Source organism: Pseudomonas sp. PS02288, assembly GCF_029959715.1.
GTDB classification, from domain to species: domain Bacteria; phylum Pseudomonadota; class Gammaproteobacteria; order Pseudomonadales; family Pseudomonadaceae; genus Pseudomonas_O; species Pseudomonas_O kuykendallii.
This window is the reverse complement of sequence record NZ_JASCPA010000005.1, coordinates 1-55,216: the sequence shown is the minus strand read 5'-3', so window position 1 is coordinate 55,216 and position 55,216 is coordinate 1. Positions and strand designations below refer to the sequence as shown.

Sequence of the window (55,216 nt, the reverse complement as noted above, 5' to 3'; positions counted from 1 at the left end):
GGTCACCGGTGGCGCGCGCGGTATCGGCCTGGGGATCGCCGCCTGGCTGATCGCCGAGGGCTGGCAGCTGGTGCTCGCCGACGTCGAGCGCGAACGGGGTTCGCGCGTCGCCAGGGCGCTGGGTGAAAGCGCCTGGTTCATCCGGATGGACGTCAGCGACGAGAAGCAGGTCGCCACCGGTGTGGCCGAAGTGCTTGGCCAGTTCGGCCGCCTCGATGCGCTGATCAACAACGCCGGGCACGCCGATCCCTACAACTCGCCGCTGGAAAGCCTTTCCATGGCCGAGTGGAACCGCGTGCTCGCGGTCAATCTGACCGGGCCGATGCTGTTGGCCAAGCATTGCGCGCCCTACCTGCGCGCCCATGGCGGTTCGATCGTAAACCTGACCTCCACCCGCGCGCATCAATCCGAAGCCCACAGCGAAGCCTATTCAGCGAGCAAGGGCGGGCTGCTGGCATTGACCCGCGCGCTGGCCGTCAGCCTGGGGCCGGATATCCGCGTGAACGCAGTCAGCCCCGGCTGGATCGACGCCCGCGACCCACGTGATCGGCGCGCCGATCCGCTGTCCGAAAGCGACCACGACCAGCATCCGGCAGGAAGGGTAGGGACGGTGGAGGACATCGCTTCGCTGGTCAGCTGGCTGGTCTCGCCGAACGCCACTTTCGTCACCGGCCAGGAGTTTGTCGTGGACGGCGGCATGACCCGAAAGATGATCTACACCGACTGAGCGTTTTCGGAAAAAGTTCAAGCGGGGTGTTGACTTAGCGTCGGCCGCTGCGTAAATTGCGCCACCTCGCAAGGCGAAGGCTGATTAGCTCAGCTGGGAGAGCACCTGCATCACACGCAGGGGGTCGGCGGTTCGATCCCGTCATCAGCCACCATGTGAGAATCGGACGAAAGTCCAACCGACACGCAGCGGTAGTTCAGTCGGTTAGAATACCGGCCTGTCACGCCGGGGGTCGCGGGTTCGAGTCCCGTCCGCTGCGCCATATCTTCTCCCTCACCGGAGAGACAAGAGAAGCTGCCTTGAGCGGCTTTTTTTGTGCCTGCTAAACCTCCGCCGGGCTTTCAAGCGGAAAGCATTTGTCCGCTCAGTGGAAGATGTGAAATTGACGTCAATAGCGCGTCGGTAGCTTATGATGCGCGCGGGCGACCAGTCGGCGTCTTGCATCGGGCTGATGCATGGAGTCGGCGGCTGGTCGTTCACCTCCCTTGCTGTGCTCTCCACACGTCGCCACTTGCCGATCCCTACCTCCAGGATTCACGAATGACTGCCTCCGTTCGCCTTCGCGTGCTGCCCGAACGCTATGCGGTATCCCGACTGGACGGTTTCGAGCCTATTCCGGCGTGGGCCGATGGTCCGGGCTTCGTCTCCATCAGCCGAAGTGCGGACGAGTTGTCCATCGTCTGTCCGCAGCATCGCGTGCCGGCCGGCGTGACCTCGGACGGCGGCTGGGCCTGCCTGCAACTGGTGGGGCCGTTCGCCTTCGACGAGACCGGAATCGTGCTGTCGGTGGTGCGTCCCTTGTCGGAGGCGGGGCTGGGGATCTTCGTCGTTTCGACGTACGACGGCGACTTCCTGATGCTCAAGGCCGCCGACCTCGACCGGGGCCGGCGCCTGCTGGTCGACGCGGGGCATGGCTTCGAGTGACCGGCACTTGAGCGGCATCGTCGATGCGGCAAAGGGCAGGGCGGCTATGTCGACCGATCCGCGGTTCTTCGTTGAACCTTCCTCCAGGCGGCGCTGACGTAGGTAGACAAGGTCGCTCGTCGCGAACAATTGACGAGCCCGACAGGTTTCACGCATATTGATAGTTAGCAAACTATGTTTATGCATTCTATTGCATTCCTATGAATCTCGACGCCCTTCGACTCAGCATCAGCAGCGGCATGGTGGTGGCGACCCGCCACTGGCGGCGCATCTGCCAGTTGGCACTGGTCAACCACGGCATCTCCGAAGCCTGCGCGGTGCCATTGCTGATGATCGCGCGGCTCGGCGACGGCGTGCGGCAGGTCACCGTGGCCCATGCCGCCGGGTTGGAAGGGGCGTCGCTGGTGCGGCTGCTCGATCAGCTGTGCAGCGCCGGATTCGTCTGTCGCAGCGAAGATGCCGCCGACCGTCGCGCCAAGTCCCTCAGCCTCACCGAGAGCGGGCGTGCGCTGGCGTCGGCGATCGAAGCCGAACTGACCCGCCTGCGGCGGGAGGTGCTGCAGGACGTTGCCCCCGCCGACCTCGAGGCGACACTGCGCGTGTTGCGTGCCTTCGAGGCGGCGGGCGTGCCATGACCGGGTTCTTCAGCAGCGTGCCGCCGGCGCGCGACTGGTTTTATGGCGTGCGCACCTTCGCGGCGTCGATGATCGCGCTGTACATCGCGCTGCTGATGGAAATGCCGCGGCCCTACTGGGCCATGGCCACCGTGTACATCGTCTCCAGCCCCTTCGTCGGGCCGACCAGTTCAAAGGCGCTGTACCGCGCCGCCGGCACCGCGCTGGGCGCCAGCGCGGCGGTGTTCTTCGTGCCGCTGCTGGTGCAGACGCCCTATCTGCTGGCCATTGTCATCGCGCTCTGGACCGGTGTCCTGCTGTTCCTCTCGCTGCACCTGCGCACCGCCAACAGCTATGCGCTGATGCTCGCCGGCTACACCCTGCCGCTGATCGCCTTCCCGGTGGTGGACAACCCGGAAGCCGTCTTCGAGGTAGCCGTTTCGCGTACCGAGGAGATTTTCCTCGGCATCGTCTGCGCGGCGGTGGTCGGCAGCATGTTCTGGCCGCGGCGTCTGGCGCCCGTGCTGGTGGACGCGGCGGGGCGCTGGTTCGCGGATGCCAGCACTTACAGCGACCGCTTTCTGGCGCGCGACGTGCAGGCGGAGGAGGTCGGTGCGCTGCGGGCTTCGATGGTCACCACCTTCAATACCCTCGAGCCGATGATCGGCCAGTTGCCCCATGAGGGAGCCCGGCCGCAGACGGTGCGCAACGCTAAGGAGCTGCGCGGGCGGATGATCCACCTGCTGCCGGTGGTCGATGCGCTGGACGACGCCTGGTGGGCGCTGGAGCGCCGTTCGCCGGAGCTGGTGGCGCGGCTGGCGCCGTTGCTCGACGAGACGCGGGACTGGCTCCGGGAAACCCGCGAGGGCGCGCCGGTTGAGCGCTGGCAGGCTCTGCGCGACAGTCTCGAGCGCCTGCAGCCGCGCCCGGAGCAGCTCGATGATCGTCGCCAGTTGCTGTTTTCCAATGCGCTCTATCGCCTCGGCGAGTGGATCGATCTGTGGCAGGACTGCCGCAGCCTGCAGCACGCCATCCAGACCGAAAGCCAGACGCCGTGGCGCGCGGTGTACCGGCACTGGCGGCTAGGTCGGCTCACGCCCTACCTCGACCGCGGCATGATGCTCTACTCGGTGTGCTCGACCATCGCCGCGATCAGCGTGGCGTCGTTCCTGTGGATCCTGCTCGGCTGGAGCGACGGCGGCAGCGCGGTGATCCTCGCCGCGGTGGCCTGCAGCTTCTTCGCCGCGATGGACGATCCGGCGCCGCAGATCTACCGGTTCTTCTTCTGGACCGCGATGTCGGTGCTGTTCGCCAGCCTCTACCTGTTCCTCGTGCTGCCCAACCTGCACGACTTCCCGATGCTGGTGCTGGCGTTCGCCGTGCCGTTCATCTGCGTCGGTACGCTCACCGTGCAACCGCGCTTCTACCTCGGAACCCTGCTAACCATCGTCAACACCGCGTCGTTCATCAGCATCCAGGGCGCCTACGACGCCGACTTCATGAGCTTCATCAATTCCAACCTCGCCGGGCCGGTGGGGTTGCTGTTCGCCTTCGTCTGGACGCTGGTGATGCGTCCGTTCGGCGTCGAGCTGGCGGCGCGGCGGATGACCCATTCCGGCTGGCGCGACATCGCCCGTCTGGGCGAACCGGCCAATCTCAACGAACACCGGGTGATGGCGGTGCGCATGCTTGATCGCCTGATGCAGCAGTTGCCGCGTCTGGCGCAGACCGGGCAGGACACCGGTGTCGCCCTGCGCGACCTGCGTATCGCGCTCAACCTGCTCGACCTGCTGGCGTACCTGCCTCGCCTGCCGTCCTACCCGCAGGCGCTGCTGCGGCAGATCGTCGAGGAGGTGGGCGCGCATTTCCAGGCCTGCCTGGACGCCGGCGAACGCCTGCCCGCGCCCAAGGGTCTGCAGATGACCATGGACCGCGCCCGCCGCGCGCTGTCGACCTCGTCGCTGGACGCCTTCAACGAGGCGCGCCCGCACGTGCTGCATGCGCTCAGCGGCTTGCGCCTGGCGCTGCTGCCCGGCGTCGAGGTGCCCGGCACCGGCGAGGCCGAAGAACAGCCGCCCTATGGCATCGATGGAGCTCCCCTGTGATCGGCGATCTGGATATCAGCGGGGTATTCCTGCCCACGCTGCTGGTGCTGATGGGCATCACCTATCTGCTCTACCTCGGGGTGCACGCCGTGCTGACGCGCCTCCATTTCTATCGCCTGGTCTGGCACCGGGCCTTGTTCAACGTCGGTCTCTACGCGCTGCTGCTGGGCGCGGTGGACGGGCTCAGTCGATACCTGATGACATGAAGAAACCCTGGTTGACCTTGGGCCGCGTGGTCCTGACCCTGCTCGTTGTCTCCTTCGCCGCGGTGATCGTCTGGCGCATGGTGATGTACTACATGTTCGCGCCCTGGACCCGCGACGGCCACATCCGCGCCGACGTGATCCAGATCGCCCCCGACGTTTCCGGGCTGATTCACCAGGTGGACGTGCGCGATAACCAGGTGGTGACGCGTGGCCAGGTGCTGTTCCGCATCGACCCGGAACGCTTTGGCCTTGCGCTGCGCCAGGCGCAGGCGACCGTCGCCGAGCGCAAGGAAACCTACGAGCAGGCGCGCCGCGAAACCCGGCGCAACCAGCAGCTGGGCAACCTGGTCGCCCGCGAGCAACTGGAAGAGAGCCAGTCGCGCGAGGCGCGGGCGCTGTCGGCGCTGGCCGAGGCGCAGGTGGCGGTGGACAGCGCGCAGCTGAACCTGGACCGCTCGGTGATCCGCAGCCCGGTGAATGGCTACCTCAACGACCGCGCGCCGCGCGCCCAGGAGTTCGTCAGCGCGGGGCGGCCGGTGCTCTCGGTGGTGGATGGCGAATCCTTCCACATCGACGGCTATTTCGAAGAAACCAAGCTGGCCGGCATCCATGTCGCCCAGTCGGTGGACATCCGCGTGGTCGGCGACGGCGCTCGCCTGCGCGGCCATGTGCAGAGCATCGCCGCCGGCATCGAGGACCGCGACCGCAGCAGCGGCAGCAACCTGCTGCCCAACGTCAACCCGGCGTTCAGCTGGGTACGCCTGGCGCAGCGGATTCCGGTGCGTATCGACTTCGACGAGGTACCCGAGGATTTCCGCATGATCGCCGGACGCACCGCGACGGTGTCGATCGTCGAGGACAGCGCCGGGGAGGGCGGTCGGCAATGAACGCGCTGCTCCGGGCGGGCGCCGCCGGCGTCGCCCTGCTGCTCGCCGCCTGCCAGGTCGTCGGGCCGGATTACCACCTGCCCGAGAAGGCCGCGCTGAATCGCCCGGACCTGCAGGGCGAGCTGGCCGGCGCGGGCGGCGAGGTGGTGTCGGCGCCGGTGCCGGCGGACTGGTGGAAGCTGTATCAGGACCCGCGCTTGGACCAACTGGTGACTGCGGCGCTGGCCTCCAACGCCGACCTGCGGGTCGCCGCGGCCAACCTCGCGCGCTCCCGCGCCCAGGTAGACGAGGCGGCCGCGGCCGGTGGCTTCGGCGGTGGCGTGGACCTCGCCGCCGAGCGCATCCAGGAGTCCGGCGAGGCCTTCCTGCTGCCCGACAAGGTGCCGGTGGCGAACATCGGCAATGTCGCGCTCAGCGCGTCCTACCAGTTCGATCTGTTCGGCGTGCTGCAGCGCGGCATCGAGGCCGCCAGGGCCAATGCCGACGCCACCCAGGCCGCCGCCGATACGGCGCGGATCACCCTGGTCGCCGACGTGGTGCGCGCCTACACCCAGGTCTGCGCGGCCAACGAGGAGCGCGCCATCGCCGAGCAATCGCTCGACCTGCAGCAGCAGGGCGTAACGCTGGTGCAGCGTCTTCGTGATGCGGGGCGCGGTGACGAGACCCAGGTGACGCGCAGCGAAACCCAGTTCAAATCGCTGCGCGCCGAACTGCCGCGTTTCGAGGCGCAGCGCCAGGCCGGGCTGTTTCGCCTGTCGATGCTGCTGGCGCGGCCGCTGGAGCAGTTGCCCGCGGGTGTCGGGCAATGCGCACACCTGCCGCGGATCAGTCAGGTGATGCCGGTCGGCGACGGCGCCGCGCTGCTCAAGCGGCGCCCGGACATCCGTCAGGCCGAACGGCGCCTGGCGGCGTCCACCGCGGGCATCGGCATCGCCACCGGCGAGTTGTATCCGGACATCAGCATCGGTGCCACCGTCGGCACGGTGGGCATCATTGACAACCTCGGCAAGCCGTCGACCAACCGCTGGGGTTTCGGCCCGCTGTTGAGCTGGACGGTGCCGTCCAACGGCGCGCGCGAACGCATCCGCGAGGCTGAGGCGGCGAGCCAGGCCGCGCTGGCGCATTTCGACGGCGTAGTGCTCAACGCCATCCGCGAGGCGCAGACCGGGCTGGCCCAGTACCGCGCGATGCTGGAGCGGCGTGACGCGCTGGCCGATGCGGCGCGTTCGGCACAGCAGGCGGCGGAGCAGACGCACCGCTTCTTCCAGGCCGGCCGCGAATCCTTCCTCGCCGACCTGCAGGCGACGCGGACCTACACCGACGTGCGCGGCCAACTGGCGGCGGCGGAATCGCAGGTCGCGATGAGCCGCATCGACCTGTTCCTCGCCCTCGGCGGCGGCTGGCAGGCGCCGCAGGCAAGCCGCGCACGCCCGTGACCGGATCTACGACTATGGTCGCGATTACTACTAAGGTCGGCTGTCGCGGCCTACCCGGCGGCTTACAGTAACTTCACCGCAAATCGTCGGTGGAGGATAAAAATAAAATGCACGACCTTGCTTACAAGCGGATCGAACAGAGCCCGCAATTCAAAGAACTGGTGGCCAAGCGCGAGAAGTTCGCCTGGATTCTCTCCGCCATCATGCTCGGCCTCTACGTGGTCTTCATCCTGCTGATCGCCTTCCAGCCACAGTTGCTGGGTGCCCGCATCAGCCCCGACTCCAGCGTCACCTGGGGCATTCCCATGGGTGTCGGCCTGATCGTCTCGGCCTTCGTGCTCACCGGCATTTACGTGCAGCGCGCCAACGGCGAGTTCGATCGCCTCAACCAAGCCATCCTGGATGAGGTGAAACAATGATCGCGCGCCTGCTTTCCGCCTTCGCCCTGGCCGGCTTCTCTCCGCTGCTATGGGCCGACGCGCTCACCGGCGATGTACAGCGCCAGCCGCTCAACGTTTCGGCGATCGCAATGTTCGTCGCCTTCGTCGCGCTGACCCTGGGCATCACCTACTGGGCCTCCAAACGCAACACCTCCACCTCTGCCTTCTACACCGCCGGCGGCTCCATCACCGGTTTCCAGAACGGCCTGGCGATCGCCGGCGACTACATGTCGGCGGCATCCTTCCTGGGTATTTCCGCGCTGGTGTTCACCTCCGGCTACGACGGCCTGATCTATTCGATCGGCTTCCTCGTCGGTTGGCCGATCATCCTGTTCCTGATCGCCGAACGTCTGCGTAACCTGGGCAAGTACACCTTCGCCGACGTAGCCTCCTACCGCCTCGGCCAGACCCAGATCCGCACGCTGTCCGCCTGTGGTTCGCTGGTGGTGGTGGCGTTCTACCTGATCGCCCAGATGGTCGGTGCCGGCAAGCTGATCCAGCTGCTGTTCGGCCTCGACTACCACGTCGCCGTGGTCCTGGTGGGTATCCTGATGGTTCTCTACGTGCTCTTCGGCGGCATGCTGGCGACCACCTGGGTGCAGATCATCAAGGCTGTGCTGCTGCTCTCCGGCGCCTCTTTCATGGCGATCATGGTGCTCAAGCACGTCAACTTCGATATCAGCACGCTGTTCAGCGAAGCGATCAAGGTGCACCCGAAAGGCGAGGCCATCATGAGCCCCGGCGGCCTGGTGAAGGACCCGATCTCGGCCTTCTCCCTGGGCCTGGCGCTGATGTTCGGTACCGCCGGCCTGCCGCACATCCTCATGCGCTTCTTCACCGTCAGCGACGCCAAGGAAGCCCGCAAGTCGGTGTTCTATGCCACCGGTTTTATCGGCTACTTCTACATCCTGACCTTCATCATCGGCTTCGGCGCGATCCTGCTGGTCAGCACCAACCCGGACTTCAAGGACGCTACCGGCGCACTGCTGGGCGGTAACAACATGGCCGCGATTCACCTGGCCAACGCGGTGGGTGGCAGCGTGTTCCTCGGCTTCATCTCGGCGGTGGCCTTCGCCACCATCCTCGCCGTGGTCTCAGGCCTGACCCTCGCCGGCGCCTCGGCGGTGTCCCATGACCTGTACGCCAGCGTGTTCCGCAAGGGCCGCGTCAACGACAAGGACGAGATGCGCGTATCGAAGATCACCACGGTCGCCCTCGGCATCTTGGCGATCGGCCTGGGCATCCTGTTCGAGAAGCAGAACATCGCCTTCATGGTCGGCCTGGCCTTCTCCATCGCCGCGAGCTGCAACTTCCCCGTGCTGCTGCTCTCGATGTACTGGAAAAACCTGACCACCCGTGGCGCGATGATCGGCGGCTGGCTCGGCCTGATCACCGCGGTGGTGCTGATGGTGCTCGGCCCGACGATCTGGGTGCAGATCCTTGGCCACGAGAAAGCCATCTACCCGTACGAGTATCCGGCGCTGTTCTCCATCCTCATCGCCTTCGCCGGGATCTGGTTCTTCTCGGTCACCGACAAGTCGAAAGCCGCGGTTGGCGAACGTGAGCTGTTCTTCCCGCAGTTCGTTCGCTCGCAAACCGGCCTGGGTTCGAGCAGCGCGGCTGCACACTAACCGCCATTTCCTATGGCACCTGGGGCAGCTTCGGCTGCCCTTTTTCATGCCTGCCGGCGGCGAATCGCAAGCACGAAAAAGCCCGCGCGAGGCGGGCTTCTTTCGTTACGGGGCCGGCTATACCTTGCCCAGCAGTACCAGGATCAGCAGGATGATCAGCACGGTGCCGACGATCCCCGAGGGGCCATAACCCCAGCTGCGCGAGTGAGGGAAGACTGGCAGACCGCCGATCAACAGCAGGATCAGGACGATGATCAGAATAGTGCTGATGCCCATGGTGGAACTCCTTATGTAAGAACGGTGCTCGAGGCGCGCATCCAGCAGCGTTGAGCTTTTGGCGACGCTTATCTGATCCGACTGTCGCGGCGCGGGAAAAATTCACCCGAAGCGCGATGATCCGCATCCCATCCCCTTTGCAGAGCCTTCGTGGAGTCGCAGATGGCCTACCGCTTCGCCGCCGATGCGCTGCTGGTGCTGCATCTGGCGTTCATTCTCTTCGTGCTGTTCGGCGGCCTGCTCGCGCTGCGCTGGCGCTGGATGCCGTGGCTGCATCTGCCGGCGGCGGGCTGGGGCGCGGCGGTCGAGCTGCTGCACCTGTATTGCCCGCTGACACCCTGGGAAAACCGCCTGCGCCGCGCCGCCGGAGAGGTCGGCTACCCGGGCGATTTCATCGAGCACTACCTGCTTCGACTGATTTATCCGGAGGGCCTGACCGCCCAGGCGCAGCTGTGGATGGGCGCCCTGGTGGTGCTGCTCAACCTGGCGGTCTACGCACATTGGCTGCGGCGCCAACGCTGAATCGTCACTGCGTCTGAGCACCCATTCAGCAGCCTGATGGTTGGCCGGAGGGCGGTTTGCCTTCGCTACACTGCGGCCATTCACGACGAACAACAAGAAGGCAGAAACCCCATGCAGACACGCATCATGATCACCGGCGCCGGTTCCGGACTGGGCCGCGAAATGGCTTTGCGCTGGGCGCGCGAGGGCAGCCAGCTGGCGCTTTCCGACGTCAACGAAGCGGGCCTGGCGGAAACCCTGAAACTGGTACGCGAGGCCGGCGGCGATGGCTTCACTCAGCGCTGCGACGTGCGCGACTACAGCCAGCTCACGGCGTTCGCCCAGGCCTGCGAAGAGCGTCTGGACGGCATCGACATCATCGTCAACAACGCCGGTGTGGCATCCGGCGGGTTCTTCAGCGAGTTGTCGCTGGAGGACTGGGAATGGCAGATCTCGATCAACCTGATGGGCGTGGTCAAGGGTTGCAAGGCGTTCCTGCCGCTGCTCGAGCGCAGCCAGGGCCGGATCGTCAACATCGCCTCGATGGCGGCGCTGATGCAGGGGCCGGCCATGAGCAACTACAACGTCGCCAAGGCCGGTGTGGTGGCGTTGTCCGAGAGCCTGCTGATCGAGCTCAAGCAGCAGGGTATCGGTGTGCACGTGGTCTGCCCGTCGTTCTTCCAGACCAACCTGCTGGACTCCTTCCGCGGCCCGACGCCGGCGATGAAGGCGCAGGTCGGCAAGTTGCTGGAGGGTTCGCCGATCAGTGCCGCCGAGATCGCCGATTACATCTACCAGGAGATCGCCAAGGGCGAATTCATGATTCTGCCGCATGAGATGGGCCGCATGGCCTGGGCGCTCAAGCAGAAGAACCCGCAGGCCCTTTACGCGGAAATGGCCGGTATGGCGGAGAAGATGCGCGCCAAGGCCCAGCGCGGCTGAAAGCGGCCGGGCGGCTTCGTCGGATGCCCGGCGAGCCGGCTGCTGACGGTCACAGCGTTGCCGCCGGACTCCCGTCGAGCGCTTCTCCGACCGCCGTCGCTGTGTTAGAAGGCAGCCTGGTTTTTTCGGAGTAACGGCGTGGAGTCCGAATCCATCGTCTATGGCTGTATCCGCGACTGGCCATCGGTCGGTTCGCAGGAGTGCGCCGAACGCCGGGCGAGCAACCGTGCGGTGCTCGCCTCCTTGCCGGCCGAGGGCTGGAGCTTTCTCGGGCGCGACCTGTTCAGCTGCTGCGAGCAGGCCGGCGATGGGCTCTATCGAACCCAGGTGATCCACTTCGGCGCCAGCTATCCGGCAGTGGAGTACGAGTGGTCGATCTGGATCGAGCAGTTCGAGGCGCTGCTGCGGCGCCTGTACTGGGTCAGCGCGGTGGTTCACCTGGAAACCGAGCTTAACGGCACCCACACCTTCCGCTGGGAATCCGAAAGCGGCCTGCACAGCCCGCACGACAGCGACCTGCGCATGCGCTGCGCCTGGGAGCGCGAGGGCGGTACGCTGGGCTAGGCGCGGCACCCGCCGCGACGGCTCAATCGAGCCATTCGCGCGGCACCTGTTCCTTGAGCATCAACTGGCACTGCTGGCTTTCCGGCTCGAAGACGATCACCGCGCGGCCTTTCTCCAGCGCCCTGCGCGCACGTTCGACACGGGTTTCCAGCGGCGTCTCGTCGCCGTTGTCGGTGCCCTCGCGGCTGACGAAGTCTTCCAGCAGGCGGGTGAGGGTGTCGCTTTGCAGTTGGTCGTGGGGGATGAGCATCGGTGGTCTCCTGGCGCCGGCATGCTACCGCGTCGCTCTGGGCTGGTCATCCGCGCCATCGACGGCCAGCGAAGGCCGTGGCAGGTAGCGCTCCAGCGTGGCGTAGAGCAGCGGGCTGTCCAGGGGCTTGCCGAGGAAGTCATCCATACCGACCGCCGCGCCTTGCTGGCGGTGTTCCTCGAGAATGTGCGCGGTGAGCGCGATGATCGGCACCGGCGGCAGGTCCTGCTCGCGTTCGAGCTGGCGAATCCGCCGGGTCGCTTCGAAGCCGTCCATTTCCGGCATCTCGCAGTCCATCAGGATCGCCTGCACGCCGCGTGGGGAGCGGCGGTATTCCTCCACCGCGGCAACGCCGTTCGACACCAGCCTGATCCGGTAGCCGCGCTTGCGCAGGAACCCCTGCACGACCAGTTGGTTGACCGCGTTGTCCTCGGCAACCAGCACGCAGGGCGCATCGCCCAGCGCCTGTCGTGGCGCCGGAGCTGCTTCGGGCGGCAGTTCTTCGGTACGGTCGTAGACCTTCAGCAGCGCCTCGCGCAGCGGCTTCACCGAGATCGGCTGGGCCAGCGCGTAGAGTTTCAGCACCTGGCTGGCCGGTACCCGCTGGCATTGCTCCGGAGGGCACAGCAGCAGGACCCGCTGGCCGGGCTCCAGAACGCTGCGCAGGCTGTCCAGCCAGTACTCGGCACTGCCCGGCCAGGGCGCCATCAGCACCAGCAACTGCGGGCTCGGCGCGCTTTCGAGGCGTTCCAGCAGGTGTTCCGGGCTCTGGCAGTGTTCGGTATGGATACCCCAGCGTTGCAGCAGGTGGCCGACGGTTTCCAGCGCGGTGGCGTCCAGCGAGGCGAGCAGCGCGTGCTGGCCTTCGAGCAGGTCCCGCAGCTCGTCGGTATCGGGCTCGGCCTGCAACGGGATGTCGAAGGTGAAGCGGGTGCCCTGGCCGAGCTTGCTCTGCGCCTCGATGCGACCGCCCATCATCTCCACCAGCTCCTTGCTGATCGCCAGGCCCAGGCCGCTGCCGCCGTAGCGGCGGGTGGTGCTGGAGTCGCCCTGGGCGAAGGACTGGAACAGTGTGTTGAGCACTTCGCGGCGCATGCCGATGCCGCTGTCGCTGACGCTGAATACCAGCTGCTCCTGGCCGCGCGCATCGGTGCGCCGGGTCACGCCGAGCGCGACGTGGCCTTCGGCGGTGAACTTGATCGCGTTGCCCAGCAGGTTCATCAGCACCTGCTTGAGGCGCGTCGGGTCGCCCTTGATCCGCTGCGGCACGCCGCCCTCCAGGCTCACGTGCAGGCGCAGGCGCTTTTCCATGGCCTGGGCGGTGAACAGGCTCAGGGTGTCGGAGACCAGTTCCTCGAGGTCGAAGGAAATGTTCTCCAGGGTCAGCTTGCCGGATTCGATGCGCGCGTAATCGAGGATGTCGTTGATCACCGCCATCAGCGCCGTGCCGGAACTGGCGATGGTTTCCACGTAGAAGCGCTGGCTGCGGTCCAGGCTGGTTTCCTTGAGCAGTTGCAGCATGCCCAGCACGCCGTTCAGCGGGGTGCGGATCTCGTGGCTCATGGTGGCGAGGAAACGGCTCTTGGCCTTGTTCTCGATCACCGCCTGCTCGGCGGTCTGGCGGGAGATGAAGCCTTCCTCCTTGAGCAGGTTGATGCGATCGGCGAGGCCGATGGACAGTGTGATGAGCTCGACGGTGACGCCGATCTTCACGGCGGTGGCGCCGTAGATGCCGAACACCTCCAGCCCAAGCGAACCCGTGGTGGCCTGGATGAAGGTCAGCAGCAGGACGCCCCAGGCCAGCATGTAGTAGGAGCCATAGCGCAGCCCGGCATTCCAGACGTAGATGCCGGCCAGCAGCGAAAAGAAGGACACCGTCAGTACCGTCAGGCTGGCGAGGATGGTCCAGGCCATCATCCCGATCAGCGGCTCCGAGCACAGGCATACCACGGTGCCCAGCATGAGCAGCTGGAGCGCGCGGTCCATGTTCGGGAAGTGCTGCCGGGTGTGCAGGAAGTGCCGGCTGAACTGCAGGGCGAACAGGCAGTGGCTGTACATCAGGGCGTAGATGCCCAGCGCCTCCAGCTCGAGCCAGTCCGGCAGCATCTGGAACGTCAGGCCGTCGAAGCTGGCGGCGAACAGGCCGATGTTGACGTTGTACATCAGGTACCAGAAGTACGCCGGCTCGCGCAGCGACAGGTAGAGGAACAGGTTGTAGCAGAACATCGCGAACAGCACGCCGTAGAAGGCGCCGTTGAAGCCCATGGCGACTTCCTGCTCCGATGCGCTGGCGGCGTGGGTGCTGAAGAACAGCGGCACGAACGCCGTGCTGGTAGTTTGCACGCGCACCAGCAGCACGCTGTCACCGGGCGGTATACGGGTGGGAAACCAGAAGTTGCGCACCGGCACCGGGCGCTCGCCGAACGGATGCGTGTCGCCGCCGGCCTGCCGGGTCAGTGTCCCGTCCGGCGCGATCAGGTACAGCTGGATGTCGTCGAGGAGCGGGTAGTTGACCTCGATGAAGCCGTCCAGCGCGTGCGGCCGGCTGTTGCGCAGGTCCACCTTCAGCCACCAGGTCGAACGGCTCTTGCCCATGTTGGGATAAACGCCGGGAGCGGGCCGGAACAGGCGGTCTTCGATCCGCCGCACCTGTTCGATATCGAGCAGGCCTTCGGGGTCTTCCAGAATGCCCACGTAGGGGCCCAGGGACAGGCGCTGTTCGTCCTGATCCAGAGGCGCCACCGGCATCGCGCAAACCCCTCTGGCAAACAGAAACACCAACAGCAACAAGCAGATGCGAGGCATCGTGACCTCAAAGATTAAAGCTCCGTGGCGGCACTGTGCCCGGATGCTGCAGGGGGTTCAAGGGGCGCCGGACGCGGCGTGCCGACTAGTGGCGCTGCTCCGGCAGCATTCGCTCCAGCAGGCCATCGCGGCGAACGGCGACGTGCCAGACGGTGGCGGCCACGTGCAGGATGATCAGCCCGTACACGGCGAACTGCCCCCACACGTGCAGGGTATTGGCCAGTTGCCCCAGCGCTTCGTTCTTCTCGAAGCCGGGCAGCGAGATCACCCGGAAGAAGGGCACGTCCTGGCCGTTGCCGGCCATCAGGTAGCCGGTGACCGGCATCGCCAACAGCACGGCGTAGAGTAGCCCGTGATTGAGCCCCGCGATCAGCCGCATCAGACGCCGCGTGCCGGCGGGGTAGGCCGGCGCTCGGTGGCGCCAGCGCCAGGTCAGGCGCAGCAGGATCAGCAGGAACACCGAGAGGCCCATGGATTCGTGGGCCATGTACCAGAACGTGCGGATCGGCCCCGGAGGGAAGTTCTCGGCGACCCAGACGAAGGGCAGCACGAAGCAGAGTGCCGCGGCGGTCAGCCAGTGCAGCGCCTGGGCCAGGCCGGTGTAACGCTCGATGCTCACGGGTGCGAACCTCTTGTCATGTCGGCGCCAGCGCCTGGCGCTTAGGCAGCCGACGGCGCGCTTGGTTCTGCGGCGCGCCGCCCGGCGTTGCCCGGTAGAATGGCGCGATGGCGTTTTCACGGGATGCGACGGTGGATTTACAGCAGGGCTTCGTTCTGACCCGGCACTGGCAGGACACGCCCGCAGGCACCCAGGTGGAGTTCTGGTTGGCGACCGACCACGGCCCGCGGCGCCTGCGTCTGCCGCTGCAGACCTCGGTGGCCTTCGTGCCCGCCGAACAGCGCGCGCGGGTGGAACTGCTGCTGCAAGGTGAGCGCGACGTCGAATTGCGTGCGCTGGAACTCTGCGACTTCCAGCATCGCCCGGTGCTCGGCCTCTACTGCCGCCAGCATCGCCACCTGATCCAGCTGGAGAAGCGCCTGCGCGGCGCCGGCCTGGACGTCTACGAAGCCGACATCCGGCCATCGGAGCGCTACCTGATGGAGCGCTTCATCACCGCGCCCGTGCAGTTCGCCGGCACGCCCGACGCCGACGGGGTGCTGCTCGACGCCGTGCTGAAACCGGCGCCGGGCTATCGCCCGCGGCTACGCCTGGTGTCGCTGGACATCGAGACCACCGAGCGCGGCGAACTCTATTCCATCGCTCTGGAAGGCTGCGGCCAGCGCCAGGTGTACATGCTCGGGCCGGCCAACGGCGATTCTGCCGGGCTGGACTTCCCGCTGGAGTATTGCGACAGCCGCGCGCAGTTGCTGGAGCGCCTCAACGGCTGGATGGCGCGGCACGACCCGGACGCGATCATCGGCTGGAACCTGGTGCAGTTCGACCTGCGCGTGCTGCACGAGCACTCGCAGCGGCTCAAGGTACCGCTGCTGCTGGGGCGCGGCGGCCAGCCGATGGAGTGGCGCGAGCACGGCAGCAAGCAGCACTTCTTCGCGGCCGCCGCCGGCCGGCTGATCATCGACGGCATCGAGGCGTTGCGCTCGGCGACCTGGAGCTTCCCCTCGTTCAGCCTGGAGAACGTCGCGCAGACGCTGCTCGGCGAGGGCAAGGCGATCAGCACGCCGTACCAGCGCATGGACGAGATCAACCGGATGTTCGCCGAGGACAAACCGGCGCTGGCGCACTACAACCTCAAGGATTGCGAGCTGGTCACGCGGATCTTCGCAAGGACCGAACTGCTCACCTTCCTCCTCGAACGCGCCAGCGTCACCGGCCTGCCGGCGGACCGCAGCGGCGGCTCGGTGGCTGCATTCGGTCACCTGTACCTGCCGGCCATGCACCGTCAGGGCTTCGTCGCACCTAACCTCGGCGAGCGCCCGCCGGAGGCGAGCCCCGGCGGCTTCGTCATGGACTCGCGTCCGGGGCTCTACGAGTCGGTGCTGGTGCTGGACTACAAGAGCCTCTACCCGTCGATCATCCGCAGCTTCCTGATCGATCCGGTCGGGTTGGTGGATGGCCTGCGCCATCAGAACGATGCCGACTCGGTGCCGGGCTTCCGCGGCGCGCGCTTCTCGCGCACCCGGCACTGCCTGCCGGCCATCGTCGCGCGCGTCGCCGAAGGGCGCGAGGCGGCCAAGCGCGACGGCAACAAACCCTTGTCGCAGGCGCTGAAGATCATCATGAACGCCTTCTACGGCGTGCTCGGCTCCAGCGGTTGCCGCTTCTTCGATCCGCGCCTGGCTTCCTCGATCACCCTGCGCGGGCACGAGATCATGCGCCGCACCCGCGCGCTGATCGAGGCCGAGGGCCACCTGGTGATCTACGGCGATACCGACTCCACCTTCGTCTGGCTCGGCGGCGAGCATGCCGAGGAAGAGGCGGCACGCATCGGCCGGGCGCTGGTGGCGCGCGTCAATGAATGGTGGCGGGCGCACCTGCGCGACGAGTACGGTCTGGAAAGCGTGCTGGAGCTGCAGTTCGAGACGCACTTCCGACGCTTCCTGATGCCGACCATCCGCGGCGCGGAGGAGGGCAGCAAGAAGCGCTACGCCGGCCTGGTGCGGCGCGCCGACGGCAGCGAGGAGATGGTCTACAAGGGCCTGGAGACCGTGCGCACCGACTGGTCGCCGCTGGCCCAGCGCTTCCAGCAGGAACTCTACCTGCGCATCTTCAACCGCCAGCCTTACCAGGATTATGTGCGCGACTACGTGCGCCGCACCCTCGCCGGCGAGCTGGACGAGCTGCTGGTCTATCGCAAGCGCCTGCGTCGGCGGCTCGACGACTACCAGCGCAATGTCCCGCCGCAGGTGCGCGCGGCGCGTCTGGCCGACGAGCACAACGACCAGCACGGCCGCCCGCGGCAATACCAGCGTGGCGGCTGGATCAGCTACGTGATCACCCTCGCCGGGCCGGAGCCGCTCGAAGCGCGCCGCTCGCCGATCGACTACGACCACTACGTGACGCGCCAGCTGCAACCGGTGGCGGACGCCATCCTGCCGTTCGTGGACGACGGCTTCGCCGCGCTGGTGGATGGGCAGATGGGCTTATTCTAGATAAGTTCGGCCGTCCTCGCCCGGCAGGGTGGGCTTCAGCCCAAGCGATACGGCGCTGCGTCTGGCAGGGGTGGGCTGAAGCCCACCCTGCGAACGCCTGGGAGGCTACGGCTTGTCGCCGACCACATCCTCCACTGCCGGCACGCGGGTTTCCGGTTGCAGCTGCACATCTTCGCCGATCTGATGGCTGAAGCGCTCCAGCGAGGCCTTTTCCGGGTGCGCGTCGCTGGCGAACACCGGCGGGCTGAGCAGGTAGGCGCAGATCAGCCGGCCCAGGGCCAGCAGGCTGTCGGTATGCGTGCGCTCGTAGCCGTGGGTGGCGTCGCAGCCGAAGGCGAGCAGGGCGGTGCGGATGTCGTGGCCGGCGGTGATCGCCGACTGCGCATCGCTGTGGTAGTAGCGGAACAGGTCGCGCCGCACCGGAATCTCGTGACGGTCGGCCAGCCGCAGCAGGTGCCGCGACAGGTGATAGTCGTAGGGCCCGCCGGAATCCTGCATGGCCACGGTTACCGAGTGCTCGGTGGATTGCTGGCCGGGGGCGACCGGGGCGATGTCGATGCCAACGAATTCGCTGACGTCGAAGTTCAGCGCGGCGGCGGCGCCGGAGCCGGTTTCCTCGGTGATGGTGAACAGAGGATGGCAGTCGATCGGCGGCTCCAGGCCGCTGTCGACGATGGCCTTGAGCGACGCGAGGAGCACCGCCACGCCTGCCTTGTCGTCCAGGTGGCGGGCGCTGATATGGCCGCTCTCGGTGAACTCCGGCAAGGGGTCGAAGGCGACGAAATCGCCGATGGAGACGCCCAGCGCGCGGGTTTCCTCCAGGGAGTCGGTCAGCGCGTCGAGGCGCAACTCGACGTGCTCCCAACTGACCGGCAACTGGTCGACGGCGGTGTTGAAGGCATGGCCCGAGGCCATCAGCGGCAGCACGCTGCCGCGCAGCACGCCGCGGTCGGTGAACACGCTGACCCGGCTGCCCTCGGCGAAGCGGCTCGACCAGCAGCCCACCGCGGCGAGCGCCAGGCGACCGTTGGCGTGGATCTCCCGCACGCTGGCGCCGATGGTGTCGAGGTGCGCGGAGATGGCCCGGTCCGGGCTGTAGCGGCGCCCCTTGAGCGTCGCGCGGATGGTGCCACGGCGGGTCAGCTCGTAGGGAATGCCGAGCTCGTTGAGGCGCTCGGCGACGTAGCGGACGATGGTGTCGGTGAACCCGGTGGGGCTGGGAATGGCGAGCATTTCCAGCAGGACCTTCTGCATGTACTGCATGTCCGGTTCGGGCAGTCTTGCGGTCATGGTGTTCTCCCTTACGGCTGGGCGGCGAGGACGCACGGGCCGGTTTGGCAGGGTGCGGCCTACAGCTATTCCGACCCGGAAGGTGCGGAATCATTCAGCCGAATCGAATCCGAGGTGAGTGGCTGTCGCGGCTGGCCTGGCAATCCCTCGCCAGACGGGACGCTAGATCTTGCTCAACGGAAACAGCAGGTCGATGAAGCGTTCGGCAGTGGGCTGCGGCTCATGGTTGGCCAGGCCCGCGCGTTCGTTGGCCTCGATGAACACGTACTCCGGCTGGTCGGCGGCCTTGACCATCAGGTCGAGACCCACCATCGGGATGTCCAGCGCACGGGCCGCGCGCACGGCGGCGTCGACCAGGGTCGGGTGCAGTTGCGCGGTGACATCCTCGAGGATGCCGCCGGTATGCAGGTTGGCAGTGCGCCTTACCGCCAGCTGCATGCCTTCGCCCAGCACCGTGTCGTAGTCATGGCCGGCCGCACGCAGCGTGCGCTCGGTTTCGTCGTCCAGCGGAATCTTACTCTCGCCGTGGGTGGCGGCCTGGCGCCGGCGGCTCTGGCTCTCGATCAGCTTGCGGATGCTGCTGCGACCGTCGCCGATCACCGTGGCCGGGCGGCGGATGGCGGCGGCGACCACCTCGAAACCGATCACCAGGATGCGCAGGTCATGGCCTTCGTGGAAACTCTCCAGCAGCACGCGGCTGTCGAACTGGCGCGCGGCCTCGATGGCGGCTTGCAACTCCTTGACGGTACGCAGATCGACTGCGACGCCCTGGCCCTGTTCGCCGTCCACCGGCTTCACCACCACGCTGCCGTGGGCTTCGAGGAAGGCGACGTTGTCTTCGTCGCTGCCGGCGAGTTGCTGCGTCGGCAGCGACAGGCCGGCGCGGCGCAGGTAGCTATTGGTCAGGCGCTTGTCCTGGCAAAGCGTCATGCTCACCGCGCTGGTGAGGTCGGAGAGCGACTCGCGGCAGCGCACCCTGCGGCCGCCGTGGACCAGGGTGAAGAGCCCGGCGGGCGCATCGTCGACCTGCACTTCGATGCCGCGGCGCAGCGCTTCGTCGACGATGATCCGCGCGTAGGGGTTGAATTCCACGTCCGGCCCGGGGCCGAGGAACAGCGTCTGGTTGATGCCGTTGCGGCACTTCACGGCGAAGGTCGACAGCGTGCGGAAGCCCAGCTTGGCGTAGAGCGCCTTGGCCTGACGGTTGTCGTGCAGCACCGAGAGGTCGAGGTAGGCCAGCCCGCGCGACAGGTAATGCTCGATCAGGTGACGCACTAGCGCCTCGCCGACGCCCGGCCGGCTGCACTGCGGATCGACCGCCAGGCACCACAGGCTGGAGCCGTTTTCCGGATCGGCGAAGGCTTCCTGGTGGTTCAGGCCCATCACCGTGCCCAGTGCCGTGCCGGTATCGCTGTCCTCGGCGAGCCAGTACACCGGGCCGCCTTCCTCGCGCGGGGTGATCTTCTGCGGGTCGACCTGGAGCATGCCGCGGCTCTGGTAGAGGCGATTGACCGAGGCCCAGTCGCTGGCGCTCTGGGCGCGACGCAGGTGGAAGCCGCGAAAAGGCCGGCGTGCCGGACGGTAGTCGGAAAACCAGATGCGCAGCGTGTCGGAGGGGTCGAGGAACAGTTGCTGCGGTGCCTGCGCCAGCACCTGTTGCGGGGCGGCGACGTAGAGGGCGATATCGCGCTCGCCGGTCTTCTCGGCGAGCAGGTCGCGCGCCAGCCGCGCCGGGTCGGGATAGGTATGGCCGATCAGCAGCCGGCCCCAGCCGCACTGCAGGGCCACCGGGCCTCCGGGTCCGTCGATGCCGTCCTCCGCGCGCTGCGCCTGCAGGCGCTCGTAGGACGGTGCCTGACCGCGCACAAGGCGCTGGCCGTAGGCTTGTGACTTTTGCATGAAGCCTCCTGAAAACCGCGGCGCGCGGGCGCGCCGCGGGGAAATCGTTTGCGGGCGATGGCGCGCCGCCGGTCTCGCGGGGACACGCTCATCCGGGCCGCGGGCCGAATGCCGGCGGTGCTACAGGCCTTGCTGGGTCAACCAAAGGTTGAGTGCCGCCAGTTGCCAAAGTTTCGAACCGCGCAGCGGGGTGAGCTGGCCCTGCGGGTCGCTGAGCAGGCGGTCGATCATCTGGGGGTTGAACAGGCCGCGGTCCTGGCTCGGGTCGAGCAGCAGGTCACGGACCCAGCCGAGCGTCGCGCCCTGCAGGTGCTTGAGTCCCGGCACCGGGAAATAGCCCTTGGGCCGGTCGATCACCTCGGCGGGAATCACCCGACGCGCGGCTTCCTTGAGCACGTGCTTGCCGCCGTCGGGCAGCTTGAATTTCCCCGGGATGCGCGCCGACAGCTCCGCCACCCGGTAGTCGAGGAAGGGCGTGCGCGCCTCGAGGCCCCAGGCCATGGTCATGTTGTCGACGCGCTTCACCGGGTCGTCCACCAGCATCACCGTGCTGTCCAGGCGCAGCGCCTTGTCCACCGCCGCGCTGGCGCCGGGCTGGGCGAACTGCTGGCGCACGAAATCGCCGGAATGGTCGCCGCCGACCCATTTGGCCTGCACGGTATCGGCGTACTCGGCGAAGTCGCGATCGCGGAACGCCTGCAGATACGCGGCCACCGGGTCAGCGGCGCCATCAACCTGCGGATACCAGTGGTAGCCGGCGAACAGCTCGTCCGCACCCTGGCCGCTCTGCACCACCTTGCAGTGCTTGGCGACCTCGCGGGAGAGCAGATAGAACGCGATGCAGTCGTGGCTGACCATCGGCTCGCTCATCGCGGCGAAGGCGGCCGGCAGTTGCTCGATGATTTCCTTCTCGTCGATGCGCAACTGGTTGTGGCGTGTGCCGTAGTGCTTGGCAATCAGGTCGGAATAGTGGAACTCGTCGCCGCGCTCGCCGCCGGCATCCTCGAAGCCGATGGAGAAGGTCAGCAGGTTGTCCGCCGCGCCGGCTTCGCGCAGCAGGCCCACCAGCAGGCTCGAATCGACGCCGCCGGAGAGCAGCACACCAACGTCCACCGCGGCGCGCTGACGAATCGCCACCGCCTCGCGCAGGGTATCCAGCGTGCGCGTCTGCCAGTCGTCGAAGCTCAGCGCGGCTTCCTCGGCGGTCTGCCCGTACTCCAGCGTCCACCAGGTTTTCCGCTCGCTGCGGCCATCGGGTTCGACGCGCAGCCAGGTGGCCGGCGGCAGCTTCTCGATACCGGCGATCAACGTATGCGGCGCCGGCACCACGGCGTGGAAGCTCATGTAGTGGTTGAGCGCGATGGGGTTGATGAGCTTGGCGATGTCGCCGCCCTGCAGCAGCGCCGGCAGGGTCGAGGCGAAACGCAGGCGTTCGCCGGTACGCGAAAGGTACAGCGGCTTGACGCCGAGACGGTCGCGGGCGAGGAACAGCCGGCCGGAGTCGCGCTCCCAGATGGCGAAGGCGAACATGCCGTTGAGCTTCGGCAGCAGCGCCTCTCCCCAGGCGTGATAACCCTTGAGCAGCACCTCGGTATCGCCTTCGGAGAAGAACGTGTAACCCAGCGCCTGCAATTCGGCGCGCAGCTCAGGGTAGTTGTAGATGGCGCCGTTGAAGACCATCGACAGGCCCAGCGACGGGTCGACCATCGGCTGTCCCGAGGCGGCTTCCAGATCCATGATCTTCAGCCGCCGGTGGCCGAGGCCCAGCGGGCCTTCGCTGTGGAAGCCACAGGCGTCGGGGCCGCGATCGGCGAGGTGTTGGGTGATGCGCTCGACGGCTGCCAAGTCGCTCGGGCGCTTATCGAAGCGCAGCTCTCCTGCTATTCCGCACATGATCCTTACCGGTTCTCCGTTGGGGTGTGGGTGTGTTTTTTTCGCGGCGGTGATATCGCGAATCAGAACTAGTGACCGATTTCAGGTCAAAGTAGTTCTATGCATTCATCGATAGGTGTTCTCGGAAGAAGACGGCCAGGAAAGTTATGACCGAAACTAATAAGAACCTCAGCGATACCTACGCGCTGTCCGTTTTTCAGGCCCTGCGGCGGCTGCAGCAGTCGGCCGAAGTGCACGCCAAGCGGCTCTCGCGCTACGGCGGACTGACTCCTCTCCAGTTGTTGATCCTGCAGGTGCTGGCTGTGGAGAAGGAACTCACGGCGAGCCAGCTGGCGCGCTTCGTCAGCCTCTCGCCGGCCTCGCTGTCCGGCGTGCTGGAGCGCCTCGAAGGCCGCGGCATGCTCTCCCGACGCCGCGACGAGCAGGACCGCCGCAAGCAGTGGCTGGTCCTCGGTGACGCCGGCCGCGAAGCCCTCGGCGAAGCCCCGCCGCTGCTCCCCGACCACGTCCTGCAACGCTTCGCCAGCCTCCCCGAATGGGAACGCCATGCGCTGCTGGCCGGCTTGCTGCGGGCGGCGGAGCTGTTCGAAATGCCTGAGCAGGCGAACGGCGTGGGTTGATAGGCGCGGGGCGCTGGCGGTTCGTGGGATGGGTTGAGCACATCGCGCTCTGAAAGATCGCCGTTCGCTCTTGCCGTATCGACCCACCAGTCACCACGCTCATCTCTTCAGTAGGCCAAGCGGCGATGGCGCGAGGGAACCCCGGCGCAGCTTCTTAGTATGGGTTGAGCCCGCGATACCCATCGCCTGGCCGCCCTCGGGTGCTCACCCTTTGCCGCGCACCCGCTTCCTCAACATGAACCGGTTCGGATGGCAGGCTTCGGCCACCGCGCGCGGTAGCGGCAGCGGTTCGTCGTCCAGCCAGGCGGCGAGCAGTTCGCCGGAGAGCGGCGCGGTGAGCACGCCGCGCGAGCCGTGGGCGGCGTTGATGTAGAGGCCGTCGAGCCAGGGGCAGGGCGTGTCCGGCACCTGGCGGGCGTCCTTGGCGAGCACCGCGTAGGCCTCGGCGAAGGCCGGCGCATCCGCCAGCGGACCGACCATCGGCAGGTAGTCCGGACTGGTGCAGCGGAACGCGGCGCGGCCCTGCAACCGGTGCGGGTCGAGCGCCGAAGCGTTCAGGCGCGCGGCCAGGTCCGGCGAAATCTCTTCGAGCATGCGCAGATTGCCGGCGTGGTCGGCCGCGGTCGGTGTCAGGTCCGGGTCGTCGAAGCCGAAGCTCGCGCCCAGCGTGTGTTCCTCTCCGCGCGCCGGGGCGATGTAGCCCTCGGCGCAGAGCACCGTGCGCAGCGCCTGGCTCGGCGCGGTGGCGGGAATCTGGCTGATCTGACCGCGGATGCGCTTGAGCGGCAGCTCGGCGGCGACCGGGAAACGCTGGATGTCCGCGGCGCCGGCCAGCACGACCACCTCCGCTTCCTCCAGCAGGCCGTTCTCGGCGAAGACCTGCCAGCGGCCGCTTTCGCGTTCCAGGCGCAGCGCTTCGCTATGGCTGAGCAGACGGATGTTCGGATGATCGATCAGCGCGCGACACAGCGCCGGCGGGTGCGCCCAGCCGGCCTCGGGAAAGAACAGCCCGCCGGCGGGCAGGCCGACGCCGGCCAGCGCTTCGGCTTCCTCGCGCGGCAGCAGGCGCAGCAGGCTGTGCGGGAACGCCTCGGCGAGGCGCTGCTGGCGCGTGGCTTCGGCGGCGTCGAAGGCGATCTGCAGCACACCGCACGGCTCCCAGTAGCGACCGCGCTCGACCCGCTCCAGCAGGCGGCGGGTGTGACCGAAGCTGCTCACCACCAGTTGCGAGAGGGCGGTGCCGTGGGCGGAGAGCTTGAGGTAGAGCACGCCCTGCGGGTTGCCCGACCCTTCCTGGGCGACCTCGGCATGCCGCTCGATCAGCGTCACCCGCCAGCCGCGCGCGGCGAGGCTGGCGGCGCTGGCACAACCGGCGAGGCCGGCGCCGATCACCAGCGCCTCGCGGGTCTGCGGGCGCCAGCGCGGGCGGGCGAACCAGGGCCTGGCGCTGTCCTGCGGCTGGCCGTCGTAGCGCCCGGCGAGCATTTCGCGCTTGTGGCCGAAGCCCTTGACCTTGGCCATGGCGAAGCCGGCCTCCTTCAACCCGCGGCGGACGAAACCGGCGCAGGTGAAGGTCGCCAGGGTCGCGCCGGCGGCGGAGAGGCGGGCGAGCTGGGCGAAGAGTTCGGCGGTCCACATCTGCGGGTTCTTCGCCGGTGAGAAGCCGTCCAGAAACCAGGCGTCGATGCGTGCGTCCAGTTGCGGCAGGCAATCCAGCACGTCACCGATCAGCAGCGTCAGCACCACGCGGCCGCCGGCGAAGCTCAGGCGTTGGAAGCCCGGATGAATGCCGACGTACTGCGCCAGCAACGGCTCGGCCCAGGGCGCCAGCTCCGGCCACAGGGCCAGCGCGCGGGCGAGGTCCTCATGCGCGAGCGGGTAGCGCTCGACGCTGACGAAATGCAGGCGCGCCTCGGCGTTCGCGCATCGATCGAACAACTGCCAGGCACAGAGGAAATTCAGCCCGGTGCCGAAGCCGGTCTCGCCGATGCACAGGCGGCCGCCCGCCGGCAGCGCGGCGAAGCGTTCGGCCAGCGCGTTGTGGGCGAGGAACACGTGGCGGGTTTCTTCCAGGCCGCTGGCGCGGGAGAAGTAGACATCGCCGAATTCGCGGGACAGCGGCTGGCCCTGGTCGTCCCAGTCGAGCTGGGCGTGGGAAGTGTCGTTCATGCGTTTACCTGGCAGCGGGGCGCGCATTGTAGCCGCTACGTCGCGCCGCGCCGCGGACGGCTTATCGACGCAGCGGGAAATCCGTTAGGCTGGGTCGGGACAGAGGAGACACAGATGTTCGAATCGGCGGAAATCGGCCACAGCATCGGCCGCAAGGAATACGAGGAGGCGCTGCCTGCGCTGCTCGAAGGGCTGCTGGATGCGCAGTACGCACTCAAGGAGCAAGCGCGTTTCCCGGTGATCGTGCTGATCAACGGCATCGAAGGGGCGGGCAAGGGCGAGACGGTCAAGCTGCTCAACGAATGGATGGACCCGCGGCTGATCCAGGTGGAAACCTTCGACGTGCAGACCGACGAGGAACTCGCCCGGCCGCCGGAGTGGCGCTACTGGCGGCGGCTGCCGCCGAAGGGACGGATCGGCGTGTTCTTCGGCAACTGGTACAGCCAGATGCTGCAGGCGCGGGTCGCCGGCGAGACCAAGGACGCCGGCCTGGAGCACGCCATCGACTCCGCGCAGCGCTTCGAGCGGATGCTTTGCGACGAGGGCGCGCTGATCTTCAAGTTCTGGTTCCACCTGTCCAAGAAGCAGATGAAGACCCGCCTCAAGGTGCTTGCCGAAGACCCGCTGCGCAGCTGGCGGATCACCCCGCTGGACTGGCAGCAGTCGAAGACCTACGACAAGTTCGTCCGCCACGGCGAGCACATGTTGCGCCAGACCAGTCGCGACTACGCGCCCTGGTACATCATCGAGGGCAACGACCAGAACTACCGCGCGCTGACCGTTGGCCGGCTGCTGCTGGAAGGCTTGCAGGCGGCGCTGCGCACACCCGCCGCGACGCCCGTGCAGCCGCACGCGGCGACCATCGGTGCCAACCTCGAAGAGCATCAGCTGCTGGCCAGCCTGGACATGCGCCAGGTGCTGGAGAAAGAGCATTACCAGCGCCAGCTGACCCTGGAACAGGCGCGCCTGGCCGGGCTGATGCGCCACAAACGGATGCGCAAGCACGCGCTGATCGCCGCCTTCGAGGGCAACGACGCGGCCGGCAAGGGCAGTGCGATCCGCCGTGTCGCCGCCGCGCTGGACCCGCGCCAGTACCACATCGTGCCGATTGCCGCGCCCACCGACGAGGAACGCGCGCAGCCCTACCTGTGGCGCTTCTGGCGGCACATCCCGCCGCGCGGCAAGTTCACCATCTTCGACCGCTCCTGGTACGGCCGCGTGCTGGTGGAGCGCATCGAGGGCCTGTGCAGCCCGGCCGACTGGCTGCGCGCCTACGGCGAGATCAACGATTTCGAGGAAACCCTGGTGCGCAACGGCGTGGTGCTGGTGAAGTTCTGGCTGGCCATCGACAAGGACACCCAGCTGGCGCGTTTCGAGGAGCGCGAGAACACCCCGCACAAGCGCTTCAAGATCGGCCCGGAGGACTGGCGCAACCGCGAGAAGTGGGCGCAGTACAGCGACGCCGTGGGCGACATGGTCGACCGCACCAGCACCCAGCTGGCGCCCTGGACGCTGGTGGAGGCCAACGACAAGCGCTTCGCCCGGATCAAGGTGCTGCGCACCCTCAACGACGCCCTGGCCGCGGTGCTCGACAAGGATTGACGCGTCGAAACCCGGGGGATGCCGGCGCATACGCCGGATGAATGATCGTCGCCGCGGCCCGGCGGCGGTCCTATTCTCGGCCACCTCATCGAACAAGAATCCGAGGTGTGCCATGCGTGAAGTAGTCATCGTCGATAGCCTGCGGACTGGCCTGGCCAAGTCCTTTCGCGGCAAATTCAACCAGACCCGTCCCGACGACATGGCGGCGCATTGCGTGAATGCGCTGCTGGCGCGCACCGGCATCGACCCGGCGCTGATCGACGACTGCGTGGTCGGCGCCGGCTCCAACGAAGGCGCGCAGGGCTACAACATCGGGCGCAACGTCGCCGTGCTGTCGAAGCTCGGCAAGGACGTCGCCGGCATGACCCTCAACCGCTACTGCTCCTCGGGCCTGCAGGCTATCGCCATCGCCGCCAACCAGATCGCCTCCGGCTGCAGCGACGCCATCGTCGCCGGTGGTGTCGAATCGATCAGCCTGACGCTGAAGAGCGTCAACACCGATCACCTGTACAACCCGCTGATCCAGGAGAACCTGCCCGGCATCTACTACCCGATGGGGCAGACCGCCGAGATCGTCGCGCGCCGCTATGGCGTCAGCCGCGAGGCGCAGGACCGCTACGCCCTGCAGAGCCAGCAGCGCACCGCGCGGGCGCAGGCGGAAGGGCTGTTCGACGACGAGATCGTGCCGATGAACGTGCGCTACCAGGTCGAGGACAAGGCCAGCGGCGAGAAGAAGATCGTCGACGGCGTGGTCGATCGCGACGACTGCAACCGCCCGGATACCACCTACGAAAGCCTCGCCGCGCTCAAGCCGGTGTTCGCCGAGGACGGCTCGGTCACCGCCGGTAACGCCTCGCAGCTTTCCGACGGCGCCTCCATGACCCTGGTGATGAGCCTGGACAAGGCGCTGGAGCTGGGCCTCAAGCCGAAGGCGTTCTTCCGCGGCTTCACCGTCGCCGGCTGCGAGCCGGACGAAATGGGTATCGGCCCGGTGTTCTCGGTGCCCAAGCTGCTCAAAGCGCGCGGCCTGTCGATCGACGACATCGACCTCTGGGAACTCAACGAAGCCTTCGCCTCGCAATGCCTATACGCCCGCGACCGGCTGGGCATCGACAACGAGAAGTACAACGTCAACGGCGGCTCGATCTCCATCGGCCACCCCTTCGGCATGACCGGCTCGCGCCAGGTCGGCCACCTGATCCGCGAACTGCAACGCCGCTCGCTGCGCTACGGCATCGTCACCATGTGCGTAGGCGGCGGAATGGGCGCCACGGGGCTGTTCGAAGCGGTGCGCTAAAGGAAGAGGGGATCGATACGCCGGGGCAACGGCGTATCGATCGATCTGATGGCTACTTCAGTTTCCGCGTGAGCGTAGGGTGGAAAACCGCGAAGCGTTTTCCACCGGCTCGGATGCGTGGCGTTCCGCGCCGAAGGCTCAGAACCCGCCGTCGATATTCGTCACCCCGATCAGCTTGTGGTTGACGAACTCCTTGAGGCCCAGGCCGATCAGTTCGCGGCCGTAGCCGGAACGGCGCACGCCGCCGAACGGCAGGTCCGCCTTCACTGCGGTCGGATGGTTGATGTAGACCATGCCGGTGGAGATCTGCCGTGCCACCGCCTTGCCGCGCTGGATGTCGCGGGTGAACACCGAACCCCCCAGGCCGAAGGGCGAGTCGTTGGCGATGGCGATCGCCTCGGCTTCGTCGCGGGCCTTGAAGATCAGCGAAACCGGGCCGAAGAACTCCTCGTAGTAGGCCGGGTTTTCCGGGGTCAGGCCGGTGAGCATGACCGGCCGCACGAAGGCGCCCTGCGCCGGGACCTCGGCGCCGATCACGCTGGCGGTGGCGCCATGCGCGACGGCCCGCTCCACCTGCCGGCGCACGTCATCCGCGGCGCCCTGGGAGGACAGCGGCGCGAGACTGGTCTGCGCGTCCATCGGATCGCCCGCCTTCAGCGCGGCCACGCCGGCGTGGTACTTGTCGAGGAAGGCGTCGTAGATCGACTCCAGCAGGATGATGCGCTTGGAAGAGCAGCACACCTGGCCGGCGTTCCAGTGGCGACCGAACACCGCCCACTTCACTGCTTTGTCGAGGTCGGCATCGTCGAGCACGATGAAGGCGTCGGCGCCGCCCAGCTCCATGGTCGACTTCTTCAGCGCCTTGCCGGCCTGCGCCGCCACCAATGCCCCGGCCGCTTCCGAACCGGTCAGCGCCACGCCGTGTACGCGCGGGTCGTTGAGGATGGCTTCGATCTGCCCACGAGTCGCATACAGGTTGGTGAAACCGCCTTCGGGCAGCCCGGCCTCGCGCATCAGCCACTCGAACAGCGCGGCGCATTGCGGTACGTTGGAGGCATGCTTGAGTACCACCACGTTACCCACCGCCAGCTGCGGGGCGATGATCCGGGCGATCTGGTAGTAGGGGAAGTTCCACGGCTCGATGGCCAGGATGATCCCCAGCGGCTCGTGCACGAGCTGCGCCTCGAGCACCGCCGGGTCCTTCGAGGGCAGCGCCTCGGGAGCCAGCAGCGCCTCGGCGTTCTCCACGTAGTACTCGAAAATCGCCGCCGACAGCTCCACCTCGGCCTGTGCCTCGCTGAACAGCTTGCCCATTTCCAGGGTCAGCAACCGCGCATAGCCCTGGGCATCCGCGCGCAGCAGGTCGGCGGCCTTCTGCAGCACCGCCAGGCGGGCCGCGATGGGCTGCTCGCGCCAGTTCAGAAAAGTCGCCTGGGCGACGTCCAGCGCGGCGCCGACTTCGGCATCCGTCGCGTCGGGAAAGGTGGCCAGTGTTTCGCCGGTGTAGGGGTTGGTCGTTGCGTAAGCCATGCCTGTTTCTCCTCGTCTGAGCGACGACACGGACAGCCGGAAAGCCCATTCCAGAGCCTCCGCCGCCCGCCGCCGCGGCCGCCCAGTGAACGCAATTGCGTCAACGCGACCATTGACCTGGCACAGGAGAACGCACACGCGCGGAGAATCCGCGGTTGGCTGTCGTGAAACTGCGAAACGATTTACGCGTTGAATGCGAGGGGGGCTCGATAGGGCCTCGCTTGAGCACGAAGCGTCCGGCTACCTCGGCGCTTTGCTACGGTGCTACCGACTCATGACTCGCGATCGAGGTTGGCACTGAGCCGCTGCAGGAAGCTGGTCAGCAGGAGGGTCTCATCGGGGCTGAAACCGGCCAGCATGCGGGCATTGCCATCATTGAGGATCGTGCGCGCCTGCGGTAAGCGTTGCAGCGCCAGCGGGGTGAGTTCGATGCGCTGCGCACGCGGGTGGTGCGGATCGGGAAAGCGCCGGATCAACTGATCGCGCTCCAGCCGCGCCAGGGTCTGCGCCATCGACGGTTGCTCCACCCGCAGCAGGCGCGCCAGCTCGGCCTGGGTCGCGGCCTTGCCCTGGCGCAGTGCCTCCAGCACTGGCAGGCTGGCCATTCCCAGGCCCAGTGGGCGCAGCTCGGTCTCGGCCATCCGGCTCAGCTCGCGGGCCACTCGCTTGATCAGAAAAGACGGGACGTTCCTTGGGTCGGGACGTTCCATACGTTCACTCCGGCTGATTGACATAGGCTCCTATGATATAGATCATAGGATCCTATGTTGAAGTCCAGGAGGCTAGCCGTGTCAGTGTTTCCCCGTATCGCTGTCGTAGGTGCCGGTCCGGCCGGCCTGTTGCTGGCGTGCCGGCTGCACCGCGCCGGCAGACCGTTCACGTTGTTCGAGGCCGACGCCGCCGCCGATGCGCGCGCCCAGGGCGGCATGCTCGATCTGCATGCGGAGACCGGCCAGGCCGCGCTGCGCAGCGCCGGTCTGTTCGAGGATTTCCAGCGTTGGGCGCGCTATGAGGACCAGGGCACGCGGCTTTTCGACGCCGAAGGCCGGCTGCTGCTGGAGGATGACGGCCAGGCCGGCGACCGTCCGGAAATCGACCGCGGGCACTTGCGTGACCTGCTGCTGGCGGCACTACCAGGCCGCGTGCACTGGGGCCATGCGTTGCAGCAGGCTTCACTCGTGGACGAGGAGGTCGAACTGCGCTTCGGCAATGGCGACGTTCAGCGTTTCGACCTGGTGGTCGGTGCCGACGGTGCATGGTCCCGGCTGCGCGCGCTGCTCACCGACGTTCGTCCGTTGCACGCCGGCATCAGCCTGTACGAACTTTCGCTGGCGGATATCGACCGTGCCCACCCGCAGCTGTCCGCGCTGGTCGGGCACGGTACGCTGATCGCCAAGCGCGGCCAGTACACCCTGTTCGCCCAGCGCAATGCCGATGCCCATGTCCGCGTGTACGCCTCGTTGCCGCAAGTGCTGGGCGAGGGCGAACTGGCGCCGTCGCTGTCGCGTGCCGACCTGTTGCAGCACTTCGCCGATTGGCACCCGGACCTACGCCGGCTGATCGCCGAGGCCGGGGATGCGGTGCGGCCTTGGCCGATCTACATGTTGCCGCCGGAGCATCGCTGGGTGCATCGCCCGACGGTCACCCTGATAGGCGATGCCGCACACCTGATGCCGCCAGCGGGCGAGGGCGCCAACCTAGCCCTGCGCGATGCTGCCGACCTGGCCGATGCGCTGTGCAGCCATGACTGGCACGCCGCCGTGCGGGCGCACGAACAGACGATGATGGCGCGAGCTGCGGTAGCCGCGGCGAGTGCGCAGCGCCTGCTGACGGCCAACTCGCCGGCGTATCTGCTCGAGGTTCTGGGCGGTGATACGGCGGACGTAGGCGACGTCGCGAGCGCTGTTCCGTCGAGGTGACGGGCGCCGCCTCCGGCCAGCCCGGCGTCGCTTGCCGAAACAGGTCACAGAAGTCGGCGGCGCTTTGGACCAAGCGCGGCTCGACGCGCGAATGTTTTTCGGTTTCGCAGCGTCGTGGCGTTACAGCGACGCTTCAGGCGTACAGAGGGCGTGGAGAAAGGCGGAGGTGTCCCGGTAGTAGGTTCTGACCCCTCACCGCAACACCTTGTACTCCGAGATATTGCGCGCGCATTCGTGGCGGGCGAGGTAGCGGGTGACTTCGCGTTCGGCGTCTTGTTTGCTGAAGAAGGGGCCTTCCAGCGTGCCTTCGCGGGTGGAGAAGAAATAGCGGCCGTTGACCACGCTGATCCGCTCGCTGCGGAAATGGTTGGCGGGGGTTGCATCCACTTTGCGCTGTCCGAGCATGTTGTCGTTCTCCCTGTCGATGAGGCTGAGTCTACCGACCGTCCGGCTTTCAGCGGGGCCGCGGCAGACGGACGGTGTGCCGTTCTGGCGCAGTGCCATCATGTCGCGCAGATCATGGACCCGGCGGATGCCGTTCGGTTCCGCGTCATCGCTCCTCGGGCCTCGCGAGGACTAAACGCTCAGGCCGAGTTTTTCCGCCTTGCGCAGCCACGTCTGGCGTTGTTCCTCGGTGGAGGTGCGGATCGGCGAGAACTCGCTCAGGCGGCGCGTCCTGATTCCGCAGAAGCCCAGCACGGTGCGCACCATCTGCCGATGCGCCGGGGCGCCGTAGATCCAGCGGAAGTACCAGCTCGGGGTGTCCAGCGTCACCAGCAGGTCGGCGCTGCGGCCGGTGAGCAGCTTGTCCCAGGCTTGCGAGCGACCGCGGAACTTGAAGGCGAAACCGGGCAGGAACACCCGGTCGAGAAAGCCCTTGAGCAGCGCCGGCACGCCGCCCCACCAGACCGGGTAGACGAACACCAGGTGTTCGGCCCAGTGGATCTCCCGTTGCGCGTCGAGCAGGTCGGGCTCCAGCGTCTGGCTGTGCTCGTAGCCGTCGTGCAGGATGGGGTCGAACTGCAGCTCGCCCAGCGCGAGGACGCGCACCACGTGTCCCTTGCTGCGCGCGGCGTTGGCGTAGGTCTCGCCGAGCGCGTGGCAGAAGCTGGCGCCTTTCGGCGTGCCGAAGATCATCAGGATGCGTTTGCCGTCGCCTTCCAGGCGTGTCGCGCCGCTGCGCGCATCACTCATGGCGTGTTTCCCAGCATGTCTTGCGGGCGTACCCACTGGTCGAACTGCTCGCTGGTCAGGTGCCCCAGCGCCAGGGCCGCTTCGCGCAGGGTGCTGCCTTCGGCGTAGGCCTTCTTGGCGATCTCGGCGGCCTTGTCGTAGCCGATGTGCGGGTTCAGCGCGGTCACCAGCATCAGCCCGCGCTCCAGGTGCGCGGCCATCTGCGTGGCGTCCGGTTCCAGGCCGGCGACGCAGTGTTCGTTGAAGTTGCGGCAGCCGTCGGCAAGCAGGCGGATCGATTGCAGCAGGTTGTGGATGATCACCGGCTTGAACACGTTCAGCTGCAGATGGCCCTGGCTCGCGGCGAACGCGATGGTGGTGTCGTTGCCCATGACCTGGCAGGCGAGCATCGACAGCGCCTCGCACTGGGTCGGGTTGACCTTGCCGGGCATGATCGAGCTGCCCGGTTCGTTGGCCGGCAGCTTCACCTCGGCGAGGCCGGCGCGCGGGCCCGAACCGAGCAGGCGCAGGTCGTTGGCGATCTTCATCAGCGCCACGGCGAGGGTCTTCAGCGCGCCGCCGAGGGCCACCAGCGGCTCGTGGCCGGCGAGGGCGGCGAACTTGTTCGGCGCGGTGACGAAGGGCAGGCCGGAAAGCGCGGCCAGTTCCGCGGCGACGGCTTCGGCGAAGCCGTGCGGCGCGTTGAGGCCGGTGCCCACCGCGGTGCCGCCCTGGGCCAGCTCGCAGACTGCCGGCAGGGTCGCGCGAATCGCCTTCTCCGCGTAGTGCAACTGGGCAACGAAGCCGGACAGCTCCTGGCCGAAGGTAATCGGCGTGGCGTCCATCATGTGCGTGCGGCCGGTCTTGACCAGCTTGATGTGCCGCGCCGATTGCTCGGCCAGGCCGTCGGCGAGTTCGGCGATGGCCGGCAGCAACTGGTCATGCACCGCCTGCGCGGCGGCGATGTGCATGGCGGTGGGGAAGCAGTCGTTGGAGCTTTGCGCGCGGTTGACGTGGTCGTTGGGGTGCACCGGTGTCTTGCCGCCGCGCTGGCCGCCGGCGATCTCGTTGGCGCGGCCGGCGATCACCTCGTTGACGTTCATGTTGCTCTGCGTGCCGCTGCCGGTCTGCCAGACCACCAGCGGGAACTGGTCGTCGTGCTTGCCGGCCAGGACCTCGTCGGCGGCCTGCTCGATCAGCCGGGCGATGTTGGAGGGCAGCTCGCCGATGCGGTCGTTGACCCGCGCCGAGGCCTTCTTCACCAGGGCCAGCGCATGCAGCAGGGCCAGGGGCATGCGCTGGTCGCCGATCGCGAAGTTGATCAGCGAGCGTTGGGTCTGTGCGCCCCAATAGGCGTCTTCGGGGACCTCGATGGCGCCCAGGCTATCGGTTTCGGTGCGGCTCATGGCGGCGTCCTTCCAGTACGTTCAGGCAGTTTTAGTCTGCGCGGCGAGGCGCGGGGTTCCGCCCGAGCCTACAGGATCGCTGCGCGGCGATGCACGAACGAGCGGGCGTTCCGCGCCGCTTCGCCGGGCGCGGCGCGCCTTGAGGCCGGCACCGGCTTGGGCGCAGAATGCCGTTCCGCGCTGTCAAACAGCCCGAATTCTCTACGCAAGGAACACTCGATGACGTTATTCCGCACCCTGTGTGCCGCCGCACTCTTCGCCGCCGTGAGCGCCCCGGCCATGGCCGATACGGCCAGCCACAACGCCCAGGCGGAAAAATTCCTCAAGCTGGCGCATGCCGACAAACTGACCACGCCGGTCTACTCCCAGGTGCAGCAGATGTTCGCCCAGCGCTTCGCCGAGGCGAAGGCGCCGGAGTCGAAGAAGGCCACGCTGGAGAGCTACCAGGCCAAGGCCAACGCCGCGCTGGACAAGGCCGTGGGCTGGAACAAGATCAAGCCGGACATGGTTGCGCTGTACACCAGCAACTTTACCGAGAAGGAACTCAAGGACCTGATCGACTTCTACCAGTCGCCGCTGGGCAAGAAGGTTCTCGAGAAGATGCCGACCCTCACCGCGCAATCCGCGCAACTGACCCAGGCCAAGCTGGAAAGCGCGGTGCCGGAGGTCAACAAACTCCTGCAGGACATGAGCAGCGAACTCGGCGCCGGCAGCCCGGCGAAACCGGGGAGCCCCGCGAAATGATGATGCAGGAGCGTATCCGCGAGGCACTGGGTGGCCTGTCCACCCATCACCTCGAACTGGTCAATGAGAGCCACATGCACAGCCGTGGCGAAGATACGCACTTTAAGGCGGTCATCGTCAGCCCGGAGTTCGCCGGGCTGAACGCGGTGCGCCGGCATCAGAAGGTCTACGCGGCACTCGGCGAACTGATGGGTCAGTTCCACGCGCTCGCGCTGCACACCTACACCCCGGAGGAATGGGCGGCGCAGGGCACCGCGCCCGAATCGCCCACCTGCCTGGGCGGTTCCAAGCACGATCATTGATGCCCGCCCGGAGCGAATCCGGGCCTTCAATCTTCCCCAGTGGTAGTCGTTCCGCTGACTACACTCCAGTCACTTGAGAACAATCGAGTGCGCCGATGCGGAAGAAAACCCTGCTTTCGTTTGCGCTGGTGGTCGGCGTTCTCGCTCTCGCCACGCCTCTCGTCGTGGCGTACTGGCTGGCGCAGCAGGACGGCCACGACGAGGCGAACGCCTACCTTGAAAGTCTGGCCCTCGATGTCCTGCGTCGCTCCGATGCCACGCGCGCGCAGATCGATATGGCGGTGCTCCTGCTTCGTTCGGGGCCGCCGCTACTGCCCTGCTCGGAGGAACAACTGGCGCGCATGCGGGTGGTCGTCGCCCGCTTTAGCTACCTGGTCGGCTTCGGCTACCTGGACGGCACCCGCCTGATGTGTTCCACCATGGCCACGTTCGAGGCACCTGTGGAGCTGGGCCCGCCTCACCGGATCAACCCGCCCCACATCTGGTCGTGGGGCGGGGTGGCGTTGCCCGGCGTGCCCGGCGCGCTCTTCAACATCAACGCGCACGACGAGTACGCAGCGATCATCGCGCCGCAGTTGGTGATCGACATCCTCGACCAGAATTCGACCCTTTCGCTGAGCCAGGTCGGCGGTCACCCGCCGCGGATGCTTCGCACGCGGGGCGTGTTCAAGCGCGAGTGGCTGGCGCACTACGATGGCAAGCCCGACGAGTTCACCGACGCCGAGCACTTCGTCGTGGTGCGTCCGTCGCATAACGGGCAAAACGAGGTTTTCGCCGCCATGACGCGCGATCAGGTCGAGGGCCTGATCAGGAGCGCCGCCTGGCGCAGGATGCCCATCGGGCTGCTGGTCGGCGTGCTGCTGGCGGCGCTGGTGTTCCTCATCGCGCGCAATCGGCTGTCGTTCAAGACGGAGTTGCAGGCGGCGCTCAAGCGCCACGAATTCTTCCTGCTCTACCAGCCGGTGATCGACCTGCGCCTAGGCCGCTGCACGGGCGCCGAAGCGCTTATCCGCTGGCATCGCAGCGACGGCGTGGTGGTCCCGCCTATGGTGTTCATTCCCGCCGCGGAAAAGAGCGGGATGATCCAGAAGATCACCGCCAGCGTCCTGCAGATGGTCGCGCGGGATGCCGCGCAGCTGCTGCGCGACAACCCGCAAACCCACATCGCGATCAATTTCTCAGCCGAGGACCTGCATTCGCCGCAGACCGAGTCGCGTCTGCAGGCATTGGTCCGCGAATGCGGCGCGACCTCGCACAACATCATCATCGAAGCCACCGAGAGCGGCCTGATGTCCCCGGAAAAGGCCCGCGGAATCCTGGCGAGGATTCGCCAGCAGGGATTCAGGGTGGCCATCGACGACTTCGGCACCGGCAATTCCAGCCTGTCCTACCTCGCCACCTACGACCTGGACTTCCTCAAGATCGACAAGAGCTTCGTGGATGACCTGGGCAACGACGCCTCAAGCACGCAGATGGCCTTTCACATCATCCAGATCGCCCGCAGCCTGAACCTGCAGATGATCGCCGAGGGCGTGGAGACCGAGCGCCAGCGCGACATCCTGCGCGATGCCGGCGTGCAGTTCGCCCAGGGCTACGTGTTCGGCAAGCCGATGCCGATGGCCGATCTCATCGAATTCATCCGCCAGCGCAACGGCGCTGCGGTCGAGCAAGCCTGACGAGTACGCGGGCGCAGACCGTCGAAAACCGTCGGGCTTTTTCGCCGGCCGGCTACACGAGCGCGACGCGGAAACGTAGACTGCGCGACCACGCCGATCCGGGCGTTTTCATCAGGCGCTTCGGGCCTTGCGTCCGTGCGCTCAGTCCGCCCTTTGCGAGGGTGACCACTGAAAGGTAATTCCATGACCGACAAGATCGTCGTCGCGGCGCTGTACAAGTTCGTCTCCCTGCCGGACTACGTCGCGCTGCGTGAACCGCTGCTGCAGACCCTGCTCGAAAACGGCATCAAGGGCACCCTGCTGCTCGCCGAGGAGGGCATCAACGGCACCGTCTCCGGCTCGCGCGCCGCCATCGACGCGCTGTTCGCCTGGTTCGCCCGCGACCCGCGCCTGGCCGACGTGGACCACAAGGAGTCTTTCTGCGAGGAGCAGCCGTTCTACCGCACCAAGGTCAAGCTGAAGAAGGAGATCGTCACCCTCGGCGTGCCGGGTGTGGACCCCAACGCCCGCGTCGGCACCTACGTCGAGGCGAAGGACTGGAACGCGCTGATCGACGACCCCGAGGTGCTGGTGATCGATACCCGCAACGACTACGAAGTGGCGATTGGCAGCTTCGAGGGCGCGGTCGATCCGCAGACCAAGTCGTTCCGCGATTTCCCCGAGTACGTCAAGGCGCACTTCGACCCGGCACAGCACAAGAAGGTGGCGATGTTCTGCACCGGCGGCATCCGCTGCGAGAAGGCCTCCAGCTACATGCTCGGCGAGGGTTTCGAGGCGGTCTATCACCTCAAGGGCGGCATTCTCAAATACCTCGAGGAAGTGCCGGAGAGCGAAACCCGCTGGCGCGGCGACTGTTTCGTCTTCGACAACCGGGTCACGGTGCGCCACGATCTCTCCGAGGGCGACTACGACCAGTGCCACGCGTGCCGCACGCCGATCTCGGTCGCGGACCGCGAATCCGAGCACTACGCGCCCGGCATCAGTTGCCCGCATTGCTGGGACACCCTGAGCGAGAAGACTCGCGCCGGCGCCCGCGAACGGCAGAAACAGATCGAACTGGCCAAGGCGCGCAACCAGCCGCACCCGCTGGGCCGCGATCCGCGCCAGGCCGACTGACGTTCCACAGACCTGATTCGGAGCTACCGATGGCCACTCGCCTGATCTACGTGATGGACCCGATGTGTTCCTGGTGCTGGGGGTTCGCCCCGGTCGTCGACGCGCTGGCGGAGCAGGCGCTGGCCGCCGGCGTGCCCACCCACCTGGTGGTTGGCGGCCTGCGCCACGAGCGCGCGGCGATGGAGCCGGCGGCGCGGGTGCGCACCCTGGGTTACTGGCAGGCGGTGAACGCCACTACCGGGCAACTGTTCAATTTCAACGAGGGCTTGCCGGACGGGTTCGTCTACGACACCGAGCCGGCCTGCCGCGCGCTGGTCGCGGCGCGCGAGCTGGACGAGGACAGCGTCTGGCCGCTGCTGGAGCTGATCCAGCGCGCCTTCTACCAGGAGGGGCGCGACGTCACCCTGCCGACGGTGCTGGTGGAGCTGGCCGAGCGTGCGGGCATTCCGCGGATCGAGTTCGCCGCGGCCTTCGACGAGCTGGAAATCCGCGAGCAGACCGCCGGCGACTTCGCCTGGGCGCAGAACCTCGGCATCGCCGGCTTCCCCACGCTGCTCGCCGAGCACGACGGGCAGATGGCGCTGCTCACCAACGGCTACCAGCCGCTGGAGCACCTGGCACCGCTGCTGACCCGCTGGCTGGAGCGCAACGTCCAGGGCTGATCCGCGCCCGGCGCGTGCCCCGGTCTGAGCGCTGGGCTCAGGGCCGCAGGATGATCTTCTCCGCGCTGCCGGCGTTCACCTCGGCGTAGGCCGCCAGGCCCTGCCCGAGGGGCATTTCGCGCAATCCCGTCGGCAGCGGCAGGCGTTCCTCGTCGAACAGGCGGCCGAACGCATCCAGCATCGCCGCGCACTGGGTGGCGTCGTAAAGCAGCGAGTTGACCCCGACCACCGAGCCACCGCGGCGATACAGCGCCAGCGCGGGCAACTGCACCTGGCCGTCAACCGGCGCGGCGATGATCGCGATGCGACCGAAATCCGCCAGTGCCGGGACCGCCGCCGGCAGCCAGAAGCCGGTGGTATCGAAGATCACTTCGGCGCCGCCAGGGAAATGCGCCTGTACCTGGGCGCCCAGGTGCTCCGGCTGCTCCAGCACGATGGCCGGGATGCCGGCGGCATTCAGGCGATCGGCCTGCTCGGGCCTGCGCACCGCGGCGAGCAGCTCGGCGCCGCGCGCCCTGGCCAGCGCCAGGGCGGCGCTGCCCACCGCGCCGTTGGCGCCGATCACCAGCAGTCGTGTACCGGCGTCGACCGCGGCGCGCTCCAGCGCGTCCCAGGCCGTGGTGTAGGGAACGCCGAGGGCGGCGGCCTGGACGAAGCTCAGCCGCTGCGGCTTGTGCGCCACGCCGCTGGCGGGCAGGGCGATGAACTGCGCGTGGCTGCCGTCGCGGGCGAAGCCGAGCGGCTTGCCGGTGCCCCATACGGCGGCGCCGAGCAGGTCGCCCGGGCCTTCCACGACCACACCGGCGAAGTCGCGGCCCGGCACGCGCGGCAGGGTGGTGTAGGGGAAGCGCCCGAGCACGTTCTTCACGTCGCTGGGGTTCAGCCCGGCGGCTTCCACGCGCACCAGCACCTCGCCTTCGGCGGGGCGGGGCGGCGGGATGTCGCGCAGTTCGAGGGCGGCGAGGTCGCCGGTGCGGGCGAATTGCAGAGCTTTCATGGGGATTCCTCTTCGGGGTCAGTGCAGCCACTGGGCGAGAAACTGGCAACCCAGCGGCAACAGGGCTTCGCCGATCTGCATGCCGAGCAGTCCGACCAGTGCAATGGCCGGCGGCGCGGGCGACTTGAAGTCGAGCAGGGCGTAGAGCGCACCGACACCCAGGCCGATGAGCAGCGAGATCAGGTAGTTCATCGAAACCTCCGGGTGGCGTGGGCGATGGCGGCCAGTCTATGCAGGCGCGCTGTCACGCTCCGGCCATAGGCTTCTGCCTATCGGCCAATCTCGCCGCTCAGTCGCCATCGCGGCGCAGGTAGTCCGATGGCGCCACGCCCAGTTCGCGGCGGAACATGTCGCTGAAGCTGCTCGGCTGATAACCCAGCGAACGCGCCACCGTGCTCACCGGCGTGCCCTGGATCAGCGCGGCGACGGCGGTGGCGAGCTGCACCTGGCGGCGCCATTCGGCGAAGCCCAGGCCGAGGCTGCGCTGGAACAGGCGGGTCAGGGTGCGCACGCTGGCGCCGGCCTGTTCGGCGTGGCGCTCGAAGGATATCTCCAGCGACGGCGCTGCCATCACCGCCTGGCACAGGCCGAGCAGGCGGCGGTCGGCGTCGTCGGGCAGTGGCACGCGCAACCAGGAATGCCGCGCGCGGCGCAGTTCGAGCAGGGCCAGGTTGGCCAGCGCCTCGTAGTAGCCGGGATCGTCCTGGCGCTCCTGCTCGACCAGCGCCAGCACCAGCTCGCGCAGCAGGCGGCTGACCTCGACGATGCGTACCTGCGGCTCCAGCGCCTCGGCCAGCGTCGGGCGCAGGTAGATGTTGCGCATCTCCAGCTCGGAGACCACGCGAATCCCGTGCGTCACCCCCGGCGGCAGCCACACCGCGCGCTGCGGCGGCACCAGCAACGCCTCGCGTTCGGTCTCCAGCCACATCACGCCGGAGATCGCGTAGAGCACCTGGCCCCAGGCGTGCTGGTGCGGCTCGATGTAGAGGCCGCGCGGATAGCTGCGCGCCAGCCCGCGCAGGGGCTTGCTGGTGCTGCTCAGATCGGGGGGCGTGGCGCGGGCCATGGCATGCTCGAGGGTGGAGGCGTCGGCATCTTAGCCAAGAACGACGGGCGCTGGCGACGCCCGCAAGGCCGTCGAAAAGCGCCTCTGCCGGAGGCCGCGAAGCCGGTAAACTTCGCCCGAACCTTCACCCGGAGAGCGCCCGCATGACCGAAGAAACGGACATCCAGCCCGTCGAACCCCTCAACGCCGCCGAAGCGCGCGTGCTCGGCAGCCTGATCGAAAAGCAGCTCACCACCCCGGAAAGCTATCCACTGACCCTCAATGCGGCGGTTCTCGCGTGCAACCAGAAGACCAGCCGCGAGCCGGTGATGGAGCTGACCCCCGGCCAGGTCGGCCAGGCTCTGCGCAGCCTCGAAGGGCGCGGGCTGGTGCGCCTGGTGATGGGCAGCCGTGCCGACCGCTGGGAGCAGCGCGCGGACAAGACCCTCGGGCTGGTCGCGCCGCAACTGGTGCTGCTCGGCCTGCTGCTGTTGCGTGGTCCGCAGACCCTCGGCGAGCTGCTCGCACGTAGCGGTCGCATGCACGATTTCGAGGATGTGGGGCAGGTCCAGCACCACCTCGAACGCCTGGCGTCACGCAAGATGGCCGTCCAGTTGCAGCGTCAGCCCGGCCAGCGCGAGGAACGTTTCATGCACCTGCTGGTGGACCCGGACGAGCTGCAGGCGATCATCGCCGCGCGTGCCGAAGGCGCTGAGTCCTCCACCGCGCGGGGTGGTCAGGCCGAACGCCTGGCCGAACTGGAAGCCCGCGTCGCCGCGCTGGAAGAGCGCCTGGCGCGGCTGGAAGGCTGATCTGGCCCTCCGGTGCGCAGAGCCACCGCGTCGGTGCGCATGGCGCACCCTACGGTGCGATGTTCCGGGGGATGCGGTCGGAATGCCCAATGCAATTCGTAGGGTGCGCCGCGCGCACCGAAGGCGGCGGTGCGCATGGCGCACCCTACGGTGCGGTGCTTCGGGCGATGCGGTCGGAATGACAATGCAATTCGTAGGGCGCGCCGCGCGCACCAAAGGCAGCGGTGCGCATGGCGCACCCTACGGTGCGGTGCTTCGGGCGATGCGGTCGGAATGCCAATGCAATTCGTAGGGTGCGCCGCGCGCACCAATACCGCAGCAGCGTGGCGCCGAAGGCTCACGCTCCAACAGGGCGACTCGTCTGCTTCAGCGTTTCCGCCCATTCGCGTAGCGGCAGAGGCGGTTGCTGCTGCCAGATGCGCGCCCACACCTGTTTCATCTGCGCCGCGCCGCCACGCTCCATCGGCAGGCGTTCGACGTAGGGGATCAGCTGCCACTGCCCGTCGCGGCGTTCCGCCAGCGGGAAGCGGAACGGATGGAAGCCGGTTATGCCCAGGCGCAGGTCGGTGACGATCAGTTGGCCGTCGATCTCGTCGTAGCGCAGCCAGTCGCCGGTGAACCATTCCAGGCGCTTTTCCTGCGACGAATCGGCCAGTACGGCGCGCAAGCCGGTGCCGCGGGCGAAGCGCTCGATCCGCGGCGGCTGGCGGTCGAACCAGCCGACCACCGCCTCGTGGTAATCCGCCCCGTCGCGCACTACGACCCGCCAGAGCAGGCTGTTGAAGGGTGTCGGCCCGCTGAACAGCGCGTCGGCGTGGATGCCCTGGCGCGCCAGTTCCTTCCCCACCGCTTGCTCGGCCATCTGCTTGCCGGCGACGGTGAATCCCAGGTACAGACTGGACAGCGCGAGCGCCAGTAGCGGCAGGCGCGGAGGCTTGTCGCGCAGGCCGTGGACCAGCCCGCCGATCACCGCCACCAGCATCGGCGCGGTATACAGCGGGTCGATGATGAACACCGTCGACCAGGCGGTCGGCGTCGGCGTGAACGGCCAGAACAGCTGGGTGCCGTAGCTGGTGAAGGCGTCCAGCAGCGGATGGGTGGCAAGCACCAGCCACAGCGTGACGAACAGCCGCCCGGCGGAATAACCGGGATGCGGGCGCCAGCGCAGCAGCAGGGTGAGCGCCAGCGCCAGGCCGGTCAGCACCAGCAGGGAATGGCTGAAACTGCGGTGGTAGGTCATTCCCGCCACCGCGTCGCCATAATCGATCACCACGTCGAGGTCCGGCAGGGTCGCCAGGGCGGCGCCGTAGAGCAGCGCCTTGCGTCCCTGCCAGCGGCCGAGCAGAGCGGCCTGTAGCGTGGCGCCGAGTACTGCCTGGGTTATTGAATCCATGGTTGCCTCGTTCGCCGATCTTGGCCGCCACGGTAATTCATCGGCGCCCGTGCGGTGGGCAACGGATCGTTGGAAAAGGTTTCCGCGAATGTCTTCGGTGTCGACGCCGGGGCGGGGTTTTGCGCGGATCGGAGGCCAGGCGTCGCGCTCTCAGGTAGGGTAGTCATCCGCTCCCACGACGAACGCCCGCCATGCTGGAAATCTCCAACGCCGTCCATTTGCCCGATGACGAGATCGAACTCACCGCGATCCGCGCCCAGGGCGCTGGCGGGCAGAACGTCAACAAGGTCTCCAGCGCCGTGCACCTGCGGTTCGACAGCCAGGCCTCGTCGTTGCCGCCGTTCTACAAGGAACGCCTGCTGGCGCTGCGCGACAGTCGCATCACCGGCGAGGGCGTGGTGGTGATCAAGGCGCAGCAGTACCGCACCCAGGAACAGAACCGCGCCGACGCCCTGCAGCGCCTGGCCGAGCTGATCCGCGACGCCGGCAAGGTGGAGAAGAAGCGCCGCCCGACCAAGCCCACCCTCGGCTCGAAGAGGCGCCGCCTGGAGGGCAAGGCCAAACGCGGCGTGATCAAGGCCGGGCGCGGACGGGTGGATGTGTGATTCGGCGTAGTCGCGGGTCCGACCGCCGGCGCACAGCAATCCAGCAGACGCTCCGGCCGCCCCTGCAGGGTGATGAGGTTCTTTTCATCCACCGTTGCAGCGGCGCTGAATCCGTTGCGCCGCCGGTGGATCGATAAAGCGCGATCCACCCTACGCACGCTTCGGGCAAGCCTGTCCTTCCAGGAACGAGCCTGCTCGCAATCAGCGCCCTTGAAGAGCTTCTACAGGGGGGCGTTGGCGGGTTTGGTTTCCATGGCCGGGGTTTCGGAGCGTCGGGCGTAACGTTGCGCGAGCACCGCGCAGACCATCAGCTGGATCTGGTGGAACAGCATCACCGGCAGGATGATCGCGCCCACCGCGCTGCTGGCGAACAGGACGTTGGCCATCGGCACGCCACTCGCCAGGCTCTTCTTCGAGCCGCAGAAGACGATGGTGATCTCGTCCTCCTTGGAGAAGCCGAGCTTGCGCGCGAGCAGCGTGGTCATGCCCAGCGACAGGGCCAGCAGGATGCAGCAGCACACCAGCAGGCCGGCCAGCGCGGGCAGCGGAATCGACTGCCAGAGCCCCTGGATGACCGCCTCGCTGAACGCGGTGTAGACCACCAGCAGGATCGAGCCTTGGTCGAAGAACTTCAGCGAACCCTTGTGCGCATCCACCCAGCGGCCGATCCAGCGACGGGCCAGCTGGCCGGCGACGAAGGGCACGAACAGCTGCAGGACGATCTTGCCGATGGCGTCGAGGCCGCCGTTGCTGCCCTGTACACCGAGCATCAGTTGCACCAGCAGCGGGGTGAGGAAGATGCCGATCATGGTCGAGGCCGAGGCGCTGCACACCGCCGCCGGGATGTTTCCGCGCGCCAGCGAGGTGAAGGCGATGGCCGACTGCACGGTGGCCGGCAGCGCGCAGAGGAACAGGATGCCGAGGTACAGCTGCGGCGTGACCAGCGGCGATAGCAGCGGTTTCAGCGCCAGGCCGAGCAGCGGGAAGAGCACGAAGGTGCAGCACAGCACCAGCAGGTGCAGGCGCCAGTGCAGGAAGCCGGCGAGCACCGCCTCGCGCGATAGCTTGGCGCCGTGGAGGAAGAACAACATGCCGATGGCGAAGGTGGTCGCCCAGTGGAACACCTCGGCGACGGAACCGCTGCACGGCAGCAGGCTGGCGGTGATCACCGTAGCGATCAGGGCGAGGGTGAGGTTGTCGGGCAGCAGGCGAGGACGGGCCATGGAAACTCTCGGCGGTGGCGTGGGGTGATCAGGTCTGCGACTCTACCCCTCGGGGAAACTTCCGACTAACGCTAGAAAGCCAGAATATGCCGCCAAACGGACATTCCATTGTTCCGCGTGAGATTCCACAGCTGGACCGGCTGCCGCGACCGGTCTATGCGCGGGTGGAATCCCTCGGCAGCGATTCCTGGTCGGCGCCGCACAGCCACCCCTGGGTGCAGTTTTCCTATGCGATCCAGGGCGTGCTCGGCGTGCACACCGCCGAGGGCAGCTACGTGGCGCCGCCGCAGCGGGCGATCTGGGTCCCGGCCGGGCTGCAGCATCAGGTCGGCAGCAACGCCCGCGCGGAGATGCGCAGCCTCTACATCGAACAATCGGCGGCGCCCTGGATGCCGGCGCGCTGCCAGGTGGTGGAGGTCTCGCCGCTGACCCGCGAGCTGATCCGCAGCTTCACCGCACTGCCCACCGAATATGCCGAGGAGGGCGCCGACGGCCGCCTGGTGCAGGTGCTGCTGGACCAGTTGCGCCAGGCCGAGGAGGTCAGCCTGTCGTTGCCGCTGCCGGTGGACGAGCGCCTGCGGGTGCTCTGCGAGAGCCTCCAGGCGGACCCGGCCGACGGGCGCGACCTCGGCTACTGGGCGGCGCGCATCGGCGTGTCGGAAAAGACCCTGTCGCGGATCTTCCTGCGTGAGACCGGGCTGTCGTTCCGCGCCTGGCGCCAGCGTCTGCGCCTGCTGCACGCGCTGGCGCCGCTGGAGAACGGCGAGCGGGTCACCGATGTCGCCCTGAGCTGCGGCTATGAATCCACCTCGGCCTTCATCACCGCGTTCCGCCAGCATTTCGGCTGCACGCCGGGGGAATTCTTCAACGTTTGATCCCGGCCGGTAGTCATGAAGTTGACGCCGGTAACGTGACTTAGCGCGTGCCATAGGCGGAGCGCTCGGTAGAATCCGCGATTTTCCGCGTGGCCGGTCCGCCCACCTGGAGAGAGCGTGCCCATTCCGATCATTTTCGACACCGATCCCGGTATCGACGACGCCCAGGCACTTGGCCGGCGGCCGCCTCGGCGAGAATCGCGGCGATCTGCTCGTCGCTGAAACGCGGTTTGCGCATGGCTTCACCCTCAGCGTGCGCCGTCGGCGCGCGGCGCGACGGTCACCAGCAGGATGCCGCCGACGATCGCCAGCACGCCGGCGAGCAGCGTCAGGCTGAGGCTTTCGTCCAGGAAGATCACCGCCATGATCAGGCCGACCACCGGCACGCCGAGCATCGCCGAGGACATGCTGGTGGTGGACAGCCACATGCTCGCCGCATTCACCGCGCAGAAGCAGAAGGCCGTCGCCAGCGGGCCGACGAACAACGCCACCTGCCAGAACGTGCGCGATCCATCGCCGCTGAACGGCCCCTCGACGATCCAGGCGATCGCCAGCAGCGGCACGCCCGCCGTGAGCATCTGCCAGGGCGCCAGTTGGTAAGCGCTGGCGCTGCCCTTCGAATGGCGCAGGTGAAGGATGCACAGCGCCCAGCAGAACGAGGCGGCGAGCAGCATCAGGTTGGCCTTCACCAGGCGGCCGTCGCTCCAGTCCAGCGCCAGCGGGTTGAACAACACGGCGACGCCCAGCACGCCGAGCAGGGTGCCGGCCAGTTGGCGGGGGGAAAGCCGTTCGCGGAAGAACAGGATCGCCGCCGGCGTCACCCACAGCGGCGTGGTGTAGGCGAGCACCGCCGAGCGCCCGGCCGGGATGTCGAGCATCGCGATGGCGCCGAGCACGGTGAAGGCGAGCATCTGCAGCAGCCCGACGCTGGCGATCAGCGGCAGGTCGCGGCGCCGCGGTAGGCGCAGGGTGCCCGTGACGATCTGCACGACGAACAGGCACAGGCAGCCGAGGACGAAGCGGGTGGCCGAGAGCCAGATCGGCGTGACGTGCGCCAGGCCGGTCTTCATCACCGGCCAGTTCGCGCCCCAGATCAGGATCGCCACCAGAAGCAGGGCGATGCCCTGAGTGCGGGTGGAGAGCAGCGAACGGCGCGCGTCCGGGGCGGCGGTGCGGGCGTTGCGAGAGTGGGCCATGGATATCCTCCAGCGCGGCTAGGATTGGCGTGGCTGGAGAAAACTTTATTACTCCATGAGGGGAGATTTTTTCTAAAGTTCATTGCGTTTAGGGTGTTTTGAAGATATTCAATCTACAAAATATTATTTGCGGAGAATATCTCTCTCATGCGCCAGCTCGACCGTACCGACATCGGCATTCTCAACCGTCTCCAGGAGAACGCCCGCATCACCAATGCCGAGCTGGCCCGCTCGGTGAACCTGTCGGCAACGCCGTGCTTCAACCGGGTCAAGGCCATGGAGGAACTCGGCCTGATCCGCCAGCAGGTGACGCTGCTGGCGCCGGACCTGCTCGGGCTGCACGTCAACGTGTTCATCCACGTCAGCCTGGAGAAACAGGTGGAGGACGCGCTGCAGCGTTTCGAGCAGGCGATCGCCGAGCGGCCGGAGGTGATGGAGTGCTACCTGATGACCGGCGACGCCGACTATCTGTTGCGGGTGCTGGTGCCGACCATCCAGGCGCTGGAGCGCTTCATCCTCGATCACCTGACCAAGGTGCCGGGCGTGGCCAACATCCGCTCGAGCTTCGCGCTCAAGCAGGTGCTGTACAAGACCGCGCTGCCGTTGCCGGCGAACGGTCTGACCCTGGACTGACGCCCGCTGCGGCGCTTCGTGTCAGGCGCGTTTGCCGGCGACACTCAGGCCGGCGCTGGCAACGCGTCTCAGCGCGGCTTCCAGCTGTTCCGCCGGCTCCGGCTCCACCGCCTGGAGGAATTCCTCGCCCCAGCGGTGGATATCGTTGTAGCTGACCACGTCGAACAGTTCGCGCAGGCGCGCCTGCGCCTCGGCCTTCGGCAGGTTCAGCGCCAGGTAGCAGGTGCTGGCGAGGTCGGCCGGGTCATGCGGGTTGGTGAGCAGCGCGCCCTTCAGTTCCGCGGCGGCACCGGCGAATTCCGAAAGTACCAGCACGCCGCAACCGTCGAGCACGCCCTGGGTGGCGACGAACTCCTTGGCCACCAGGTTCAGGCCGTCCCGCAGTGGGGTGATCCACATGACGTCGGCCATCGCGTACCAGGCCACCACGTCCTCGAACGGCAACGCGCGGAAGTAGAACTGCAGCGGCGTCCAGCCGACCTTGGCGAAGCCGCCGTTGATCCGTCCGACCACCTGTTCGATCTGCGTCTGCAGTTCGTCGTAGATGGTCATCTCGCGCGCCGCGGGGACGCAGATGCAGGCCAGGGTGACCTTGCCGTGCAGTTCGGGGTGCGCGCCGAGCATGCGTTCGTAGGCCAGCAGTTTTTCCAGAGTGCCCTTGGTGTAGTCGAGGCGTTCCACCGAGAGGATCAGCTTCACCCCGGACAGTTCGCTGCGCAGTTGCGCCATCTGCAGGCGGGTCTTTTCCTGGGCGAGGATGCCGCGCACGCGCTCGACGTCGAGGCCGACCGGATGAGCGCCGAGCTTGACGACGCGGGTGCCGGTGTCCACCGCGGTGGTCATCCGCTCCAGGCCGACCGCGCAGCCGTAGGTCAGGAAGCGCGGCGCGCAGTTCTGCCGGCTGACGGTACGCAAGGGCGTCACGCCGCGGGCGACGTCGACGAAATTCTCCACCTGGCGCGGAATGTGGAAGGCCACGTAGTCGCATTGCAGCAGGCTGCCGACGATCTGCCGGCGCCATGGTAGTACGTTGAACACGTCCGCCGAGGGGAAGTAGGTGTGGTGGAAGAAGGCGATCACCAGGTCCGGGCGCAGCTCGCGCAGGTACGCCGGCACCATCCACAGGTTGTAGTCGTGCAGCCAGACGGTGGCGCCGACCGCCGCTTCGCGGGCGGTGTGCTCGGCGAAGGCGCGGTTCACGTCCAGGTACACCTGCCAGTCGTCCTCGCGGAAGACCGCGCGCTCCCAGAAGGTGTGCAGGGTCGGCCAGAAGGCTTCCTTGGAGAAGCGCTTGTAGAAGATGTCGACCTGCTCCTTGCTCAGCCCGACACGGGTCGCGGTCAGCCGCGGGTAATGCTCGGCGTCCACCGTGGTGTGCCGCTCGAAGGGTTCGTCACCTTCTTCGTTGACCGCCCAGGCGACCCAGGACCCCTTGCGCCCGTCGGCGAAGAAACTCAGCAGGGTCGGGATGATGCCGTTCGGCGAGCCGGGTCGGCGGCGCTGGATGTGGCCGTTGACCTTGTGCTCTTCGTAGGGCAGCCGGTGATAGACGATCACCAGTTCGGCCTGGCCCGGCTGTGCTGCCTCACGGCGTTCGGCGGCGATGCCGTGCTGGCCGAGAAAACCGAAATGGGCGAAGGCCTGGAGGATGCCGCCGCAGCCGGGGCGGGTGGCATGCAGGGTACGCGTGCAGGTCTGCGTGGCTTCCAGCAGCGCCGGCTCCGAGGCACCGACGCAGACGCCCTTGAGCCCGCAGCTGAGCATCGACAGGTCGTTCAGCGTATCGCCGGCGACCAGCACCTGGTCGCGGTCGATGCCCAGGTGGTCGGCCAGCTTGAGCAGGCTGCTGCCCTTGTTGACGCCGCGGGGGAGAAAGTCGAGGTAGAGGTCGGCCGAATACAGCAGGTCGCAATCCAGCGCCTCGGCGATGGCCTTCAGGGCCGGGTCGGCGGCACGTTCGGGCGCGCAGAAGTACGAGCAGCGCCGCGCCTGCGGCACGTCCTGGCGCTCCATGTCGGGAAACCCGGCGAGCGCCTGGGCAACCTGCGACTCACCCGGCCAGAGGGCGTCGATGTCGCTCTGCAGCGGCTGGATCGGTTGCAGGGTTTCGCCGTTGTAGAGGCTCGCGCCGACATCCGAGACGATGTAGTCCGGGTGCGGCAGCGTCGGGTCGGCGAGCAGCGGCAGCACCGCTTCCAGGCTGCGCCCGGTGACGTAGGCGAGGCGGATTTCAGGGTGTGCGGCGATGGTCTGGTAGAGGCTCAGGCGGTCTTCCGGATCGCCGGCGAGAAAGGTTCCATCGAGGTCGGTGGCAAGTAGCATGCGCAGTCTCCTTGTGCGGGTGCCCGTCCGGCTTGGACGGGCTGACTGGCTGTTTGGGATAGGCTCCGGGCCTTGCCGAAACAGCCGGGTGGCGTCGTCGAGCGACGTGAATCAGTGCGCTCCTCCTTCGTTGACAGGGTGATCGGCCGAGGCCGGCTCCGTGGGGGAGGGCGAGCCTTGCTCGTCGGCCGCGGGCGCGTCGGGCATCAGCTCGAGCACGCTGTGGCTGGTGCGCAGCATCGGCATGAAGTGTCCGGCCGGTTCGCTGACCAGGTCGCTGACGTGGCGCAGCCGGTACAGCGCATAAGCGCCGAGCAGTGCCAGGGTGAAGGCGAAGTAGAGCGGCATCGCCGTCGCGCCGAAGTGCTGCATCAGCGCTCCGGCGAGCAACGGGCCGCAGGCCGAACCGGCGCCGTTGAGCATCAGCAGGCCGCTGGATCCGGCGAGGATTTCATCGGCCTGCAACTGGTCGATCATCTGTGCCACGGCAATCGGGTAGATGGCGAACGACAGGCCGCCCCAGACGAACATCGCGCCGAGCAGCAGCGGGCCGGCCGGCAGCAGGGCGATCAGCAGCGCCATCCCTACCGCCAGGGCGACCACCCAGGTCAGCACCAGGCGGCGGTCGTGACGGTCGGAAAAACGCCCGATCGGCCATTGCAGCAATGCGCCGCCGAGGATGGTGCTGGTCATCAACAGGCCGACGCCGCGGGCATCGAAACCCTGCAGGTTGGCGTACACCGGGGCCATGCCCCAGAACGCGCCGAGGGCCAGCCCGGACAACCCGGCGGCGGCCACCGACAGCGGCGCGACACGCGCCAGGTGACGCAGGTCGGCGCTTGGCTGGTCGGGCACGCTCGGCTGGGCCTGGCGAGTCAGCGCCACCGGCATCAGCGCGCAGCAGATCAGGATCGCGGCGAGGGCGAAGAGGGTGAAGCCCAGCGGGCTGTCGAACGCCAGCAGTTGCTGCGCCAGCGCCAGGGCGCCGAGGTTGACGACCATGTAGATGGCGAACACCCGGCCGCGCTCGCTGGCGGCGGTCTGCGCGTTGAGCCAGCTCTCGATGACGGTGTACAGGGTGACCAGGGCGATGCCGTAGATCACCCGCAGACCGAGCCACACCCAGGCATCGACGATGACCACGTGAAGCAGCGCGGTGCTGGCGGCGAGTGCGGCGCAAAAGGCGAACGCACGGATATGCCCGACGCGGCGGATCAGCGGGCTGGCGATCCAGATACCGAGGAAGAAACCCACGAAGTAGCCGGACATCACCTGTCCGAGCACAGCGGGGGAAAACCCTTCCGCAGAACCACGCAGAGTCAACAAAGTGTTCAGCAGACCATTGCCAAGCAGAAGCAGGGCCACTCCGCTCAGCAACGCGCTGATGGGAAGAAGCAATGACCGCATAGGGCGCACACCCTAACAAACTGACTCGTCATGGCAAGCACAAATCGCGCCACTGCTTAGCTTGCTAAGCAGCTATCCACTTGATCTGTAACAGTTAATTTTTTTCGTCAGATCGCGGAATGGGGCTGTTCATAGCGATTTGCCGCCACGCAAGCGGGCCTGTCGGATGGCGATGGTCGATTGAAGGGCAGGCTGTGCCCATTCGATCCGCAGGCGATCCTCGCGTCAGGGCGAGGGTGCTGGGGACGGGCCGCCGAGCCGGGCGAACGCCTCGTCGCAACGCGCCGCCAGGATGAAGTCGTTGCGGTGTACGTCGTGGATCTTGTGGGTCCACCAGTTGACCCGCACCTTGCCCCACTCGACCCGCAGCGCCGGATGATGGTTTTCCTCCTCAGCCAGTTCGCCGATGGCATTGGCGAAGGCCAGCGCCGCCTTGAAGTCGGCGAAGGCGAAGCCGCGCTCCAGTTGCCGCACACCGTCGCGAGTCACCAGGGACCAGCACGGAAGCTGTGCATGCAGGGCCGAAATCGCCTGCTCGTCGAGGGCTGGCGCATCGGCGCGGCAGGCTTCGCAGGGGAGTTTTCCGAGGTCGTTCATGGTTGCTCCGTGATCAGGTTGTCCGCGGTTTCGGACACCGGCGGCAGCGCAACGTCCGGGCGCAGGGTGGCGATCAGGGCGCGCACGCTACCCGGCAGCGCCTCCAGCTCGCGCACCAGGATGCTGCGTTCGCGCATGGCCCAGGGTTCGTCCAGCTCCACCGTAGCCAGCTGCATGGTGCGGCTGTGCCGGCGCGCCGCCGATTCGGGAATGATGCCGATGCCGACGCCGGCCTCGACCATCCGACAGATCGCCTCGAAGCTGGACATCTGGATGCGCAGCGAAAGGGTTTCGCCGAGGCGCTCGACGTGGTCGCGGAGGAAGCTGAGCAGGGTGCTGCCGTCGTGCAGGCCGATGTGCTGGTAGGCGAGCGTCTGGCGCAGGGTGACGCGCTGCTCGCTGGCCAGCGGATGGCCCAGCGGCACCGCCAGCACCAGATGGTCGGTGCTGAAATGCAGCACCTGCAGCCCGGTCGCTTCCACCGGCCCGGCGATGATCCCGAGATCGGCGGCGCCGTCGAGCACGCCGCGGACGATGTCGCGGCTGAGTTTTTCCTGCAGGTCCACCGTGACCGCCGGGCGCTCGGCGAGGAAGTGCGCCAGCACCTCGGGAAGGAATTCGGTCACCGCCGTGGTGTTGGCGTAGATGCGGATGTGCCCGGCGGTTTCGGTGCCGTTACTGGCGAACTCGCTCTTCAGGTAATCGACCTGGCGCATGATCAGACGCGCGTGCTGCAGCAGGCGTTCGCCCGCCGGTGTCAGCTCGACGCCACGGCTGTCGCGATAGAGCAGGCGGCTGCCGAGCTGGCCTTCGAGGGCCTTGATCCGCGCGCTGGCCGCGGCCGGCGAAAGAAACGCGCGGCGCGCGCCCTGGGTCAGGCTGGGCGATTCGGCGATGTGGATGAACAGCCGCAGGTCGGCCAGATCGAAATGCATGCGCTGTTTCCCCTCGTAGAACGCAAGGTCGAGTACTCGCGAATTGACAACAGTCCGTAGGGAGGGCTTTAGCTCACCGTTGCCCGCCCTGCGGTAAATCGGTAGCCCACTGGTTCTGTTCGTAGGGTGGGCTTCAGCCCACGCGGTAAGTCGCGGGCGAGTATTGGTGGGCTGAAGCCCACCCTACGGTGTGTGCCGCTCAAACGCAGCACTGCGTTCAGCATAACCGAACGCTGGTATACGTAATTGCAAATTCTCAGAACGCCGGTCGCGCAGCATGATCCGCCCACAACAATAACCGCTGCGGAAATTCACCCATGAGCGATTCTGCTTTCAGTGCCTGGATCGGGCGTACCGAGGAGGCTCACGATCAGTTGAGCCGCAACCTGCTCAAGCGCATCGCCGCCACCTTCGACGAGCCGACGCCGGCCCACGGCGAGGCGCTGCCGCCGCTGTGGCAGTGGTGCTTCTTCCAGGAGCCGATCGCCGAAAGCGGTCTCGGCGGTGATGGCCATCCGGCACGTGGCGGCTTCCTGCCGCCGGCCGACAACCGCAACCGCATGTGGGCCGGCGGGCGTCTTGAGTTTCACGAGCCGCTGTGTGCCGGCGGCGAAGCCGGGCGCGTATCGACAATCACCCACATTGAGGAAAAGCACGGCCGTACCGGCGCGCTGCTGTTCGTCACCGTGCGCCATGATTACTCGCAGGATGGCCGCCTGGCGATCCGCGAGGAGCAGGACATCGTCTACCGCGAACCGACGCCCCCGAAGACGGCCAGCGGCGAGTTGCCGTCGGCGGGCGACTGGAGCGAATCGGTGGAGCCGACGCCGACCCTGCTGTTCCGCTACTCGGCGGTGACCTTCAACGGCCATCGCATCCACTACGACTTCCCCTACGTGACCGGCACCGAGGGCTACTCCGGCCTGGTGGTGCACGGCCCGATGATCGCCACCCTGAACCTACGCGCGTTCTGCCGCGCCAACCCGCAGGCGCGCCTGCGCCGCTTCGCCTACCGCGGCGTGCGTCCGCTGATCGCGCCGCAGCCGTTCGAGGTCGGCGGGCGCATCGTCGCGCCGGGCAAGGCCGAGCTGTGGGCCGGCAACGCCGGTGGCATCGCGCAGAGCGCGGAAGTGGAATTCGACCCGGCGTAATCCGTCCCCCATGACGACGCCCCATCCGATCGGCGCCGGTGCGCCCGACAAGAACAAGAGGACGCTATGAAGACCTACGACCAGGACGAACTGAATGCCATCCGTGACGGCGTGCGCGCGCTCTGCGCCGAGTTCCCCGCCGAGTACTGGCGCAAGATCGACGAGGAAAAGGGCTTTCCCGAAGCTTTCGTCAAGGCGCTGACCGAGGCCGGCTGGCTCTCGGCGATGATTCCCGAGGAATACGGCGGCTCCGGTCTCGGCCTGGCCGAGGCCTCGGTGATCCTCGAGGAGGTGAACCACTGCGGTGGCAACTCCGGCACCGTACACGGGCAGATGTACAACATGTTCACCCTGCTGCGACACGGCAGCGAGGAGCAGAAGCGCTACTACCTGCCGAAGCTGGCCAGCGGCGAGTTGCGCCTGCAGTCGATGGGCGTCACCGAACCCACCACCGGCACCGACACCACCAAGATCAAGACCACCGCGGTGCGCCAGGGCGACAAGTACGTGATCAACGGGCAGAAAGTGTGGATCTCGCGCATCCAGCATTCCGACCTGATGATCCTGCTGGCGCGCACCACGCCGCTGGCCGAGGTGAAGAAGAAGTCCGAGGGCATGTCGATCTTCCTGGTCGACCTGCGCGAAGCCATCGGCCACGGCCTGACCGTGCAGCCCATCGCCAACATGGTCAACCACGAGACCAACGAGCTGTTCTTCGACAACCTGGAGATTCCCGCCAGCAGCCTGATCGGCGAAGAGGGCAAGGGCTTCAAGTACATCCTCGACGGGCTCAACGCCGAGCGCACGCTGATCGCCGCCGAGTGCATCGGCGACGGTCGCTGGTTCATCGAGAAGGCCAGCGCCTACGCCCGCGACCGCGTGGTGTTCGGCCGGCCGATCGGGCAGAACCAGGGCGTGCAGTTCCCCATCGCCGAGGCGCACATCGAGATCGAGGCCGCCGACCTGATGCGCTGGCGCGCCTGCGCCGAATACGACAGCGGCATCAATGCCGGGGCGGCGGCCAACATGGCCAAGTACCTGGCGGCCAAGGCCAGCTGGGAAGCGGCGAACGCCTGCCTGCAGACCCATGGCGGTTTCGGCTTCGCCAACGAGTACGACGTCGAGCGCAAATTCCGCGAGACGCGCCTGTACCAGGTGGCGCCGATCTCCACCAACCTGATCCTGTCCTACGTGGCCGAGCATCTGCTCGAACTGCCGCGTTCGTTCTGACCTGGGGCGGTGGGCTGAAGATCGGTGGGCTGAAGCCCACCCTACGCCGGACCCCCTTTGTAGGGTGGGCTGCAGCCC

51 protein-coding genes and 2 tRNA genes (1 of these 53 cut by a window edge) are annotated in these 55,216 nt (G+C 67.3%); 30 read left to right on the top strand and 23 right to left on the bottom strand.

Annotated features, from left to right (window positions below; genetic code table 11):
- From QMX85_RS04015 to QMX85_RS03965, 11 genes are all read left to right on the top strand, one after another.
- Positions 1–727, top strand: partial view of an SDR family oxidoreductase gene (locus QMX85_RS04015; RefSeq protein WP_282338922.1) — the 3' portion only. 74 nt of this gene lie to the left of the window's left edge; the window shows 727 of its 801 coding nt (coding positions 75–801); its start codon lies off the left edge, out of view; the stop codon is at positions 725–727.
- A gap of 78 nt (positions 728–805) precedes the next feature.
- Positions 806–881 (top strand) — tRNA-Val (locus QMX85_RS04010).
- Positions 882–912: 31 nt separating this feature from the next.
- A tRNA-Asp gene (locus QMX85_RS04005) sits at positions 913–989 on the top strand.
- Between the two features lie 278 nt (positions 990–1,267).
- The gene (locus QMX85_RS04000; RefSeq protein ID WP_282338921.1) at positions 1,268–1,651 is read left to right on the top strand and encodes an ACT domain-containing protein; all 384 of its coding nucleotides are present in this window, start codon (positions 1,268–1,270) and stop codon (positions 1,649–1,651) included.
- A gap of 200 nt (positions 1,652–1,851) precedes the next feature.
- Positions 1,852–2,286 (top strand): MarR family transcriptional regulator, encoded by a 435-nt coding sequence (locus tag QMX85_RS03995; protein ID WP_282338920.1) that lies wholly within the window; start codon positions 1,852–1,854, stop codon positions 2,284–2,286.
- The gene (locus QMX85_RS03990) at positions 2,283–4,370 is read left to right on the top strand and encodes an FUSC family protein (protein ID WP_282338919.1); all 2,088 of its coding nucleotides are present in this window, start codon (positions 2,283–2,285) and stop codon (positions 4,368–4,370) included. Before QMX85_RS03995 ends, QMX85_RS03990 begins: the two co-directional genes overlap by 4 nt.
- The gene (locus QMX85_RS03985; RefSeq protein WP_282338917.1) at positions 4,367–4,576 is read left to right on the top strand and encodes a DUF1656 domain-containing protein; all 210 of its coding nucleotides are present in this window, start codon (positions 4,367–4,369) and stop codon (positions 4,574–4,576) included. Before QMX85_RS03990 ends, QMX85_RS03985 begins: the two co-directional genes overlap by 4 nt.
- Positions 4,573–5,463, top strand: a complete 891-nt coding sequence (locus QMX85_RS03980; RefSeq protein ID WP_282338915.1) for an HlyD family secretion protein — start codon at positions 4,573–4,575, stop codon at positions 5,461–5,463. Before QMX85_RS03985 ends, QMX85_RS03980 begins: the two co-directional genes overlap by 4 nt.
- Entirely contained in the window at positions 5,460–6,899 is a 1,440-nt protein-coding gene (locus tag QMX85_RS03975; protein ID WP_282338914.1) for an efflux transporter outer membrane subunit, read from the top strand. The genes QMX85_RS03980 and QMX85_RS03975 overlap by 4 nt, the downstream gene beginning before the upstream one ends.
- A 107-nt stretch (positions 6,900–7,006) precedes the next feature.
- Entirely contained in the window at positions 7,007–7,318 is a 312-nt protein-coding gene (locus tag QMX85_RS03970; protein ID WP_090230291.1) for a DUF485 domain-containing protein, read from the top strand.
- Positions 7,315–8,970: a cation acetate symporter gene (locus tag QMX85_RS03965; protein WP_282338913.1), complete on the top strand. Its 1,656-nt coding sequence runs from the start codon at positions 7,315–7,317 to the stop codon at positions 8,968–8,970. The genes QMX85_RS03970 and QMX85_RS03965 overlap by 4 nt, the downstream gene beginning before the upstream one ends.
- Positions 8,971–9,087: 117 nt before the next feature.
- Here QMX85_RS03965 and QMX85_RS03960 read toward each other — a convergent pair whose 3' ends face one another.
- Positions 9,088–9,246, bottom strand: coding sequence for a DUF3309 family protein (locus QMX85_RS03960; protein WP_090230285.1), 159 nt, complete (start codon positions 9,244–9,246; stop codon positions 9,088–9,090).
- A 162-nt stretch (positions 9,247–9,408) separates the two neighbouring features.
- Between QMX85_RS03960 and QMX85_RS03955 the strand changes: the two genes are divergently transcribed.
- From QMX85_RS03955 to QMX85_RS03945, 3 genes are all read left to right on the top strand, one after another.
- Positions 9,409–9,768 carry a DUF2784 domain-containing protein gene (locus QMX85_RS03955; RefSeq protein WP_282338912.1) on the top strand — a complete coding sequence of 120 codons (360 nt, stop codon included), beginning with the start codon at positions 9,409–9,411 and terminating at the stop codon, positions 9,766–9,768.
- 111 nt (positions 9,769–9,879) lie between these two features.
- Complete coding sequence (locus QMX85_RS03950) at positions 9,880–10,689, top strand: SDR family oxidoreductase (RefSeq protein WP_273228902.1); 810 nt, start codon at positions 9,880–9,882, stop codon at positions 10,687–10,689.
- A 138-nt stretch (positions 10,690–10,827) separates the two neighbouring features.
- A complete protein-coding gene (locus QMX85_RS03945) occupies positions 10,828–11,253 on the top strand; it encodes a hypothetical protein (RefSeq protein WP_282338911.1) in 426 nt (141 codons plus the stop codon).
- A gap of 22 nt (positions 11,254–11,275) precedes the next feature.
- Here the strand turns inward: QMX85_RS03945 and QMX85_RS03940 are convergent, their stop codons facing one another.
- From QMX85_RS03940 to QMX85_RS03930, 3 genes are all read right to left on the bottom strand, one after another.
- Positions 11,276–11,503 (bottom strand): YheU family protein, encoded by a 228-nt coding sequence (locus tag QMX85_RS03940; RefSeq protein ID WP_282338910.1) that lies wholly within the window; start codon positions 11,501–11,503, stop codon positions 11,276–11,278.
- A 24-nt stretch (positions 11,504–11,527) separates the two neighbouring features.
- The gene (locus QMX85_RS03935; RefSeq protein WP_282338909.1) at positions 11,528–14,308 is read right to left on the bottom strand and encodes a hybrid sensor histidine kinase/response regulator; all 2,781 of its coding nucleotides are present in this window, start codon (positions 14,306–14,308) and stop codon (positions 11,528–11,530) included.
- Positions 14,309–14,393: 85 nt separating this feature from the next.
- Positions 14,394–14,927, bottom strand: a complete 534-nt coding sequence (locus QMX85_RS03930) for a cytochrome b (RefSeq protein WP_282338908.1) — start codon at positions 14,925–14,927, stop codon at positions 14,394–14,396.
- A 131-nt stretch (positions 14,928–15,058) separates the two neighbouring features.
- Between QMX85_RS03930 and QMX85_RS03925 the strand changes: the two genes are divergently transcribed.
- Positions 15,059–17,419, top strand: a complete 2,361-nt coding sequence (locus tag QMX85_RS03925; RefSeq protein WP_282338907.1) for a DNA polymerase II — start codon at positions 15,059–15,061, stop codon at positions 17,417–17,419.
- Positions 17,420–17,524: 105 nt separating this feature from the next.
- Here the strand turns inward: QMX85_RS03925 and QMX85_RS03920 are convergent, their stop codons facing one another.
- The 3 genes from QMX85_RS03920 to QMX85_RS03910 form a co-directional block, all read right to left on the bottom strand.
- Positions 17,525–18,709: an osmoprotectant NAGGN system M42 family peptidase gene (locus QMX85_RS03920; protein ID WP_282338906.1), complete on the bottom strand. Its 1,185-nt coding sequence runs from the start codon at positions 18,707–18,709 to the stop codon at positions 17,525–17,527.
- A gap of 162 nt (positions 18,710–18,871) precedes the next feature.
- On the bottom strand, positions 18,872–20,608 hold the full coding sequence (gene ngg / locus QMX85_RS03915; RefSeq protein ID WP_282338905.1) for an N-acetylglutaminylglutamine synthetase: 1,737 nt from the start codon (positions 20,606–20,608) through the stop codon (positions 18,872–18,874).
- Between the two features lie 120 nt (positions 20,609–20,728).
- Positions 20,729–22,501, bottom strand: a complete 1,773-nt coding sequence (locus tag QMX85_RS03910) for an N-acetylglutaminylglutamine amidotransferase (protein WP_282338904.1) — start codon at positions 22,499–22,501, stop codon at positions 20,729–20,731.
- 146 nt (positions 22,502–22,647) lie between these two features.
- Between QMX85_RS03910 and QMX85_RS03905 the strand changes: the two genes are divergently transcribed.
- Positions 22,648–23,121 (top strand): MarR family transcriptional regulator, encoded by a 474-nt coding sequence (locus tag QMX85_RS03905; protein ID WP_282338903.1) that lies wholly within the window; start codon positions 22,648–22,650, stop codon positions 23,119–23,121.
- Between the two features lie 204 nt (positions 23,122–23,325).
- On the opposite strand, the gene mnmC is transcribed toward QMX85_RS03905, so the two are convergent.
- Positions 23,326–25,290: a bifunctional tRNA (5-methylaminomethyl-2-thiouridine)(34)-methyltransferase MnmD/FAD-dependent 5-carboxymethylaminomethyl-2-thiouridine(34) oxidoreductase MnmC gene (gene mnmC, locus QMX85_RS03900; protein WP_282338902.1), complete on the bottom strand. Its 1,965-nt coding sequence runs from the start codon at positions 25,288–25,290 to the stop codon at positions 23,326–23,328.
- Positions 25,291–25,404: 114 nt separating this feature from the next.
- On the opposite strand from mnmC, the gene pap reads away from it, so the two are divergent.
- Both pap and QMX85_RS03890 read left to right on the top strand, forming a co-directional pair.
- On the top strand, positions 25,405–26,892 hold the full coding sequence (pap, locus tag QMX85_RS03895; RefSeq protein ID WP_282338901.1) for a polyphosphate:AMP phosphotransferase: 1,488 nt from the start codon (positions 25,405–25,407) through the stop codon (positions 26,890–26,892).
- A 112-nt stretch (positions 26,893–27,004) separates the two neighbouring features.
- Positions 27,005–28,189 (top strand): thiolase family protein, encoded by a 1,185-nt coding sequence (locus QMX85_RS03890; RefSeq protein ID WP_273228879.1) that lies wholly within the window; start codon positions 27,005–27,007, stop codon positions 28,187–28,189.
- A 138-nt stretch (positions 28,190–28,327) separates the two neighbouring features.
- Here the strand turns inward: QMX85_RS03890 and QMX85_RS03885 are convergent, their stop codons facing one another.
- Both QMX85_RS03885 and QMX85_RS03880 read right to left on the bottom strand, forming a co-directional pair.
- Positions 28,328–29,719, bottom strand: coding sequence for an NAD-dependent succinate-semialdehyde dehydrogenase (locus tag QMX85_RS03885; RefSeq protein WP_282338900.1), 1,392 nt, complete (start codon positions 29,717–29,719; stop codon positions 28,328–28,330).
- Between the two features lie 272 nt (positions 29,720–29,991).
- Positions 29,992–30,429, bottom strand: a complete 438-nt coding sequence (locus QMX85_RS03880) for a MarR family transcriptional regulator (RefSeq protein WP_282338899.1) — start codon at positions 30,427–30,429, stop codon at positions 29,992–29,994.
- 78 nt (positions 30,430–30,507) lie between these two features.
- Here QMX85_RS03880 and QMX85_RS03875 point away from each other — a divergent pair, with 78 nt between their 5' ends.
- Positions 30,508–31,638, top strand: coding sequence for an NAD(P)/FAD-dependent oxidoreductase (locus QMX85_RS03875; RefSeq protein WP_282338898.1), 1,131 nt, complete (start codon positions 30,508–30,510; stop codon positions 31,636–31,638).
- A 192-nt stretch (positions 31,639–31,830) separates the two neighbouring features.
- Here QMX85_RS03875 and QMX85_RS03870 read toward each other — a convergent pair whose 3' ends face one another.
- From QMX85_RS03870 to QMX85_RS03860, 3 genes are all read right to left on the bottom strand, one after another.
- Complete coding sequence (locus QMX85_RS03870) at positions 31,831–32,043, bottom strand: DUF6316 family protein (RefSeq protein ID WP_090230239.1); 213 nt, start codon at positions 32,041–32,043, stop codon at positions 31,831–31,833.
- Positions 32,044–32,214: 171 nt separating this feature from the next.
- On the bottom strand, positions 32,215–32,832 hold the full coding sequence (locus QMX85_RS03865; RefSeq protein WP_282338897.1) for an NAD(P)H-dependent oxidoreductase: 618 nt from the start codon (positions 32,830–32,832) through the stop codon (positions 32,215–32,217).
- Positions 32,829–34,217 (bottom strand): class II fumarate hydratase, encoded by a 1,389-nt coding sequence (locus tag QMX85_RS03860; RefSeq protein WP_282338896.1) that lies wholly within the window; start codon positions 34,215–34,217, stop codon positions 32,829–32,831. The genes QMX85_RS03865 and QMX85_RS03860 overlap by 4 nt, the downstream gene beginning before the upstream one ends.
- A 279-nt stretch (positions 34,218–34,496) precedes the next feature.
- Here QMX85_RS03860 and QMX85_RS03855 point away from each other — a divergent pair, with 279 nt between their 5' ends.
- The 5 genes from QMX85_RS03855 to QMX85_RS03835 all read left to right on the top strand — a co-directional run bounded on the left by QMX85_RS03855 (position 34,497) and on the right by QMX85_RS03835 (position 38,717).
- Complete coding sequence (locus tag QMX85_RS03855) at positions 34,497–34,961, top strand: DUF2059 domain-containing protein (RefSeq protein WP_282338960.1); 465 nt, start codon at positions 34,497–34,499, stop codon at positions 34,959–34,961.
- The gene (locus QMX85_RS03850; RefSeq protein WP_090230231.1) at positions 34,958–35,263 is read left to right on the top strand and encodes a BolA/IbaG family iron-sulfur metabolism protein; all 306 of its coding nucleotides are present in this window, start codon (positions 34,958–34,960) and stop codon (positions 35,261–35,263) included. The genes QMX85_RS03855 and QMX85_RS03850 overlap by 4 nt, the downstream gene beginning before the upstream one ends.
- A gap of 95 nt (positions 35,264–35,358) precedes the next feature.
- The gene (locus tag QMX85_RS03845) at positions 35,359–36,939 is read left to right on the top strand and encodes an EAL domain-containing protein (protein ID WP_282338895.1); all 1,581 of its coding nucleotides are present in this window, start codon (positions 35,359–35,361) and stop codon (positions 36,937–36,939) included.
- A 183-nt stretch (positions 36,940–37,122) separates the two neighbouring features.
- Positions 37,123–38,055: a rhodanese-related sulfurtransferase gene (locus QMX85_RS03840; protein ID WP_282338894.1), complete on the top strand. Its 933-nt coding sequence runs from the start codon at positions 37,123–37,125 to the stop codon at positions 38,053–38,055.
- Positions 38,056–38,084: 29 nt separating this feature from the next.
- Positions 38,085–38,717 carry a DsbA family protein gene (locus QMX85_RS03835; protein ID WP_282338893.1) on the top strand — a complete coding sequence of 211 codons (633 nt, stop codon included), beginning with the start codon at positions 38,085–38,087 and terminating at the stop codon, positions 38,715–38,717.
- Between the two features lie 37 nt (positions 38,718–38,754).
- Here the strand turns inward: QMX85_RS03835 and QMX85_RS03830 are convergent, their stop codons facing one another.
- The 3 genes from QMX85_RS03830 to QMX85_RS03820 all read right to left on the bottom strand — a co-directional run bounded on the left by QMX85_RS03830 (position 38,755) and on the right by QMX85_RS03820 (position 40,780).
- Complete coding sequence (locus QMX85_RS03830) at positions 38,755–39,714, bottom strand: zinc-binding alcohol dehydrogenase family protein (RefSeq protein WP_282338892.1); 960 nt, start codon at positions 39,712–39,714, stop codon at positions 38,755–38,757.
- An 18-nt stretch (positions 39,715–39,732) separates the two neighbouring features.
- Entirely contained in the window at positions 39,733–39,906 is a 174-nt protein-coding gene (locus QMX85_RS03825; RefSeq protein WP_282338891.1) for a DUF1427 family protein, read from the bottom strand.
- A gap of 97 nt (positions 39,907–40,003) precedes the next feature.
- Positions 40,004–40,780, bottom strand: coding sequence for a helix-turn-helix transcriptional regulator (locus QMX85_RS03820; protein WP_282338890.1), 777 nt, complete (start codon positions 40,778–40,780; stop codon positions 40,004–40,006).
- A gap of 143 nt (positions 40,781–40,923) precedes the next feature.
- On the opposite strand from QMX85_RS03820, the gene QMX85_RS03815 reads away from it, so the two are divergent.
- Positions 40,924–41,571 (top strand): DUF480 domain-containing protein, encoded by a 648-nt coding sequence (locus QMX85_RS03815; RefSeq protein ID WP_282338889.1) that lies wholly within the window; start codon positions 40,924–40,926, stop codon positions 41,569–41,571.
- Between the two features lie 337 nt (positions 41,572–41,908).
- On the opposite strand, the gene QMX85_RS03810 is transcribed toward QMX85_RS03815, so the two are convergent.
- The gene (locus tag QMX85_RS03810; RefSeq protein ID WP_282338888.1) at positions 41,909–42,964 is read right to left on the bottom strand and encodes a metal-dependent hydrolase; all 1,056 of its coding nucleotides are present in this window, start codon (positions 42,962–42,964) and stop codon (positions 41,909–41,911) included.
- A gap of 191 nt (positions 42,965–43,155) precedes the next feature.
- On the opposite strand from QMX85_RS03810, the gene arfB reads away from it, so the two are divergent.
- Complete coding sequence (gene arfB / locus QMX85_RS03805; RefSeq protein ID WP_282338887.1) at positions 43,156–43,569, top strand: alternative ribosome rescue aminoacyl-tRNA hydrolase ArfB; 414 nt, start codon at positions 43,156–43,158, stop codon at positions 43,567–43,569.
- Positions 43,570–43,790: 221 nt separating this feature from the next.
- Here arfB and QMX85_RS03800 read toward each other — a convergent pair whose 3' ends face one another.
- Complete coding sequence (locus QMX85_RS03800; protein ID WP_282338886.1) at positions 43,791–44,792, bottom strand: bile acid:sodium symporter family protein; 1,002 nt, start codon at positions 44,790–44,792, stop codon at positions 43,791–43,793.
- A gap of 86 nt (positions 44,793–44,878) precedes the next feature.
- Between QMX85_RS03800 and QMX85_RS03795 the strand changes: the two genes are divergently transcribed.
- On the top strand, positions 44,879–45,667 hold the full coding sequence (locus QMX85_RS03795; RefSeq protein ID WP_282338885.1) for a helix-turn-helix transcriptional regulator: 789 nt from the start codon (positions 44,879–44,881) through the stop codon (positions 45,665–45,667).
- A 248-nt stretch (positions 45,668–45,915) separates the two neighbouring features.
- Here QMX85_RS03795 and QMX85_RS03790 read toward each other — a convergent pair whose 3' ends face one another.
- Positions 45,916–46,863: a DMT family transporter gene (locus QMX85_RS03790; RefSeq protein ID WP_282338884.1), complete on the bottom strand. Its 948-nt coding sequence runs from the start codon at positions 46,861–46,863 to the stop codon at positions 45,916–45,918.
- Between the two features lie 147 nt (positions 46,864–47,010).
- Here QMX85_RS03790 and bkdR point away from each other — a divergent pair, with 147 nt between their 5' ends.
- Positions 47,011–47,496 carry a Bkd operon transcriptional regulator BkdR gene (gene bkdR / locus QMX85_RS03785; protein ID WP_282338883.1) on the top strand — a complete coding sequence of 162 codons (486 nt, stop codon included), beginning with the start codon at positions 47,011–47,013 and terminating at the stop codon, positions 47,494–47,496.
- A 21-nt stretch (positions 47,497–47,517) separates the two neighbouring features.
- On the opposite strand, the gene ggpS is transcribed toward bkdR, so the two are convergent.
- The 4 genes from ggpS to QMX85_RS03765 form a co-directional block, all read right to left on the bottom strand.
- Positions 47,518–49,818, bottom strand: coding sequence for a glucosylglycerol-phosphate synthase (ggpS, locus tag QMX85_RS03780; protein WP_282338882.1), 2,301 nt, complete (start codon positions 49,816–49,818; stop codon positions 47,518–47,520).
- A gap of 111 nt (positions 49,819–49,929) precedes the next feature.
- Positions 49,930–51,225, bottom strand: coding sequence for an MFS transporter (locus QMX85_RS03775; protein WP_282338881.1), 1,296 nt, complete (start codon positions 51,223–51,225; stop codon positions 49,930–49,932).
- A 225-nt stretch (positions 51,226–51,450) separates the two neighbouring features.
- Positions 51,451–51,822: a 4a-hydroxytetrahydrobiopterin dehydratase gene (locus tag QMX85_RS03770; protein ID WP_282338880.1), complete on the bottom strand. Its 372-nt coding sequence runs from the start codon at positions 51,820–51,822 to the stop codon at positions 51,451–51,453.
- On the bottom strand, positions 51,819–52,757 hold the full coding sequence (locus QMX85_RS03765) for a LysR family transcriptional regulator (RefSeq protein ID WP_282338879.1): 939 nt from the start codon (positions 52,755–52,757) through the stop codon (positions 51,819–51,821). The genes QMX85_RS03770 and QMX85_RS03765 overlap by 4 nt, the downstream gene beginning before the upstream one ends.
- 317 nt (positions 52,758–53,074) lie before the next feature.
- On the opposite strand from QMX85_RS03765, the gene QMX85_RS03760 reads away from it, so the two are divergent.
- Positions 53,075–53,908, top strand: a complete 834-nt coding sequence (locus QMX85_RS03760) for a MaoC family dehydratase N-terminal domain-containing protein (RefSeq protein WP_282338878.1) — start codon at positions 53,075–53,077, stop codon at positions 53,906–53,908.
- Positions 53,909–53,974: 66 nt separating this feature from the next.
- Entirely contained in the window at positions 53,975–55,138 is a 1,164-nt protein-coding gene (locus QMX85_RS03755) for an acyl-CoA dehydrogenase family protein (protein ID WP_090230183.1), read from the top strand.
- Positions 55,139–55,216 lie beyond the last annotated feature (78 nt).

Excerpts from the sequence above, each read along its gene's own strand:
- QMX85_RS03995 (WP_282338920.1), top strand. The coding sequence starts at position 1,852 with ATGAATCTCGACGCCCTTCGACTCAGCATCAGCAGCGGCATGGTGGTG.
- arfB (WP_282338887.1), top strand. The coding sequence starts at position 43,156 with ATGCTGGAAATCTCCAACGCCGTCCATTTGCCCGATGACGAGATCGAA.
- QMX85_RS03845 (WP_282338895.1), top strand. The coding sequence starts at position 35,359 with ATGCGGAAGAAAACCCTGCTTTCGTTTGCGCTGGTGGTCGGCGTTCTC.
- QMX85_RS03795 (WP_282338885.1), top strand. The coding sequence starts at position 44,879 with ATGCCGCCAAACGGACATTCCATTGTTCCGCGTGAGATTCCACAGCTG.
- QMX85_RS03910 (WP_282338904.1), bottom strand. The coding sequence starts at position 22,501 with ATGTGCGGAATAGCAGGAGAGCTGCGCTTCGATAAGCGCCCGAGCGAC.
- QMX85_RS03890 (WP_273228879.1), top strand. The coding sequence starts at position 27,005 with ATGCGTGAAGTAGTCATCGTCGATAGCCTGCGGACTGGCCTGGCCAAG.
- QMX85_RS04000 (WP_282338921.1), top strand. The coding sequence starts at position 1,268 with ATGACTGCCTCCGTTCGCCTTCGCGTGCTGCCCGAACGCTATGCGGTA.
- QMX85_RS03950 (WP_273228902.1), top strand. The coding sequence starts at position 9,880 with ATGCAGACACGCATCATGATCACCGGCGCCGGTTCCGGACTGGGCCGC.
- ngg (WP_282338905.1), bottom strand. The coding sequence starts at position 20,608 with ATGCAAAAGTCACAAGCCTACGGCCAGCGCCTTGTGCGCGGTCAGGCA.
- QMX85_RS03940 (WP_282338910.1), bottom strand. The coding sequence starts at position 11,503 with ATGCTCATCCCCCACGACCAACTGCAAAGCGACACCCTCACCCGCCTG.
- QMX85_RS03970 (WP_090230291.1), top strand. The coding sequence starts at position 7,007 with ATGCACGACCTTGCTTACAAGCGGATCGAACAGAGCCCGCAATTCAAA.
- QMX85_RS03810 (WP_282338888.1), bottom strand. The coding sequence starts at position 42,964 with ATGGATTCAATAACCCAGGCAGTACTCGGCGCCACGCTACAGGCCGCT.
- ggpS (WP_282338882.1), bottom strand. The coding sequence starts at position 49,818 with ATGCTACTTGCCACCGACCTCGATGGAACCTTTCTCGCCGGCGATCCG.
- QMX85_RS03935 (WP_282338909.1), bottom strand. The coding sequence starts at position 14,308 with ATGCCTCGCATCTGCTTGTTGCTGTTGGTGTTTCTGTTTGCCAGAGGG.
- QMX85_RS03765 (WP_282338879.1), bottom strand. The coding sequence starts at position 52,757 with ATGCATTTCGATCTGGCCGACCTGCGGCTGTTCATCCACATCGCCGAA.
- QMX85_RS03835 (WP_282338893.1), top strand. The coding sequence starts at position 38,085 with ATGGCCACTCGCCTGATCTACGTGATGGACCCGATGTGTTCCTGGTGC.
- QMX85_RS03770 (WP_282338880.1), bottom strand. The coding sequence starts at position 51,822 with ATGAACGACCTCGGAAAACTCCCCTGCGAAGCCTGCCGCGCCGATGCG.
- bkdR (WP_282338883.1), top strand. The coding sequence starts at position 47,011 with ATGCGCCAGCTCGACCGTACCGACATCGGCATTCTCAACCGTCTCCAG.
- QMX85_RS03775 (WP_282338881.1), bottom strand. The coding sequence starts at position 51,225 with ATGCGGTCATTGCTTCTTCCCATCAGCGCGTTGCTGAGCGGAGTGGCC.
- QMX85_RS03860 (WP_282338896.1), bottom strand. The coding sequence starts at position 34,217 with ATGAGCCGCACCGAAACCGATAGCCTGGGCGCCATCGAGGTCCCCGAA.
- mnmC (WP_282338902.1), bottom strand. The coding sequence starts at position 25,290 with ATGAACGACACTTCCCACGCCCAGCTCGACTGGGACGACCAGGGCCAG.
- QMX85_RS03815 (WP_282338889.1), top strand. The coding sequence starts at position 40,924 with ATGACCGAAGAAACGGACATCCAGCCCGTCGAACCCCTCAACGCCGCC.
- QMX85_RS03960 (WP_090230285.1), bottom strand. The coding sequence starts at position 9,246 with ATGGGCATCAGCACTATTCTGATCATCGTCCTGATCCTGCTGTTGATC.
- QMX85_RS03990 (WP_282338919.1), top strand. The coding sequence starts at position 2,283 with ATGACCGGGTTCTTCAGCAGCGTGCCGCCGGCGCGCGACTGGTTTTAT.
- QMX85_RS03920 (WP_282338906.1), bottom strand. The coding sequence starts at position 18,709 with ATGACCGCAAGACTGCCCGAACCGGACATGCAGTACATGCAGAAGGTC.
- QMX85_RS03790 (WP_282338884.1), bottom strand. The coding sequence starts at position 46,863 with ATGGCCCACTCTCGCAACGCCCGCACCGCCGCCCCGGACGCGCGCCGT.
- QMX85_RS03825 (WP_282338891.1), bottom strand. The coding sequence starts at position 39,906 with ATGAACTACCTGATCTCGCTGCTCATCGGCCTGGGTGTCGGTGCGCTC.
- QMX85_RS03980 (WP_282338915.1), top strand. The coding sequence starts at position 4,573 with ATGAAGAAACCCTGGTTGACCTTGGGCCGCGTGGTCCTGACCCTGCTC.
- QMX85_RS03830 (WP_282338892.1), bottom strand. The coding sequence starts at position 39,714 with ATGAAAGCTCTGCAATTCGCCCGCACCGGCGACCTCGCCGCCCTCGAA.
- QMX85_RS03975 (WP_282338914.1), top strand. The coding sequence starts at position 5,460 with ATGAACGCGCTGCTCCGGGCGGGCGCCGCCGGCGTCGCCCTGCTGCTC.
- QMX85_RS03905 (WP_282338903.1), top strand. The coding sequence starts at position 22,648 with ATGACCGAAACTAATAAGAACCTCAGCGATACCTACGCGCTGTCCGTT.
- QMX85_RS03965 (WP_282338913.1), top strand. The coding sequence starts at position 7,315 with ATGATCGCGCGCCTGCTTTCCGCCTTCGCCCTGGCCGGCTTCTCTCCG.
- QMX85_RS03855 (WP_282338960.1), top strand. The coding sequence starts at position 34,497 with ATGGCCGATACGGCCAGCCACAACGCCCAGGCGGAAAAATTCCTCAAG.
- QMX85_RS03840 (WP_282338894.1), top strand. The coding sequence starts at position 37,123 with ATGACCGACAAGATCGTCGTCGCGGCGCTGTACAAGTTCGTCTCCCTG.
- QMX85_RS03880 (WP_282338899.1), bottom strand. The coding sequence starts at position 30,429 with ATGGAACGTCCCGACCCAAGGAACGTCCCGTCTTTTCTGATCAAGCGA.
- pap (WP_282338901.1), top strand. The coding sequence starts at position 25,405 with ATGTTCGAATCGGCGGAAATCGGCCACAGCATCGGCCGCAAGGAATAC.
- QMX85_RS03760 (WP_282338878.1), top strand. The coding sequence starts at position 53,075 with ATGAGCGATTCTGCTTTCAGTGCCTGGATCGGGCGTACCGAGGAGGCT.
- QMX85_RS03850 (WP_090230231.1), top strand. The coding sequence starts at position 34,958 with ATGATGATGCAGGAGCGTATCCGCGAGGCACTGGGTGGCCTGTCCACC.
- QMX85_RS03955 (WP_282338912.1), top strand. The coding sequence starts at position 9,409 with ATGGCCTACCGCTTCGCCGCCGATGCGCTGCTGGTGCTGCATCTGGCG.
- QMX85_RS03870 (WP_090230239.1), bottom strand. The coding sequence starts at position 32,043 with ATGCTCGGACAGCGCAAAGTGGATGCAACCCCCGCCAACCATTTCCGC.
- QMX85_RS03755 (WP_090230183.1), top strand. The coding sequence starts at position 53,975 with ATGAAGACCTACGACCAGGACGAACTGAATGCCATCCGTGACGGCGTG.
- QMX85_RS03865 (WP_282338897.1), bottom strand. The coding sequence starts at position 32,832 with ATGAGTGATGCGCGCAGCGGCGCGACACGCCTGGAAGGCGACGGCAAA.
- QMX85_RS03800 (WP_282338886.1), bottom strand. The coding sequence starts at position 44,792 with ATGGCCCGTCCTCGCCTGCTGCCCGACAACCTCACCCTCGCCCTGATC.
- QMX85_RS03885 (WP_282338900.1), bottom strand. The coding sequence starts at position 29,719 with ATGGCTTACGCAACGACCAACCCCTACACCGGCGAAACACTGGCCACC.
- QMX85_RS03820 (WP_282338890.1), bottom strand. The coding sequence starts at position 40,780 with ATGGCCCGCGCCACGCCCCCCGATCTGAGCAGCACCAGCAAGCCCCTG.